Below are 57,671 nucleotides of genomic sequence, written 5' to 3' on the forward strand. Positions count from 1 at the left end.
CTGTAGCTCAGTTGGTTAGAGCGCACCCCTGATAAGGGTGAGGTCGGCAGTTCGAATCTGCCCAGACCCACCAATCGATGGGGCCATAGCTCAGCTGGGAGAGCGCCTGCCTTGCACGCAGGAGGTCAGGAGTTCGATCCTCCTTGGCTCCACCATCTCCACCTACCGCTAACGCGATTGCTTGAAAGCTCAGAAGTGAGTCTTTGACTTCTCCCTACCGCCAGGTAATGAGAAGGATGCAAATGCTGACTTCTGGTCTTTGATCAGAACTGTTCTTTAAAAAATTGGGAAAGTGATAGAAGTAGACTGCATTAACTGTTTTCACTGGCAGTTAGTGTCGTCAAGGTAAAATCTTGCGAACTCAAGCGCAAGTTTTCGGCGAAATGTCGTCTTCACTCATTTAACGCCCTGCAGATCGGTAGCGTCCTTGTGACGCCGGCGAGATTGCTTGGGGTTATATGGTCAAGTGAAGAAGCGCATACGGTGGATGCCTTGGCAGTCAGAGGCGATGAAAGACGTGATAGCCTGCGATAAGCTTCGGTGAGGTGGCAAATGACCTGTGACCCGGAGATCTCTGAATGGGGGAACCCACCTAGCATAAGCTAGGTATCTTAACCTGAATCCATAGGGTTAAGAGGCGAACCAGGGGAACTGAAACATCTAAGTACCCTGAGGAAAAGAAATCAACCGAGATTCCCTTAGTAGTGGCGAGCGAACGGGGACCAGCCCTTAAGTTGATTTGAGAGTAGCGGAACGCTCTGGAAAGTGCGGCCATAGTGGGTGATAGCCCTGTACGCGAAACGCTCTTATCAATGAAATCGAGTAGGACGGGGCACGAGAAACCCTGTCTGAATATGGGGGGACCATCCTCCAAGGCTAAATACTCCTGACTGACCGATAGTGAACCAGTACCGTGAGGGAAAGGCGAAAAGAACCCCGGAGAGGGGAGTGAAATAGAACCTGAAACCGTATGCGTACAAGCAGTGGGAGCCCACTTTGTTGGGTGACTGCGTACCTTTTGTATAATGGGTCAGCGACTTATTTTCAGTGGCGAGCTTAACCGAATAGGGGAGGCGTAGCGAAAGCGAGTCTTAATAGGGCGTTTAGTCGCTGGGAATAGACCCGAAACCGGGCGATCTATCCATGAGCAGGTTGAAGGTTAGGTAACACTGACTGGAGGACCGAACCCACTTCCGTTGAAAAGGCAGGGGATGACTTGTGGATCGGAGTGAAAGGCTAATCAAGCTCGGAGATAGCTGGTTCTCCTCGAAAGCTATTTAGGTAGCGCCTCATGTATCACTCTGGGGGGTAGAGCACTGTTTCGGCTAGGGGGTCATCCCGACTTACCAAACCGATGCAAACTCCGAATACCCAGAAGTGCCGAGCATGGGAGACACACGGCGGGTGCTAACGTCCGTCGTGAAAAGGGAAACAACCCAGACCGTCAGCTAAGGTCCCAAAGTCCTGGTTAAGTGGTAAACGATGTGGGAAGGCTTAGACAGCTAGGAGGTTGGCTTAGAAGCAGCCACCCTTTAAAGAAAGCGTAATAGCTCACTAGTCGAGTCGGCCTGCGCGGAAGATGTAACGGGGCTCAAACCAGGCACCGAAGCTACGGGTATCACCTCTGGTGATGCGGTAGAGGAGCGTTCTGTAAGCCTGTGAAGGTGAGTTGAGAAGCTTGCTGGAGGTATCAGAAGTGCGAATGCTGACATGAGTAACGACAATGCGAGTGAAAAACTCGCACGCCGAAAGACCAAGGGTTCCTGCGCAACGTTAATCGACGCAGGGTGAGTCGGTCCCTAAGGCGAGGCTGAAAGGCGTAGTCGATGGGAAACGGGTTAATATTCCCGTACTTCTAGTTACTGCGATGGGGGGACGGAGAAGGCTAGGCCAGCTTGGCGTTGGTTGTCCAAGTTTAAGGTGGTAGGCTGACTGTTTAGGTAAATCCGGACGGTCAAGGCCGAGAGCTGATGACGATCCTTCTTTTAGAAGGAGAAGTGGTTGATGCCATGCTTCCAGGAAAAGCCTCTAAGCTTCAGGTAACTAGGAACCGTACCCCAAACCGACACAGGTGGTCGGGTAGAGAATACCAAGGCGCTTGAGAGAACTCGGGTGAAGGAACTAGGCAAAATGGCACCGTAACTTCGGGAGAAGGTGCGCCGGTGAGGGTGAAGGGTTTACCCCGTAAGCTCATGCCGGTCGAAGATACCAGGCCGCTGCGACTGTTTATTAAAAACACAGCACTCTGCAAACACGAAAGTGGACGTATAGGGTGTGACGCCTGCCCGGTGCCGGAAGGTTAATTGATGGGGTTAGCGCAAGCGAAGCTCTTGATCGAAGCCCCGGTAAACGGCGGCCGTAACTATAACGGTCCTAAGGTAGCGAAATTCCTTGTCGGGTAAGTTCCGACCTGCACGAATGGCGTAACGATGGCGGCGCTGTCTCCACCCGAGACTCAGTGAAATTGAAATCGCTGTGAAGATGCAGTGTATCCGCGGCTAGACGGAAAGACCCCGTGAACCTTTACTGTAGCTTTGCACTGGACTTTGAGCTTGCTTGTGTAGGATAGGTGGGAGGCTTTGAAGCGTGGACGCCAGTCTGCGTGGAGCCATCCTTGAAATACCACCCTGGCAACCTTGAGGTTCTAACTCTGGTCCGTTATCCGGATCGAGGACAGTGTATGGTGGGCAGTTTGACTGGGGCGGTCTCCTCCTAAAGAGTAACGGAGGAGTACGAAGGTGCGCTCAGACCGGTCGGAAATCGGTCGTAGAGTATAAAGGCAAAAGCGCGCTTGACTGCGAGACAGACACGTCGAGCAGGTACGAAAGTAGGTCTTAGTGATCCGGTGGTTCTGTATGGAAGGGCCATCGCTCAACGGATAAAAGGTACTCCGGGGATAACAGGCTGATACCGCCCAAGAGTTCATATCGACGGCGGTGTTTGGCACCTCGATGTCGGCTCATCACATCCTGGGGCTGAAGCCGGTCCCAAGGGTATGGCTGTTCGCCATTTAAAGTGGTACGCGAGCTGGGTTTAGAACGTCGTGAGACAGTTCGGTCCCTATCTGCCGTGGACGTTTGAGATTTGAGAGGGGCTGCTCCTAGTACGAGAGGACCGGAGTGGACGAACCTCTGGTGTTCCGGTTGTCACGCCAGTGGCATTGCCGGGTAGCTATGTTCGGAAGAGATAACCGCTGAAAGCATCTAAGCGGGAAACTTGCCTCAAGATGAGATCTCACTGGAGCCTTGAGCTTCCTGAAGGGCCGTCGAAGACTACGACGTTGATAGGTCGGGTGTGTAAGCGCTGTGAGGCGTTGAGCTAACCGATACTAATTGCCCGTGAGGCTTGACCATATAACACCCAAACAATCTGACCGCAGGTCAGAGCGTGAGGAAGACGACGCCGAAAACGGGCGCGTGGGTTCGCAAGACCCAAGACGAGTTGTCTACTTCGATCACCGACCCAATTGGGCTAGCCAGGTAAGCTTCAACGCCTGGCCAGCCAACCGAATTGCTTGACGAACATAGAGCATTGGAACCACCTGATCCCTTCCCGAACTCAGAAGTGAAACGATGCATCGCCGATGGTAGTGTGGGGTTTCCCCATGTGAGAGTAGGTCATCGTCAAGCGCCTAACACCCAGCACCCCCGCTCAGATCACTCTGGCGGGGGTGTTGTCTTTGGGGCAGGAAAAGTTTGGCTGGACGCCAAGGCATTTGGGCCGATAGCCCTGCCAGCGGAAGCCGGGCAGTCATGCGGCTGAGGTTGCCCTCACCCTAGCCCTCTCCCGGGGGAGAGGGGACGTGAGCGGAGTGGCTGAGGCTTGAGCTGTGCTTGCTGGATCAGGTGCGGCTTGAGGTCTGCAAGAGCACCGACAGCCCGGCTACGCCGGGCTGTCGTGTTTGAAGCGAAGGAACCGGTGTAGGTTGGCGCTGAGCGCAGCGAAGCCCAACGATCAGGTCTGCTGCAGGGATCGAGCGAGCGGCGGCGGAGCGTTGACGGGGCGAGGTTGGCTTCCGAATGTTGGGCTTCGCTAGGCTCAGCCCAACCTACAAAGACAGAGCAATAAAAAGCCCGGCATGTGCCGGGCTTTTTGCGTTCTGGTCGATACTCGGGACTACTCCCGATCACGTTCCAGCAAGGGCTTGAGGAAGTGGCCGGTATAGGACTTCTTGTTGGCCGCAACCTCCTCGGGTGTACCCGTTGCGATGATCTGACCACCCTTGGAACCGCCTTCCGGGCCCAGATCCACCAGCCAGTCAGCGGTCTTGATGACATCGAGGTTGTGCTCGATCACCACCACGGTGTTGCCGTGATCCCGCAGGCGATGCAGTACGTCCAGCAATTGCTGGATATCGGCGAAGTGCAGCCCGGTGGTGGGCTCGTCGAGAATGTACAGCGTCTTGCCGGTATCGCGCTTGGACAGCTCCCTGGCCAGCTTCACGCGCTGGGCCTCACCGCCTGACAGCGTTGTTGCACTCTGGCCGAGGCGGATATAGGACAGACCCACATCCATCAGTGTCTGCAGCTTGCGCGCCAGGGCTGGGATGGATTCGAAGAAGGCATGGGCCTCTTCGATGGTCATGTCCAGGACCTCAGTGATGGTCTTGCCCTTGTACTTCACCTCCAGGGTCTCACGGTTGTATCTCTTGCCCTTGCAGACATCGCAGGCGACGTAGACGTCCGGCAGGAAGTGCATCTCCACCTTGATCACGCCATCGCCCTGGCAGGCCTCACAACGGCCGCCCTTGACGTTGAAGGAGAAGCGCCCTGGGGTGTAGCCGCGGGAGCGGGACTCCGGGACGCCGGAGAACAGCTCGCGGATGGGGGTGAAGAGCCCGGTATAGGTCGCCGGGTTGGAGCGTGGTGTCCGGCCTATGGGGCTCTGGTCGATGTCGACCACCTTGTCCAGGTGCTGCATGCCGTCGAAGCTGTCGTGGGCCGCGACCTCCAGGGTCGTCGCGCCATTGAGCGCCGTGGCGGTCAAGGGGAACAACGTATTGTTGATCAGCGTCGACTTGCCGGAGCCCGATACCCCGGTCACGCAGGTCAGCAGGCCAACGGGAATCTCCAGATTGACGTTCTGCAGGTTGTTGCCGCGGGCACCCTTGAGCTTCAGCAGCTTCTTCTTGTCCCGCGGGGTACGCTTGGCAGGCACCACGATCTTCTTGCGGCCCGACAGGTACTGACCGGTCACAGAGTCGGGGTGCTGCATGACCTGGTCCGGGGTTCCTTCTGCGATGATCTGACCACCATGGATGCCAGCGCCCGGACCTATGTCGATGACATAGTCCGCCAGGCGGATGGCGTCCTCGTCGTGCTCGACGACGATGACCGTGTTGCCCAGGTCGCGCAGGTGAGTCAGGGTGCCTAGTAGGCGCTCGTTGTCGCGCTGGTGCAGGCCGATGGAGGGCTCGTCGAGAATGTACATCACGCCCACCAGGCCCGCGCCGATCTGGCTGGCCAGGCGGATACGCTGGGCTTCACCGCCGGACAGGGTATCGGCACTGCGATCCAGGGTCAGGTAGTCCAGCCCGACGTTGACCAGGAACTGCAGACGCTCGCGGATTTCCTTGAGGATCTTGTCGGCGATCTGTTGCCGCTGGCCCTTGAGGGCTAGATCCTGGAAGTACTGGGTGGCATCGCCCACTGGCAGGCGGGTGACCGCCGGCAGGGTCTTGTCGCCGACCCAGACATGCCGAGCTTCGCGCCGCAGGCGGGTGCCATTGCAGTCGGGGCAATGCTGGGTACTGAGGTACTTGGCCAGTTCTTCGCGCACGCTCTGGGATTCGGTCTCGCGATAACGCCGCTCCAGATTCGGCAGGATGCCTTCGAACGGATGGGCACGCTTGACGATGTCGCCACGATCATTGAGGTAGCGGAAGTTGACGCTCTCGCGACCGGAGCCGCTGAGGACCGCCTTGCGATGCTTGTCTTCGAGACTCTTGAAGGGCTCGTCCAGACTGAAGCCATAGTGACTCGCCAGCGAACCGAGCATCTGGAAATAATAGACATTGCGCCGGTCCCAGCCGCGAATGGCGCCCTCACTGAGGCTCAGTTCCTCGTTGACCACCCGGCGGGCGTCGAAGAATTGCTTCACGCCCAGGCCGTCGCAGGTTGGGCAGGCCCCGGCGGGGTTGTTGAAGGAAAACAGCTTGGGTTCCAGCTCACCGATGGAAAAGCCGCAGATCGGACAAGCGAAGCGCGCGGAAAAGACGATCTCCTCGCCCTTTTCACCTTCCATGGGCGCGATGATGGCGATGTCGTCGGCAAGCTTCAGGGCCGTTTCGAAGGACTCTGCCAGGCGCTGCTGGAGGTCTTCGCGCACCTTGAAGCGATCCACCACCACCTCGATGGTGTGCTTCTTCTGCTTGTCGAGCTTGGGCAGTTCGTCCATCTCGTGCAGGCGGCCATTGACGCGGACGCGGACGAAGCCCTGGGCGCGCAATTCCTCGAATACCGAGAGATGTTCGCCCTTGCGCTCGCGCACGATGGGGGCGAGCAGCATCAGTCGCTCACCTTCCGGCATGGCCAGGACCTGATCGACCATCTGGCTGACGGTCTGGGCTTCCAGGGGCACGTCATGCTCCGGGCAGCGGGGCATACCGACGCGGGCATAGAGCAGGCGTAGGTAGTCGTAGATCTCGGTGATGGTGCCCACGGTGGAGCGTGGATTGTGCGAGGTGGACTTCTGCTCGATGGAGATCGCCGGCGACAGGCCTTCGATGGTGTCCACATCGGGCTTTTCCATCATCGACAGGAATTGCCGGGCATAGGCCGACAGGGATTCCACGTAGCGGCGCTGGCCTTCGGCATAGAGGGTGTCGAAGGCCAGCGAGGATTTGCCGGAGCCGGACAGCCCAGTGATGACGATGAGCTTGTCCCGGGGAAGGGTAAGGTCGATGTTCTTCAGATTATGGGTGCGGGCCCCACGGATGAGGATTTTATCCACGTAGACTTCTGCCTCGTTTTGGCGACGCTTCAATAGAAAAGAGGTCTCTTCCCAGGCTGCGGCTATCTGCCGCGCCTGTGAGAGAGGGGGTAAGGCTGGTAAAATTAGTGGCCCGACAGCGGTGATCGGGCGTTCGTGATCCTGGCGGTCGGGAACGTTCGGACGAGCGCTCGGCTATCTTCACCGCTTCCTCCCTAAATGGTCATTGTCACGACTGTTTTAAAGCTGTGTGGCGACGTAAAAGCCTGTCGCCGACGAGAGGATTATCAATGCTCGACAAGCGCAGTGAAGCCATGAACGGCGTCGAACGCCGTGCCGCCTTTGGGCTGGCTCTGGTCTTCGCCTTTCGTATGCTCGGTATGTTCATGGTGCTCCCGGTCCTGGCGACCTATGGTCAGGAGTTGGCGGATGCCACCCCGGCGCTGATTGGCCTGGCCATAGGTGCCTATGGTTTGACCCAGGCGGTCCTGCAAATTCCCCTGGGGACGCTGTCCGATCGCATCGGCCGGCGCCCCATCATCATTGGTGGACTGCTGGTGTTCGCCCTTGGTGCCGCCATCGCTGCCAATGCCCATTCCATCTGGGGCGTCATCGCCGGACGTATCGTGCAGGGTGGCGGCGCCATTTCGGCCGCCATCATGGCGCTGTTGTCGGACCAAACCCGCGAGCAGCACCGTACCAAGGCCATGGCCACGATCGGTATGAGTATCGGGGTGTCCTTTGCCGTGGCAATGGTGGCTGGCCCCCTGCTGACCCGTGCCTATGGTCTTGCAGGGCTGTTCTGGGCCACCTGCGGACTGGCGCTGGTCGGTTTGCTGATCGTGCTGTTCCTGGTCCCGCACCAGGCCTCGCCCTTCGCCCACCGGGAGTCGAACCTGGCGCGTCAGGCGCTGGGCGCGACCCTGCGCAATCGCGATCTGTTGCGGCTGGACTTCGGCATCCTCGCGCTACATGCGGTGTTGATGGCCAGTTTCGTCGTCCTGCCGCTGGCCCTGGCCGACCATGCCGGCCTGCCCAAGGAAGAACACTGGTGGGTGTACCTTACGGCGCTGGTGGTCGGCTTTTTCGCCATGGTTCCCTTCATCATCTATGGTGAAAAGAAGCGGCGCATGAAGCGTGTGCTGGTAGGCGCCATCAGTGTGCTGGTGCTGTGCGAGCTGTACTTCTTTTTCTTCAGCAACAGCCTGGTGGCCCTGGTCATCGGCATCGTGGTGTTCTTTACCGCCTTCAACCTGCTGGAAGCCTCGCTACCGTCGCTGGTGAGCAAGGTGGCCCCGGCCGGTGGCAAGGGCACCGCCATGGGGATCTATTCCACCAGTCAGTTCCTTGGTTCCGCTTTGGGCGGTATCCTCGGTGGCTGGCTGTTCCAGCATGGTGGCCTCTCCACCGTCTTCCTGGGTTGTGCGGCGCTTTGCCTGGGATGGGCGGTGGTAGCTGGTACGATGCGGGAACCGCCCTATGTCACCAGTCTGCGTTTGCCGGTTACGCCCGTGCTAGTCAACGACCAGGGATTGGTCGGACGCCTGTTGGCCCTGGCCGGAGTGACCGATGCGGTAGTGGTGGCGGAAGAACAGGCCGTCTACATCAAGATCGATACTAAAATCGTCGATCGGGCGCAATTGGAGCGACTGGTTAGCCAAACGCCAGTCGCCGCTTGATCGACAGCCTTATCAGGAGATTCATATGGCCCGTGGCGTCAATAAAGTCATCCTCGTCGGCAACGCCGGCGCCGATCCCGAAACCCGTTACATGCCCAATGGCAATGCGGTGACCAATGTCACCCTGGCCACCAGCGAGAGCTGGAAGGACAAGCAGACCGGCCAGCAGCAGGATCGTACCGAGTGGCACCGGGTGGTGTTCTTCGGTCGCCTCGCCGAGATCGCCGGCGAGTACATCCGCAAGGGCTCCCAGGTCTATGTCGAGGGCACTCTGCGTACCCGCAAGTGGCAGGGGCAGGACGGTCAGGATCGCTACACCACCGAAATCGTGGTCGATATCAATGGCAACATGCAGTTGCTGGGTGGTCGCGGTGGCAATGCCGGTGGCAACGATGAATACAACCAGAGCGCGCCGGCGCCCCAGCAACAGCGTGCTCCCCGTCCGCAGCAGTCGGCCCCGCAGTATGACAACGGTGGCAACGGTGGTAATGGCGGCAGCGGCAACAGCCGGCCCCAGCAGCAGCCGCAGTCTCGTCCGCAGCAGCAACCGACTCAGCAGGACTACGACAGCTTCGACGACGACATCCCGTTCTAAACGACGGGCAAAGAAAAAGGGCAGCCAGTGGCTGCCCTTTCTTTTTGGTGGAGGCGGGGGGATTTGAACCCCCGTCCGCCAGCTCTCCGCTATCGGTTCTACATGCTTAGCCCTGTCTACTGAGTTAACCCATTGCGGCCCGACGGGCAGGGTGCTTTGGGCGAGCTGTATAAGTTTTAGCCGTTACGTCTACAGCGAACTTGGCGGCGATCCTGTTCTATCTGACAGTCGTTTCGGGTTTACAGGCATCCCCTAGCGACTGCTAGCCGCGTTAAGCAGCTAGAGCGTAGTTGTCGTCGTTGGCAACTATAAGTTTGCAGCAGCGAATTTACGAGTTCTGCTACCAGCTCGGCATGCCCCTCAAGTTTCGTTACCGGCGTCGAATCCTAATCGCCCCCAAAACTTGCTGGTCGTTCACTATAGGAATTCCGGCCGTCCGACGCAAGTCATTGCTGACGAAACGTTTTTCGGCCGCTTGGCTATTTGGCGTCCTTGCGGATGGCCCTTTGGATCTCGCGGTCGGAATCGCGCTCGCGCTCGGTGGCGCGCTTGTCGAACTCCTTCTTGCCCTTGGCCAGCGCGATCTCGCACTTGACCAGGTGCTTCTTCCAGTAGAGCGACAGGGCGACGCAGGCGTAGCCCTTCTGCTGCACCGCGCCAAACAGCTTGCCCAGCTCGCGCTTGTTGAGCAGCAACTTGCGGGTCCGGGTCGGATCGGCGATGACGTGCGTACTGGCGGTCTGCAGCGGGGTGATGTGGCTGCCCAGCAGCCAGGCTTCACCGTCCTTGAGCAGCACATAGCTGTCGGTCAGCTGTGCCTTGCCGGCTCTCAGGCTCTTGACCTCCCAACCTGCCAGGGAAACACCTGCTTCAAAGCGGGTGTCGACGAAGTATTCGTGTAGCGCCTTTTTGTTCTGCGCGATGCTGCCGGGGGAGACTTTCTTTTGCTTGGCCATGATTCCAGGGTACAGCGAGTCGGGGGAAATGTCGCCACGCGCTTGAGCGGGTATGAGCAAACACGGACAATACCGCGGTTCTGGACTGCGGCAGGCTGATGCGGGAGTAAATTGCGTGCGCCGCCCTCAAATTCAAGGTCCGACACCGAATTCGCTATTCTACGAGGTTCCGATGAGCACGCACATCCAACGTTCGGCGTTGCTGCCCTATCCTGCTTCGGCGCTCTATGCGCTGGTCAATGACGTGGACCGTTATCCGGAGTTCCTACCCTGGTGCTCGTCCGCCCAGATCCTGGAGCAGGACGAAGGCCTGATGCGCGCCGGTCTCACCGTAGCCAAGGGTGGCCTGAGCCAGCAGTTCACGACCCGCAATACCCTGGTGCCGGACGAATCCATCACCATGGATCTGGAAAAAGGTCCCTTCAAGCAGCTGCATGGCGTCTGGTCCTTCAAGGCGCTGGGGGACAAGGCCTGCAAGATCTCGCTGGATCTGTCCTTCGAATACGACAGCGCCATCGTGCGCGCGACCCTGGGGCCGCTGTTCAATCAAGCGGCCAATACTATGGTGGATGCCTTCTGCCAGCGTGCTCGAGCCCTCTATGGCTGAGTGCTTCGCCATCGAAGTAGCGCTGGCACTACCAGAACGGCAATGGCTGCTGAGTCTGCAGGTGGAGGAGGGTGCCACTGTCGAGCAGGCGGTGTTGGCGTCGGGGTTGCTGGAACAGCTGCCACCCGAGCAGCGCGAGGGCTATCGGGTCGGTATCTTTGGCAAGCTGGTCGTCAAGCCGGGTGAGCGAAGACTGGCAGAGGGGGACCGCGTGGAGATCTATCGCCCGTTGCTCGCGGATCCAAAGGAAAGTCGCAAGCGACGTGCGGAAGAGGCCAGGTTGAAGGCTGGCCTCTAGCTAGGGATCACTGGCCGTCGGTACGAATGCGTTCGGGAGTCGGTACGGCGGCTGGCCGCGCGCTGTCGATTTCCTTCTGGATGCTGTCTTCGGTCGAACCGGGCACGGCTGGCGTTTCCGGCGCTGCTGCAGGGGCAGTGGGTTGCGCTGGCGCCGCTGGCGCAGTGGGATCCACGGTAGTGCCGCTATCGGTACCCATGATCTGCTGTTCACGGCTGGTACCGGGCATGAAATCGCCAGCCAGACCACTCAGCTGGTTTTCGCCATTGAACACCAGGCTGACACGCTCCTGTTTCCGCTGACCGCCGGCGGCCTGCAGGCTGTACAGATAGTCCCAGCGATTGGGATGGAAGGTGTCCTGGATCAGCGGCGAACCCATGATAAACCGGACTTGTTGTCGGGTCATTCCGGGGCGCAACTGGTCTATCATGTCCTGGGTGACGACGTTGCCCTGCTGGATGTCGATCTTGTAAACCCCCGGCAGAGAGCAGCCGGCGAGCATGGCTAGGCCCATCAGAGAGAGCCCGGTCAGCGTTTGCTTGAGGTTTTGCATCGGTGGGAGACTTCCACTATCTTGCTGGGCAACGAAGCACCGATCATACCCGTATTCCCGAGGGCTGCGAAAGCACTCGGCACCGAGAAAGAGCATGGTAGAGAACAACGAACTCCGCAAAGCGGGTCTGAAAGTGACCCTGCCGCGCGTCAAGATATTGCAGATGCTGGATACCACCGAGCAGCGCCACATGAGCGCTGAAGACGTTTACAAGGCGCTGATGGAAGCGGGCGAGGACGTGGGGCTGGCAACGGTCTATCGGGTTCTCACCCAGTTCGAAGCGGCCGGTCTGGTGGTGCGCCACAATTTCGATGGCGGTCATGCCGTATTCGAGCTGGCCGACACCGGCCATCACGATCACATGGTGGATGTGGATACCGGCGAAGTCATCGAGTTCACCGATGCCTCGATCGAAAAGCGTCAACGCGAGATCGTCGAAGAGCATGGTTTCGAGCTGGTCGATCACAATCTGGTGCTGTACATCCGTCAGCGCAAGTGAAGATCCAGATATGAAAAAGGCGACTCAGAGGTCGCCTTTTTCATATCTGTTGGTAGCCTGCTTCTAGCGGCTGACCACCAGTTTGCGGGCATGGGCGAGGGATTCGCGGGTCAGGTCGACTCCGCCCAGCATGCGCGCCACCTCTTCCACGCGCCGTGCGCGGTCCAGCTTGGCCACCGCCGTGCGCGTCTCGTCGGTGCCGCGCTCCTTGTGCACGAACAGGTGCTGATGGCCCTGGGCCGCCACCTGGGGCAGGTGGGTCACCGTCAGCACCTGGCCGCGCTCGCCCAGCTGCCGCAGCAGTTGGCCGACCACCTCGGCGGTCGGACCACCGATACCTACGTCTACCTCGTCGAATACCAGCGTGGGCGTGCGTGAGGTCTGGGCGGTGATGACCTGGATGGCCAGGCTGATCCGTGACAGCTCGCCACCGGAGGCGACCTTGGCCAGCGGGCGCAGGGGTTGGCCCGGGTTGGCGCTGACGCGGAATTCGACGCCTTCGTTGCCCAGCGGTTGGGGCTCACCGGTGCTGCCTGGCGTGAGGGTAATGCTGAAGCGGCCCCCCGGCATCCCCAGGCGCTGCATCTCGGTTTCGACCGCGGCAGCGAGCTCCGGCGCCCGCTGCTCGCGCAAACGACTCAGTTCGCCGGCCTTCTCCTGGTAGTGGCGCTCGAAGGCCGCCAGTTCTTCCTGCAGACGCTCCAGGGCGACGTCGTCGGCGTCCAAGGATTGCAGTTCGTTGCGCAGTTGTTCGTGCAGCTCCAGCAGGGCTTCGGGCTGGACCCGATGCTTGCGGGCCAGGCTGTAGACGCTGTCGAGGCGCTCCTGGACGGCCTGCTGGCGCTCCGGGTCGGCTTCGAAGTGATCGACGAAGCGATTGAGTTCGTTCATCGCCTCCTCGATCTGGATCTGGGCCGAGGCGAGCAGGTTGCTGGCTTCCTGGATCTGCGCCGGCGGGCGGTCGAAGGCGGTCAGGCGTGCCACGCTGGCATTGAGTGCCGACAGGGCGTTGCCCTGCTCGTTTTCGGTACAGAGGTCCATGGCCTGGCGGCAGGCCAGCAGGATGTGCTCGGCACTCGCCAGATCGCTCTGCTCCTGTTCGAGCGCCTGCAACTCGCCTTCGGCCAGGGCGAGGTTGTCGAGTTCTTCGAGTTGATAGCTGAGCAGCTGATGACGGGCGCGTTGCTCGTCGCCATTGCGGGTAAGACGCTCCAGGGTCTGGCGCACCTGGCGCCAGCGTTGGGCGGCGAGCTGCACCTGACGGACCAGTTCGCCTGCGCCGGCGTACTCGTCCAGCAGGCGGCGATGGGTGTCGAGGCCGAGCAGCGACTGGTGCTCATGCTGGTTGTGAATGTCGATCAGCAGGCCGCCGAGGGTCTTGAGATCAGCCAGCGGGCAGGGCGAGCCATTGATATAGCCACGCGAGCGTCCCTCGCGGGTGATGACGCGGCGCAGCAGGCAGGGACCGTCCTGTTCCAGGTCGCGCTCGGCAAGCCATTGACGCGCCTCGGGGATATCGGTGGTATCGAAGCTGGCCAGCACATCGGCCTTGTCGGCGCCGGGTCTGACCGCGTCGCTGTCGGCGCGATCGCCCAGGGTGAGGCCGAGGGCGTCGAGCATGATGGACTTGCCGGCGCCGGTTTCGCCGGTAATCACGGTCATGCCGCGCTCGAGGTCGAGGTCGAGGTGTTCGACGATGGCGTAGTTGCGGACGGACAGATGCACCAGCATGCGACGATCTCCGAAAGCGGTTTTCTGGTTGTTTATACAGTGCCGCTTGGGCACTGGCAATCCATACAGCTCTTGAAGCGCCGGCCGGCGGCCCCATATAGGCGCCATCGATCAAGGCATCGTCCATTAGAGGGCGCGCCCACCGGCAATATCACAGGAGGACTCCCATGGCCGACGAACAGAACTCCCAGAACCCCGAGCACGAGGCCGCGGCCCAGGGTGACGTCCAGCACGAGGACGTCGCCGCCCGCATCACCACGCTCGAAGAGCAACTCGCCGCAGCCCAGGATCAGTCGCTGCGCAGCGTCGCCGAGCTACAGAACGTGCGTCGTCGCGCTGAGCAGGACGTGGAGAAGGCGCACAAATTCGCGCTGGAGAAATTCGCTGGCGATCTGTTGCCCGTGCTCGACAGCCTGGAGCGGGGCCTGGAGCTGTCCAACGCCACCGACGAGACCTTGAAGCCCATGCGCGAAGGCATGGAACTGACCCTGAAGATGCTGCAGGACACCCTCAAGCGCTATCAGGTCGAGGCCGTCGATCCCCACGGCGCGCCCTTCAATCCCGAACACCACCAGGCCATGGCCATGGAGGAGAGCGCCACCGCCGAGCCGGGCAGCGTGCTCAAGGTGTTTCAAAAGGGCTATCTGCTCAATGGTCGCCTGCTGCGGCCGGCGATGGTGGTAGTCAGCAAGGCCCCTGCAGCGCAGCAGCCGAGCATTGACGAAAAGGCTTGAAATTCTTTCGCTCGGCCCCATCTGGTAGGCAAGCGAACATCAAAGGCCCCCTGAGCGGGCCGCGCGGAATCTGAGATTTCTGGAGAAGACTACATGGGCAAGATCATCGGTATCGACCTGGGGACGACCAACTCCTGCGTCGCGATCCTCGAAAACGGCAACGTCAAGGTATTGGAAAACGCCGAAGGCACCCGCACCACGCCGTCCATCATCGCCTACACCAACGATGGCGAGACCCTGGTTGGCCAGCCGGCCAAGCGCCAGGCGGTGACCAATCCGCAGAACACCCTGTACGCGGTCAAGCGCCTGATCGGTCGGCGTTATGAAGAAAACGTCGTGCAGAAAGACATCGAGATGGTCCCCTACAAGATCGTCAAGGCCGACAACGGTGACGCCTGGGTCGAGGCCAAGGGCCAGAAGATGGCGCCGCCGCAGGTGTCCGCCGAAGTCCTGAAAAAGATGAAGAAGACCGCCGAGGACTACCTGGGCGAGGCCGTGACCGAAGCGGTCATCACCGTACCGGCCTACTTCAACGACAGCCAGCGCCAGGCCACCAAGGATGCCGGTCGCATCGCTGGTCTGGACGTCAAGCGCATCATCAACGAGCCCACCGCGGCGGCTCTGGCCTATGGCCTGGACAAGGCTAAGGGCGACCACACCGTGATCGTCTATGACCTGGGCGGCGGTACCTTCGACGTGTCGGTCATCGAGATCGCCGAGGTCGATGGTGAGCATCAGTTCGAGGTGCTGGCCACCAATGGCGACACCTTCCTGGGTGGCGAAGACTTCGACATCCGCCTGATCGACTACCTCGTCGAGGAATTCAAGAAAGAAAGCGGCATGAACCTTAAGGGTGACCCGCTGGCCATGCAGCGCCTTAAGGAAGCTGCCGAGAAGGCCAAGATCGAGTTGTCCTCGGCTACCCAGACCGACGTCAACCTGCCGTACATCACCGCCGATGCCAGCGGTCCCAAGCACCTGAACGTCAAGGTCTCCCGCGCCAAGCTGGAGTCCCTGGTGGAAGAGCTGGTCGAGCGCACTATCGAGCCGTGCCGTACTGCCCTGAAGGACTCCGGCCTGGACGTCTCCGACATCCACGAGGTCATTCTGGTGGGTGGTCAGACCCGCATGCCGCTGGTGCAGAAGCGTGTGGCCGACTTCTTCGGCAAGGAAGCGCGCAAGGACGTCAACCCGGACGAAGCCGTCGCCATTGGTGCGGCCATCCAGGGCGCCGTGCTGGCCGGTGACGTCAAGGACGTGCTGCTGCTGGACGTGACTCCGCTGACCCTGGGCATCGAGACCATGGGTGGCGTGATGACCGCGCTGATCGAGAAGAACACCACCATCCCGACCAAGAAGTCGCAGGTGTTCTCCACCGCCGACGACAACCAGGGCGCCGTGACCATCCACGTGCTGCAGGGCGAGCGCAAGCAGGCCGCGCAGAACAAGTCGCTGGGCAAGTTCGACCTGGCCGAGATCCCGCCGGCGCCCCGTGGCGTGCCGCAGATCGAGGTGACCTTCGACATCGACGCCAACGGTATCCTCAACGTGTCCGCCAAGGACAAGGCCACCGGCAAGCAGCAGTCCATCGTCATCAAGGCGTCCTCCGGTCTGTCCGAGGACGAGATTCAGCAGATGGTGCGTGACGCCGAGGCCAATGCCGACGAGGATCGCAAGTTCGAAGAGCTGGCCGCGGCCCGCAACCAGGGTGATGCCCTGGTGCACGGCACCCGCAAGATGCTGACCGAGGCAGGCGACAAGGCCACGGCCGAAGAGAAGAGCACCATCGAGAAGGCCATTGGCGAGCTGGAAGTCGCCGTGCGCGGTGACGACAAGGACGCCATCGAAGCCAAGATGAATGCCCTGTCTCAAGCCTCCGCGCCGCTGGCCCAGAAGCTCTACTCCGAGCAGGGCGCTGCCGCTGGTGCCGAAGGCGCCTCGGCCAAGGCGGACGGTGAGGCCAAGAAGCCCGGCGACGACGTGGTCGATGCCGAGTTCGAGGAAGTGAAGGACAACAAGTAAGCCCCGTGCTTACCGCACCTGACGGGCTTCGTGCCCGTCGGATCCGCTACGCGGGAGCCTGCTCCCGCGTTGGCGTGTCTGGAGGGTGAGAAAATTTAAGGTGCAGAAAGTCTATGGCCAAACGTGATTACTATGAGGTGCTCGGGGTCGAGCGCGGCGCTAGCGAAGCCGAGCTCAAGAAGGCCTACCGACGCCTGGCGATGAAATACCACCCGGATCGCAATCCGGGGGACGCGGCTGCCGAGGAGCAGTTCAAGGAGGCCGCCGAGGCCTACGAAGTGCTGTCCGATGCGGGCAAGCGCTCGGCCTACGACCAGTACGGCCATGCTGGCGTCGATCCGAGCATGGGCGGCGGTGGTTTCGGTGGTGCGGCCGGTGGCGCGAGCTTCTCCGACATCTTCGGCGACGTCTTCAGTGACTTCTTCGGCGGTCGTGGTGGCGCCGGTGGTCGTGGCGGTCCGCAGCGCGGCGCCGACCTGCGCTACACCCTGGACCTGGATCTGGAAGAGGCGGTGCGCGGGACCACGGTCACCATTCGCGTGCCCACCCTGGTCGAGTGCAAGGTCTGCGACGGCAATGGCGCCAAGCCGGGTACCTCGGCGTCCACTTGCCCCACCTGCGGCGGTATCGGCCAGGTGCGCATGCAGCAGGGCTTCTTCTCGGTGCAGCAGACCTGCCCGCGCTGCCACGGCAGCGGCAAGATCATTCCCGAGCCCTGCAACGCCTGTCATGGTCAGGGCCGCGTGGAAGAGCAGAAGACCCTGTCGGTCAAGGTGCCGGCGGGCGTCGACACCGGCGACCGCATCCGCCTGACCGGCGAAGGCGAGGCCGGGACCCTGGGTGGCCCCAGCGGCGACCTCTACGTGGTGGTCAATGTGCGCGAGCACTCGATCTTCCAGCGCGACGGCAAGCATCTCTATTGCGAGGTGCCGATCAACTTCACCGATGCCGCCCTGGGTGGCGAGCTGGAAGTGCCGACCCTGGATGGCCGCGTCAAGCTGAAGATCCCCGAGGGCACCCAGACCGGCAAGATGTTCCGCCTGCGTGGCAAGGGCGTGACGCCCGTGCGTGGCGGTGGCGCCGGCGACCTGATGTGCAAGGTGGTGGTGGAAACCCCGGTCAACCTGAGCCGGCGCCAGCGCGAGCTGCTCGAGGAATTCCGCAACACCTTGCAGAGCGACAGCTCCCATTCGCCCCGGGCCAGCGGCTGGTTCGACGGCATGAAGCGCTTCTTCGACGACCTCTAAACCGGCAGGGGCGTCGTCGCGAGGCGGCGCCCGGCCAGCAGCCTGGAGCTGATGATGCGACGTATAGCTGTAATGGGCGCCGCGGGGCGCATGGGCAAGACCCTGATCGAAGCGGTCCAGCAGACCCAGGGCGCTGCCGGCCTGACTGCGGCGGTGGATCGTCCCGAGAGCAGCCTGGTGGGCGCCGACGCGGGCGAACTCGCCGGCATCGGCCGTAACGGGGTGATGCTGTCCGGTGACCTGGCGCGGGTGCTGGATGATTTCGATGTCGTCATCGACTTCACCCATCCCAACGTGACCCTGCAGAATCTGGCGCTCTGCCGCAAGGCGAAGAAGGCCATGGTGATCGGCACCACCGGCTTCACCGCCGAGCAGAAGCTGACCCTGCTGGAAGCCAGCAAGGAAATCCCCATCGTCTTCGCCGCCAACTTCAGCGTCGGCGTCAATCTCTGCCTCAAGCTGCTGGATACCGCTGCCCGCGTGCTGGGTGACGAGGTCGATATCGAGATCATCGAGGCGCACCACAGACACAAGGTCGATGCACCCTCGGGTACCGCGCTGCGCATGGGCGAGGTCGTCGCCCAGGCACTGGGTCGCGATCTGGAAGAAGTCGCCGTCTATGGCCGCGAAGGCCAGACCGGCGCCCGTGATCGCCAGACCATCGGCTTCGCCACCGTCCGCGCTGGCGACGTGGTGGGCGATCACACGGTGCTGTTCGCCAGCGAAGGCGAGCGGGTCGAGATCACCCACAAGGCCTCCAGTCGCATGACCTTCGCCAAGGGCGCGGTGCGCGCGGCGCTCTGGCTCAAGGAAAAACAGCCGGCGCTATATGACATGCAGGACGTGTTGGAGTTGCGCTGACCCACTCGTGGGGGTGCAAGGCGTGATCATTTCGTGTACAATGCAGCTTTAGTGTATCCACTAAAAGCTAGCGCAGAATGAAATCACAACATTAAAACGGGATGACTCTTCGAGATGTCATCCCGTTTTTTTGCACCCTGCGTTTGCCCGCCAAGGCTTGATTTTCGGAGGTCTTCTTGACTAAGCCAGCCATACTCGCACTTGCCGATGGCAGCATCTTTCGCGGTGAATCCATCGGTGCCGACGGCCACACGGTCGGCGAAGTGGTGTTCAACACCGCCATGACCGGCTACCAGGAAATCCTGACCGATCCTTCCTATGCGAAGCAGATCGTCACCCTGACCTATCCGCACATCGGCAACACCGGCACCACGCCGCAGGATGGTGAGGCCGCCCAGGTCTGGGCCGCCGGGCTGATCATCCGTGATCTGCCGCTGCTGGCCAGCAACTGGCGCAACAAGCAATCGCTGCCGGACTATCTCAAGGAAAACGGCACCATCGCCATTGCCGGCATCGACACCCGTCGCCTGACCCGCATCCTCCGCGAGAAGGGCGCTCAGGACGGCTGCATCCTCACTGGCGAAGACGCCACCGAAGAGCGCGCCCTGGAACTGGCCCGCGCCTTCCCCGGCCTCAAGGGCATGGACCTGGCCAAGGAAGTCAGCGTCAAGGAGCGCTACGAGTGGCGCTCCAGCGTCTGGTCGCTGGAAACCGACAGTCACGCCGAGATCCCGGCCGAGCAACTGCCCTACCACGTGGTGGCCTTCGACTACGGCGTCAAGCTGAACATCCTGCGCATGCTGGTGGCTCGCGGCTGCCGCATCACCGTGCTGCCGGCCCAGACCCCGGCCAGCGAAGCCCTGGCGCTGCAACCCGATGGCATCTTCCTGGCCAACGGCCCGGGCGATCCCGAGCCCTGCGACTACGCCATCAAGGCGATCCAGGACGTTCTGGAAACCGAGATCCCGGTGTTCGGCATCTGCCTGGGCCACCAGCTGCTGGCCCTGGCTTCCGGCGCCAAGACGGTGAAGATGCCCAACGGTCACCACGGCGCCAACCATCCGGTGCAGGATCTCGACAGCGGCGTGGTGATGATCACCAGCCAGAACCACGGCTTCGCTGTGGACGAGGCTAGTCTGCCGGCCAATGTGCGGGCCACCCACAAGTCGCTGTTCGACGGCACCCTGCAGGGCATCGAGCGTACCGACAAGGTCGCCTTCAGCTTCCAGGGTCACCCCGAGGCGAGCCCTGGTCCGCACGACGTGGCACCGCTGTTCGACAAGTTCATCCAGGCCATGGCCGCGCGCCGCTAAGACGAGAGGAGGGTAAGGCTCATGCTGGCGAATCTGGGTGTCATCGACTTCTGGACCTATGTGGTCGGGACCCTGTTCGTCATCCTGTTGCCTGGCCCCAATTCCTTCTTCGTGCTTGCTACCAGCGCCCAGCGCGGCATCCGCAGCGGTTACCAGGCGGCCTCGGCCGTGTTCCTGGGTGATGCCGTGCTGATGTTGCTCTCGGCCCTGGGCGTCGCGTCGCTGCTCAAGGCCGAGCCGCTGTTCTTCCAGATCCTCAAGTACCTGGGCGCGGCCTACCTGTTCTACCTTGGCTGGGGCATGTTGCGCGGCGGACTCAAGTCCTGGCGCAGTCCGGCCCAGGGCCAGGCCGAGGCGACGCTGCGCGAAGACGTCCACCAGCCGTTCCGCAAGGCGCTGCTGCTGAGTCTGTCGAATCCGAAGGCGATCCTGTTCTTCGTCTCCTTCTTCATCCAGTTCGTGGACCCCGGTTACGCCCATCCGGCGCTGTCCTTCCTGGTGCTGGGCGCGGTACTGGAAGCGATCAGCTTCTGCTACCTGTCGTTCCTGATTTTCTGCGGCGTTCGCCTGGCGGCCTGGTTCCGTCAGCGGCGTCGCCTCAGCGCGGGCGCCACCGGTGGCGTCGGCGCCCTGTTCGTAGGGTTCGGTGTGAAGTTGGCCACCGCGACCCTGACCTGATTACCTGCATTCGAGAAGCCCATGCCTAAGCGTACAGACATCAAGAGCATCCTGATCCTCGGAGCCGGCCCCATCGTCATCGGCCAGGCCTGCGAGTTCGACTATTCCGGCGCCCAGGCCTGCAAGGCCCTGCGCGAGGAAGGCTTCCGCGTCATCCTGGTGAACTCCAACCCGGCCACCATCATGACCGACCCCTCCATGGCCGATGCCACCTACATCGAGCCGATCAAGTGGGCGACGGTGGCCAAGATCATCGAGAAAGAGCGTCCCGACGCCCTGTTGCCGACCATGGGTGGCCAGACCGCGCTGAACTGCGCCCTGGACCTGGAGCGTCATGGCGTGCTGGAGAAGTTCGGCGTCGAGATGATCGGTGCCAACGCCGACACCATCGACAAGGCCGAGGATCGCTCGCGCTTCGACAAGGCCATGAAGGACATCGGCCTGGCCTGCCCGGTCTCCGGCATCGCCCACAGCATGGAAGAAGCCTACGGCGTCCTGGAGAAGGTCGGCTTCCCCTGCATCATCCGGCCAAGCTTCACCATGGGCGGCACCGGCGGCGGCATCGCCTACAACCGCGAAGAGTTCGAGGAAATCTGCAACCGCGGTCTGGACCTGTCGCCGACCAACGAGCTGCTGATCGACGAATCCCTGATCGGCTGGAAGGAATACGAGATGGAGGTGGTCCGCGACAAGAAGGACAACTGCATCATCGTCTGCTCCATCGAGAACTTCGATCCCATGGGCGTGCACACCGGTGACTCCATCACCGTGGCTCCGGCCCAGACCCTGACCGACAAGGAATACCAGATCCTGCGCAACGCTTCCCTGGCGGTGCTGCGCGAGATCGGCGTCGAGACCGGCGGCTCCAACGTCCAGTTCGGCATCTGCCCCGACACCGGGCGCATGGTGGTGATCGAGATGAATCCGCGGGTGTCGCGTTCCTCGGCGCTGGCCTCCAAGGCCACCGGCTTCCCCATCGCCAAGATCGCTGCCAAGCTGGCGGTCGGCTACACCCTGGACGAGCTGCAGAACGACATCACCGGCGGGCGTACCCCGGCGTCCTTCGAGCCGGCCATCGACTACGTGGTCACCAAGATCCCGCGCTTCGCCTTCGAGAAATTCCCCAAAGCCGATGCCCGTCTGACCACCCAGATGAAATCCGTGGGCGAGGTCATGTCCATCGGCCGTACCTTCCAGGAATCCCTGCAGAAAGCCCTGCGCGGTCTGGAAGTCGGCGTGGTCGGCTTCGATCCCAAGCTGGATCCGGCCGATCCCGAGGCCGACAGCACCCTCAAGCGCGAGCTGACCGTGCCCGGCGCCGATCGCATCTGGTACATCGGCGATGCCTTCCGTCAGGGCTATAGCCTGGACAAGGTCTTCGAACTGACCCGTATCGATCCCTGGTTCCTGGTGCAGATCGAAGACCTGATCAAGGACGAAGAGCGCATCAAGACCCTGGGTCTGGCCGATCTCGACTACGACCTGATGCGCAAGCTCAAGCGCAAGGGCTTCTCCGATGCACGCCTGGCCAAGCTGCTCGGCGTCACCGAAAAGAACCTGCGGGCCCATCGCCACAAGCTCAAGGTGCTGCCGGTGTACAAGCGGGTGGACACCTGTGCTGCCGAATTCGCCACCGACACTGCCTACCTCTACTCCACCTACGAGGAAGAGTGCGAGGCCAAGCCCAGCGGTCGCGACAAGATCATGATCCTTGGCGGCGGTCCCAACCGCATCGGCCAGGGCATCGAGTTCGACTACTGCTGCGTGCACGCGGCCCTGGCTATGCGTGAAGACGGCTACGAGACCATCATGGTCAACTGCAACCCGGAAACCGTCTCCACCGACTACGACACCTCAGACCGCCTGTTCTTCGAACCGGTGACCCTGGAGGACGTGCTGGAGATCGTTCGCGTCGAGCAGCCCAAGGGCGTCATCGTCCAGTACGGCGGCCAGACCCCGCTCAAGCTCTGCCGTGCCCTGGAAGAGGCCGGCGTGCCCATCATCGGCACCAGCCCCGACGCCATCGACCGCGCCGAAGACCGCGAGCGCTTCCAGCAGATGGTCCAGCGCCTGAATCTGCGGCAGCCGGCCAACGCCACCGCGCGCAGCGAAGACGAGGCCCTGGCCCTGTCCAAGAACATCGGCTACCCGATGGTGGTGCGCCCCTCCTACGTGCTGGGCGGCCGGGCGATGGAGATCGTCTACCAGGAAGAAGAACTCAAGCGCTACATGCGCGAAGCGGTGAAGGTGTCCAACGACAGCCCCGTGCTGCTCGACCACTTCCTCAACTGCGCCATCGAGGTGGACGTGGATGCGGTGTGCGACGGCAAGACCGTGGTGATCGGCGCCATCATGCAGCACATCGAACAGGCCGGCGTACACTCCGGCGACTCCGCCTGCTCGCTGCCGCCCTATTCGCTGCCCAAGCACATCCAGGACGAGATCCGCGAGCAGGTCAAGAAGATGGCCCTGGAACTCGGCGTGGTCGGTCTGATGAACGTGCAGATGGCCGTGCAGGGCGAAGACATCTACGTCATCGAGGTCAACCCGCGCGCCTCCCGTACCGTGCCCTTCGTCTCCAAGTGCATCGGCGAATCCCTGGCCAAGGTGGCCGCCCGGGTCATGGCCGGCAAGACCCTGGCCGAGGTGGGCTTCACCCAGGAGATCATCCCGCCCTTCTTCAGCGTCAAGGAAGCGGTGTTCCCCTTCAACAAGTTCCCCGGTGTCGACCCCATCCTCGGCCCGGAGATGAAGTCCACTGGCGAGGTGATGGGGGTCGGCGACAGCTTCGGCGAAGCCTTCGCCAAGGCTCAGTTGGGTGCCAACGAGATCCTGCCGAACTCCGGTTGCGCCTTCATCAGCGTGCGTGACGACGACAAGCCCGAAGCCGTGCAGGTCGCTCGCGATCTGGTCAGCCTCGGCTTCGAGGTCGTGGCCACCGCCGGTACCGCGCGGGTGATCGAGGCGGCCGGTCTGCCGGTGCGTCGCGTGAACAAGGTCACCGAGGGTCGCCCCCATGTGGTCGACATGATCAAGAACGACGAAGTCACCCTGATCATCAACACCACCGAAGGCCGGCAGTCCATCGCCGATTCCTATTCGATCCGCCGCAACGCCCTGCAGCACAAGCTCTGCTGCACTACCACCATTGCCGGCGGCCAGGCCATTTGCGAAGCTTTGAAATTCGGCGCCGAAAAGACCGTGCGCCGGCTGCAAGATCTGCATGCAGGAGTGAAGGCATGACCAAGTACCCGATGACCGTCCAGGGCGCTCGCGCCCTGGAAGAGGAGCTCAAGCACCTCAAGACCGAACTGCGCCCGCAGATCACCCAGGCCATCGCCGAGGCGCGCGAGCTGGGCGATCTTAAGGAGAACGCCGAATACCACGCTGCTCGCGAACAGCAGGGCATGGTCGAGGCGCGTATCCGCGACATCGAAGGCCGCCTGCAGAATGCTCAGGTGATCGACGTGGCCGCCCTGCCGCACACCGGCAAGGTGATCTTCGGCACCACGGTGGAGATCGCCAACACCGAAACCGACGAGACGGTGACCTACCAGATCGTCGGTGACGACGAGGCGGACATCAAGCAGAGCAAGCTGTCGGTGGGTTCGCCCATCGCCCGTGCCCTGATCGGCAAGGAAGAAGGCGACGTGGTGCTGGTGAAGACCCCGGGCGGCAATGTCGAATACGAAATTGTCGCCGTCCGTCACCTCTGATCCTCGCACCGGCGGCTGGCTCGCCAGGTTGCTCGCCGCAGCCTGGCAGCTGGCCCAGGTGTTCTGGGTCGGCCCGCTGGTTGCCCTGCACCTGTGCATCCCCGTGGCGCTCGCCCAGGCGGGCTGGGCGCCCCTGCTGATCCAGTCCGGGCGCGAAGAATTGCTGCGCATGATGCTCAGCGCCGCAGGCGGTGGGGTCTTTACCCAGATCGTGGTGCTGGTGTGGTGGGCGGGTGTAAGCGCCTTGTGGCGTGACCTGCGTGGCCAGCTGCTGCTGGCCAGCGCACTCGCCGTGCTGCTGCAGAACGAACTGGCGCGCTTCTGGGTCGGGCCGACCGCTCTGGCCGGCTACCTGGTCCTGCTGCTCTGCGGTCTGATCCTGGTGCTGCAGCCCGTTCCCGGGCGCGCGCCGGGCAATCAGACGGTATAGCGCACCACATTGGACAGGTTGCGGTTCTGCTCGCGAGCCTTGCGATAGATCAGCGCCATCTTGCCGATCACCTGCACCAGCTCGGCCTTGCTCGACGCGCACAGCTCATCGATCAGGGCGCGACGGTCTTCGCGCTCGGTGATGGCCAGCTTGATCTTGATCAATTCATGATCGTTCAGTGCGCGGTCGAGCTCGCCCAGCACGCCTTCGCTCAGGCCGTTCTCGCTGATGGTGACCACCGGCTTGAGTTGATGCCCGATCGCCTTGAACCGCTTTTTAAGCTCGTTGTTGAGCGCCATAATTCACCCCAGATAAAAGCCGAACAGTTTATCCCAGCTGCCCGGTGCCGCCCAGCGATACGCGACAACTTGCCATTAGCCCGGTGGAGCCTGTCTTGTCCGCTCAAGGAGCACCTCGACAGGCGCGGCGTCGAGCCAGCCTGAAAGGATGGCGATGCTGAAGATTCCGAAGGCCGAGAGAACGCCGGCAGGATGCCGACGTTGACCCTCCGCTTGGCAAGCTATCAAGTGCTTGCCAAGAGACCTTGTTATTTACGACTTGGCCCCCATATGAGCGAGCTGAGTGCGTTGGGCTGCTCCAGGGCAGCTCTGCTGCTAGGAAACTGCCGCCTGTTTCAGGGCGGTTGAGTCCTGCGGGCAGAGGCTCAGGCGCCGCCTTCCGCGTCGCGGGACCAGATCGCGCCAGCAATATCTATTGGGTCGCGGTTTTAGGGGCAATTGAGAGAATTGATGGCCGCAACGTCTGCCTTGCCCTAGAGTCAAAGGCAGAAGACTCATATAGCGTTACAGACGATGTCTGCCGTGGGCCAGGCTTTGTGTAGTAACTTACCGGTCACTGCCGGTTTCGCTTCGAACGGTTTACTCACGAAACCGGCGCAGAGGGTAGTCAATTGAACGACATGGCAAAGAATCTGATCCTGTGGCTGATCATCGCCGCGGTGCTCGTCACCGTGATGAACAACTTCTCCAGCCCCAACGAACCCCAAACGCTCAACTACTCCGACTTCATCCAGCAGGTGAAGGACGGGCAGATCGAGAGCGTGACCGTGGATGGCTATGTCATCACCGGCAAGCATCGTGATGGCGATCCCTTCAAGACCATCCGTCCGGCGATTCAGGACAATGGCCTGATCGGCGATCTGGTCAACAACAGCGTCACCATCACTGGCAAGCAGCCCGAGCAGCAGAGCATCTGGACTCAGCTGCTGGTGGCCAGCTTCCCCATCCTGGTGATCATCGCCGTCTTCATGTTCTTCATGCGCCAGATGCAGGGAGGTGCCGGCGGTCGCGGCGGCCCCATGAGCTTTGGCAAGAGCAAGGCGCGCCTGCTGTCGGAAGACCAGGTCAAGACCACCTTTGCCGACGTCGCCGGTTGCGACGAAGCCAAGGAAGAGGTCACCGAGCTGGTCGAGTTCCTCCGTGATCCGGGCAAGTTCCAGCGCCTGGGTGGCCGCATTCCCCGTGGTGTGCTGATGGTCGGTTCGCCGGGTACCGGCAAGACGCTGCTGGCCAAGGCCGTGGCGGGTGAGGCCAAGGTGCCGTTCTTCACCATCTCCGGTTCGGACTTCGTCGAGATGTTCGTGGGTGTCGGCGCCAGCCGTGTCCGCGACATGTTCGACCAGGCCAAGAAGCACGCTCCCTGCATCATCTTCATCGACGAGATCGATGCGGTCGGTCGTCATCGCGGCAACGGCATGGGCGGTGGGCACGACGAGCGTGAGCAGACCCTGAACCAGTTGCTGGTCGAGATGGACGGCTTCGAGATGAACGATGGCATCATCGTCATCGCCGCCACCAACCGTCCCGATGTCCTGGACCCGGCGCTGCTGCGCCCTGGTCGTTTCGACCGCCAGGTGGTGGTCGGCTTGCCGGACATCCGTGGTCGCGAGCAGATCCTCAAGGTGCACATGCGCAAGGTGCCGGTCGGCGAGCGCGTCGATGCCGGTGTCATCGCGCGTGGTACCCCGGGTTTCTCCGGTGCTGACCTCGCCAACCTGGTCAACGAAGCATCGCTGTTCGCTGCGCGTGCCAACAAGCGCACCGTCGACATGCGCGAGTTCGAGCTGGCCAAGGACAAGATCATGATGGGCGCCGAGCGCAAGACCATGGTCATGTCCGAGAAGGAGAAGCGCAACACGGCCTACCACGAAGCGGGTCACGCCATCGTCGGTCGCCTGGTGCCCGAGCACGATCCGGTCTACAAGGTTTCCATCATTCCCCGTGGTCGGGCCCTGGGCGTGACCATGTTCCTTCCCGAGGAAGATCGCTACAGCCTGTCCAAGCGGGCGCTGGAAAGCCAAATCTGCTCGCTGTTCGGTGGCCGTATCGCCGAGGAGATGACCCTGGGTTTCGAAGGCGTTACCACCGGTGCCTCCAATGACATCATGCGGGCGACTTCGCTGGCGCGGAACATGGTGACCAAGTGGGGTCTGTCCGAGAAGCTCGGTCCGTTGCTGTATGGCGAGGAAGAGAACGAAGGCTATCTGGGTCGCTCGGGTGGTGGTGGCGCCGGCAACATGTCGGGCGAAACCGCCAAGCAGATCGACCTGGAAATTCGCCGGATCATCGATGACTGCTATGGCACCGCCAAGCGGCTGCTGGACGAGAACCGCGACAAGCTCGAGCTCATGGCCGATGCCTTGATGAAGTACGAGACCATCGACTCCGATCAGATCGACGACATCATGGCCGGCAAGGTCCCGCGCGAGCCGCGTGACTGGCATGACCGTGGTGGTCCTACCGGTGATGCCCCAGCGCCCCAGAGTGGTAGCGATCGTCCGGAAACCCCCATCGGTGGTCCAGCCGGAGAACACTGAAACACCCATGTTCAATCCGTTTCCTTCGACCCGATTGCCTTGCGGCAATCGGGTTCTTGTTTTTGACGCGCCCAAGGTCATGGGCATCCTCAACGTCACCCCCGACTCCTTTTCCGATGGCGGTCGCTATACGGTGGTGGAAAACGCTCTGCGCCATGCCGAAGGGATGGTGAACGCTGGTGCGGCCATCATCGATGTCGGTGGAGAATCCACTCGCCCGGGGGCGCCAGCGGTGTCCGAGGCGGAAGAGCTCGATCGGGTCATCCCGGTGGTCGAGGCGATCGCCCGAGAGCTGGATGTCGTCATTTCCCTGGATACTTCCACGCCCGCGGTGATGCGCGAAGGTGCCAGGGCCGGCGCCGGCCTGATCAATGACGTCCGCTCGCTGCGCCGGTCTGGCGCCCTCGAAGCTGCCGCCGCGAGCGATCTGGCGATCTGCCTGATGCACATGCAGGGGGAGCCCAGCACCATGCAGCAGGCGCCCGTCTATACCGATGTCGCAGGCGAGGTAGGTGCCTTTCTGGCCGAGCAGGTCAGGCGCTGTGAAGCGGCTGGTATCGCGCGCGAGCGGCTGGTGCTTGATCCGGGGTACGGCTTCGCCAAGACCCTCGAGCACAATCTCGAACTGTTCAAGCGACAAGCCGAGTTGCTCGCCTTTGGGCTACCCTTGCTGGTGGGCGTCTCGCGCAAGAGCATGATCGGCGCGGTCACCGGGCAGCCTGTGGAGGGGCGCCTGGCGGGCGGTCTGGCCCTGGCGGCCCTGGCGCTGGTCAAGGGCGCGCAGATCCTCAGGGTCCATGATGTGGCGGAAACGGTGGACGTGGTGAAGATGATCACCGCGGTCGAAGGCTTCAGGTAGGAACAAAACTGATGGCAAGAAAGTATTTTGGAACCGACGGCATTCGCGGCAAGGTCGGCACCTATCCCATCACCCCGGATTTCATGCTCAAGCTGGGCTGGGCGGCGGGCATTGCCTTTCGCAGTCGCGGCGGTTGTCGGGTGCTGGTCGGCAAGGACACCCGCAACTCGGGCTACATGTTCGAGTCGGCTCTGGAAGCCGGGCTGTCCGCTGCCGGTGCCGACGTCATGTTGCTCGGTCCCATGCCAACCCCTGGGATCGCCTACCTGACGCGGACCTTCCAGGCCAGTGCCGGCATCGTCATCAGTGCGTCACACAATCCCTACTACGACAATGGCATCAAGTTCTTTTCTGGCGCCGGCACCAAGCTGCCCGATGAGCTCGAAACCATGATCGAGGAGCTGCTCGATACGCCCATGACCGTGGTGGATTCGGCGCGTATCGGCAAGGTCTCGCGCATCAATGATGCGGCCGGTCGCTACATCGAGTTCTGCAAGAGCAGCGTGCCGACCGGGACCAGTTTCGCCGGCCTGAAGATCGTGCTCGATTGCGCCAATGGCGCCACCTACAAGATCGCGCCCAGTGTCTTCCGCGAACTCGGCGCCGATGTCAGCGTGCTGGGGGTGCAGCCGGACGGGCTCAACATCAACAAGGACTGTGGCTCCACTCACCTCGAGGGGCTGCAGCAGGCGGTGCTCGACCAGCACGCCGATCTCGGTATCGCCTTCGACGGCGACGGTGATCGGGTGCTGATGGTGGATCACACCGGAGCGGCAGTGGATGGCGATGAGCTGCTCTATCTGATCGCTCGCGACCTCAAGCGTCGTGGTCGCCTCGAGGGTGGGGTGGTCGGTACCCTGATGAGCAATCTCGGTCTCGAGCTGGGACTGGCGGAGCTGGAGATTCCCTTCGTGCGTGCCAAGGTAGGCGATCGCTATGTGATGGCCGAGCTCTTGGAACGCAACTGGGTGCTGGGTGGCGAGAATTCCGGGCACGTGGTCTGCTGCCAGTACACCACCACCGGTGACGCCACCATCGCCGCCCTGCAGGTGCTGATCGCCCTGCGCAATGCCGGTCAGACCCTGGCCCAGGCGCGCATGGCGCTACGCAAGTGCCCGCAGGTGCTGATCAACGTGAGGTTCGGCGGCGGCCAGGATCCCTTGGAGAATCCGCGGGTCAAGCAGGCCAGTGCCGAGGTCACCGAGAAGATGGCCGGCAAGGGGCGGGTGCTCCTGCGCAAATCCGGTACCGAGCCGTTGCTGCGGGTCATGGTCGAAGGCGAGAACGAGCGTGAGGTGCGGGCCCATGCCGAGGCGCTCGCTCAGTTGATAACCGAGGTATGTGCTTGATTTGCTTGCATGCCGGTTTTCGATTGAGTAACATCTGCGCCCACTTCGCTCCCTGAGGTAAAACGCATGCGTCGTTCCCTGGTTGCCGGTAACTGGAAAATGCATGGCTCGCTGCAAGGCGTGTCGGCGCTGGTCGCAGGCTTGAAAGGGTTGGATGGTGCAGTGGGTGTCGATGTCGTGGTGATTCCGACATTGGTGCATCTACCGGGGGTGGCTGAAGCGCTGGCGGCAACGTCGCTGATGGTGGGGGCCCAGACCTGTGCTCCCGTCGCGGGCGAGAAGGCTCTGACTGGCGAGGTATCCTCGACCCAGTTGGCAGAATTCGGTTGCCGTTACGTACTGGTGGGGCACTCCGAGCGGCGTGCTCTGCTGGGCGAGGATGATGCGGTGGTGGCGAAGAAATTCGCGGCCATCCAGGAGGGCGGGATGATTCCCGTGCTCTGTGTCGGCGAAACCCGTGAAGAGCGGGAGGCCGAGCGTACTCTGGATGTGGTGGGTGGCCAGCTGAAGGCGGTCATCGACGCAGTCGGGGTCGCGGCTTTCGCCAAGGCTGTAGTGGCCTACGAGCCGGTTTGGGCGATAGGTACCGGGCTAACGGCGACGCCGGAGCAGGCGCAAGAGATTCATGCGGCGATTCGCGCTCTGGTGCGCGAAGCCGATGCTGGGGTCGCTGAAGGCCTTCAGCTGTTGTATGGCGGCAGTGTCAAGGCTGCCAATGCTGCCGAATTGTTCGGCATGCCGGATATCGATGGGGGGCTAGTGGGTGGGGCCTCCCTGAATGCTGAAGAGTTCAGTGCGATTTGCCGCGCTGCAGGACGTGGATAATGTTGGAAACTGCAGTTGTCGTGATCCACTTGCTGATGGCGCTTGGCCTGATCGTGCTGGTATTGATGCAGCAGGGCAAGGGTGCCGAAGCCGGTGCATCCTTTGGTGCGGGCGCCTCGGGTACCGTGTTCGGTAGTCAAGGTTCTGCTACCTTTCTGAGTCGCTTTACTGCTATACTAGCCGCGGTTTTTTTCGCGACTAGCCTGGGTCTGGCGTATTTCGCCAAAGACCGTGCGTTGGGTCTGCGTGAGGTGGGTTTGCCCACTCAGCCGGTCCAGCAGGCTCCTCAGCCGAAGCAGGATGGTAACGATGTTCCCCTGAGTCAGCCCCGCGCTGCCCAGGGCGGTACTTCCGGGGACGTACCCCAGGAGTCCAAGTAGGATTCAAAGGTTTCATGCCGAAGTGGTGGAATTGGTAGACACGCTATCTTGAGGGGGTAGTGGCCACAGGCTGTATGGGTTCGAGTCCCATCTTCGGCACCAAATAGCAAAGACGTCCTGCAGGACGCGGCGAGAGAGAGTAGGTTGACTCCTAGAGTTCAGTTGAATATAATCTCGCTCCAGCTTTGACGCGGGGTGGAGCAGTCTGGTAGCTCGTCGGGCTCATAACCCGAAGGTCGTTGGTTCAAATCCAGCCCCCGCAACCAGTTATTTAAAGCCCCTTTATAGGGGCTTTTTGTTGGCTGGACAGTTCGGGTCGCGCTTTCTTGCGCAGACCTCTTAGGGATGGGCGTAATGCCCATTTTTTATTCTCAAAAAACGCGAGGCAACCAGGTGTCGAGCAAGCTAGAACAGTTGCAGGCCTTGCTGGCCCCCGTCGTCGAGGCGCTTGGCTATGTCTGCTGGGGTGTCGAGTACATCTCCCAAGGGCGGCATTCGCTACTGCGTGTCTACATCGATCATCCCAATGGCATTCTCGTTGAAGACTGCGAGGCTGTCAGTCGCCAGGTAAGTGGCGTACTCGATGTGGAAGATCCGATCACCAACGAATACACCCTCGAGGTGTCTTCCCCCGGTATGGATAGACCGCTGTTCACGCTGGAGCAATTTGCTGCCCATGCGGGTGAACAGGTCAAGGTCAAACTTCGGTCGCCCTTCGAAGGGCGACGTAATTTCCAGGGTTTGCTGCGCGGTGTGGAAGACCAGGACGTCGTGGTGCAGGTGGACGAGCATGAGTATCTGCTGCCCATCGAGATGATCGACAAGGCCAACGTCGTTCCCCGTTTCGAGTGATTTGAGCGCGAGACCGCGGATCCCAAGGATTGCGAATACGAGGCGTAAGATGAGCAAAGAAGTTCTGCTGGTAGTGGAATCTGTTTCGAACGAGAAGGGTGTTCCACCCGGCGTCATCTTCGAGGCACTGGAGTTGGCTCTCGCCACGGCTACCAAGAAACGCTACGAAGAAGATGTGGATCTGCGGGTGTCGATCAACAGACACAACGGCAGCTACGAAACCTTCCGCCGCTGGACCGTGGTGGAAGACCAAGACTATCAGTTGCCCGATTCGCATCTGACGGTGGAAGACGCCCAGGAAGAGCATCCCGGCGTCAAGGCCGGTGAAGTGATCGAAGAGAAGATCGAGTCCATCGAATTCGGTCGGATCGCTGCCCAGACCGCCAAGCAGGTGATCGTGCAGAAGGTGCGCGAGGCCGAGCGGGCTCAGGTAGTGGATGCCTATCGCGAGAAGGTCGGCGAGATCATCTCGGGTACCGTCAAGAAGGTCACCCGTGACAGCGTGATCGTCGACCTGGGCAACAATGCCGAGGCCCTGCTGCCGCGCGAGCACATCATTCCGCGTGAGACCTTCCGCATGGGCGTGCGTCTGCGTGCCCTGCTCAAGGAAATCCGCACCGAGAACCGCGGTCCGCAGCTGATGCTGTCGCGCACCGATCCGCAGATGCTGATCGAGCTGTTCCGCATCGAAGTACCGGAGATTTCCGAGCAGCTGATCGATGTCATGGCGGCTGCCCGGGATCCGGGTTCGCGGGCCAAGATCGCCGTCCGTTCCAAGGACAAGCGCATCGATCCCCAGGGTGCCTGCATCGGCATGCGCGGTTCGCGTGTCCAGGCGGTATCCGGTGAGCTGGGTGGCGAGCGGGTCGACATCGTGCTGTGGGACGACAACCCGGCGCAATTCGTCATCAACGCCATGGCCCCGGCCGAAGTCGCTTCGATCATCGTCGACGAAGACAGCCGCACCATGGACATCGCCGTCGCCGAGGACAACCTGGCCCAGGCCATTGGCCGTGGCGGTCAGAACGTGCGCCTGGCCAGTCAGCTGACCGGCTGGACGCTCAACGTGATGACCGAAGCGGACATCAACGCCAAGCAGCAGGCCGAGACCGGCGACATCATCCAGCGCTTCATCGACGAGCTGGATGTCGACGAGGAACTGGCGCAGGTGCTGGTGGAAGAGGGCTTCACTTCCCTCGAGGAAGTGGCCTACGTGCCCATGGAAGAGATGCTCAATATCGATGGCTTCGACGAAGACATCGTCAACGAGCTGCGTACCCGGGCCAAGGATCGCCTGCTGACCCGGGCCATCGCGACCGAAGAACAGAAGAGCCCCAGCGAAGATCTGCTGACCCTCGACGGTATGGATCCCCAGCTCGCCAGCGCGCTGGCCCAGCGTGGCGTGGTCAATCGCGAAGAGCTCGCCGAGCAGTCGATCGACGACCTGCTCGACATCAACGGCATGACCGAAGAGCGTGCCGGCAAGCTGATCATGGCTGCCCGTGCCCATTGGTTCGAGTAAGCGGCGCAGTCTGAGGAGAGAAGTGCATGACGCAAGTCACGGTGAAAGAACTGGCCCAAACGGTCAATACGCCGGTGGAACGTCTGCTACAGCAGATGCGCGAGGCAGGTCTGACGCATAGCAGCGCCGAGCAAACGGTGAGCGATGCGGAAAAGCAGGCGCTACTGACACATCTGAAGGGGACTGCGCAGCTCGACGAGCCCAGCAAGATCACCCTGCAGCGCAAGACCCAGACCACGCTGAAAGTGGCCGGCAGCAAGACAGTCAGTGTCGAAGTGCGCAAGAAGAAGACCTTCGTCAAGCGCAGCCCCGCCGAGCTGGAAGCCGAACAGCGCCGCGAACAGGAAGCCCTGCGCGCCGCCGAAGAGGCCGCCGCTCAGGCACGTGCCGCGGAAGAAGCTCAGCGCGCTGCCGAAGCGGCTGCCCAGCAGCAGGCCGAAGCCGCTGCTCAGGCCGCGCAGCAGGCGGTCTCCGCCGAGGCTGCAGCCCCTGCCGCGCCGGAAGCTCCGGCCGTGGTAGCCGAGCAGCAACCCGCTGCCGAGCCTGCCGTCGAGGTCAAGAAGGCGGATCCGGCCAGTGAGCGCAAGCGCGAAGAGCCGCGTCGTCCCGTGCATCCTGCCCCGAGCAGCAAGCGCGAAGAAGACGAGCGCCGTGAGCGCAAGAACGCCCAGCATCGCCCGTCGATCAAGGACAAGGTCGCAGCTCCCCGTACCGTGCGCAGTGGCGACGACGAGGAAGAGGGCTTTGGCCGGCGTGGCGGTCGCGGTGGCAAGTCGCGACTCAAGAAGCGAAACCAACACGGGTTCCAGAGCCCGACAGGACCTGTAGTGCGCGAAGTCAATCTAGGTGAGACCATCACCGTCTCTGAGCTTGCTCAGCAGATGTCGGTGAAGGCCGCCGAAGTCATCAAGTTCATGTTCAAGATGGGGTCCCCCGCCACCATCAACCAGGTGCTCGACCGCGAGACGGCGCAGCTGGTGGCCGAAGAGCTGGGCCACAAGGTCAAGCTGGTCAACGAGAACGCCCTGGAAGACCAGTTGGCCGAATCTCTCAAGTTCGAGGGTGGCAAGGCCCTGCACCGCGCGCCGGTGGTGACCGTCATGGGTCACGTCGACCACGGCAAGACCTCGCTGCTGGACTACATCCGTCGCGCCAAGGTCGCGTCGGGCGAAGCCGGTGGCATCACCCAGCACATCGGTGCCTACCACGTGGAAACCGAGCGTGGCATGGTGACCTTCCTGGATACCCCTGGCCACGCCGCGTTTACCGCCATGCGTGCCCGTGGTGCCAAGGCCACCGACATCGTCATCCTGGTCGTCGCGGCCGATGACGGCGTCATGCCGCAGACCGAGGAAGCCATCCAGCACGCCAAGGCGGCGGGTGTCCCCATCGTCGTGGCGGTCAACAAGATCGACAAGCCCGACGCCGATCCGGATCGCGTCAAGCACGATCTGGCTGGTCGTCAGGTCATCCCGGAAGAGTGGGGCGGCGACACCCAGTTCGTGCACGTCTCGGCCAAGGCCGGTACCGGCGTGGACGAGCTGCTCGAAGCCATCCTGCTGCAGGCCGAAGTCCTGGAGCTGACCGCTACGCCGGAAGCACCCGGTCGCGGTGTGGTCATCGAATCGCGCCTGGACAAGGGTCGCGGTCCGGTCGCTACCGTACTGGTACAGAACGGTACCCTGCGTCAGGGCGACATGGCCCTGGTCGGCGTCAACTTCGGTCGTATCCGTGCCATGCTCGACGAGAATGGTAAGCCGATCAAGGAAGCCGGTCCCTCCATCCCGGTCGAGATCCTCGGCCTGGACGGCACCCCGGACGCCGGTGACGAACTCACCGTGCTGACCGACGAGAAGAAGGCCCGCGAAGTGGCGCTGTTCCGTCAGGGCAAGTTCCGCGAGATCAAGCTTGCCCGCGCTCACGCCGGCAAGCTCGAGAACATCTTCGAGAACATGGGCCAGGACGAGAAGAAGACCCTCAACATCGTGCTCAAGTCCGATGTGCGTGGCTCCCTCGAAGCGCTGCAGGGCTCGCTGTCCGGTCTGGGCAACGACGAAGTCCAGGTGCGCGTGGTCGGCGGAGGCGTCGGTGGTATCACCGAGAGCGATGCCAACCTGGCGCTGGCTTCCAATGCCGTGCTGTTCGGCTTCAACGTCCGGGCCGATGCCGGGGCGCGGAAGATCGTCGAGCAGGAAGGCCTCGACATGCGCTACTACAACGTCATCTACGACATCATCGAAGATGTGAAGAAGGCGCTGACCGGCATGCTGGGCAGTGACGTCCGGGAGAACATCCTGGGTATCGCCGAAGTGCGCGACGTCTTCCGTTCGCCCAAGTTCGGCGCCGTCGCCGGCTGCATGGTCACCGAGGGCATGGTGCACCGCAACCGTCCGATCCGCGTCCTACGCGAAGACGTGGTCATCTTCGAAGGCGAGCTGGAATCCCTGCGTCGTTTCAAGGATGACGTGGCCGAAGTGCGTGCCGGCATGGAATGCGGTATCGGCGTGAAGAGCTACAACGACGTCCGCGTCGGCGACAAGATCGAGGTGTTCGAGAAGGTTCAGGTCGCCCGTTCGCTGTAACGACGACTCTGCACCAGGACGGCAGGTCGCGGACCTGGCAGACCCCTGCCAGGTCCGGACTTGCCGTTCGCGTTTCCAAGGTTCATGGCTGGCAGGCCTGGTGTCTGCGGCCTTTCGTACGAGAGTTTCGACATGGCCAAAGAATTCAGCCGTACCCAGCGCATCGGTGATCAGATGCAGCGTGAACTGGCACTGCTGATCCAGCGTGAGATCAAGGATCCGCGACTGGGCATGGTGACCATCACCGGCGTGGACGTCGCGCGCGACCTGTCCCATGCCAAGGTGCACATCACCGTCCTGGGCAAGGACGACGATGCCGACGCCATCAAGCAGAACATCGGCATCCTCAAGGACGCTGCCGGCTTCCTGCGTCAGCAGCTGGGTCGGGCGATGAAATTGCGCACCGTTCCGCAACTGAGCTTCCAGTACGACGAAAGCATCCGTCGCGGCGCCCAGCTGTCGGCCCTGATCGAGCGGGCGGTCGCCGAAGACCGTCGCCACGAAGGGGAGGAGTAGGGGTGGCCCAGGTCAAGCGTATTCGCCGCCAGGTACATGGCGTGCTGGTGCTGGACAAGCCGCGCGGCTTCTCCTCCAACGCCGCCCTGCAAAAGGTCCGCTGGCTGCTCAACGCCGAGAAGGCTGGACATACCGGCAGCCTGGACCCCCTGGCCACCGGCGTATTGCCGCTGTGCTTCGGCGAGGCGACCAAGTTTTCCCAGTACCTGCTGGATGCCGACAAGGGCTATAGCACCGTGGCGCAACTGGGCGTCACCACCACCACCGGCGATGCCGAGGGTGAAGTGCTGGAGCGACGGGCGGTCGCAGTCGATGAAGCGGCCATCCAGGCGGCACTGCCGGCCTTCCGCGGCCAGATAGAGCAGATCCCGCCGATGTATTCGGCGCTCAAGCGCGACGGCCAGCCGCTGTACAAGCTGGCGCGTGCCGGGGAAGTAGTGGAGCGCGAGGCGCGTTCTGTTACTATTGCCCGTCTGGAACTGCTGGCGTTGCAGGAAGATCGTGCGACGCTGGAAGTGGCCTGCAGCAAGGGCACTTATGTGCGCACCCTGGTCGAAGACCTCGGCGCCCGTCTTGGCTGCGGAGCCCATGTGGCCGAGTTGCGCCGTACCCAGGCCGGCCCCTTTGGCCTGGCACAGGCCATCAGCCTGGACGAGCTGGAGGCGGCGCACGCCGAAGGGGGTTCCGAGGCGCTGGATCGCTTCCTGCTGCCGGTCGACAGTGGCCTGGAGCACTGGCCGCTGGTGCAGCTGACGCAGCACAGCGCCTACTACTGGTTGCACGGTCAGCCCGTCCGGGCGGCCAATGCACCGAAATTCGGCTTGATGCGGGTGCAGGACGACCAGGGTCGTTTCATCGGCATCGGCGAGATTGATGACGAGGGGCAGGTTGCTCCCCGTAGACTGATTCGGTCCTAGACCGATACCGAGGGTGGCTGTCAGCAGGCACGGTCACACCTCTTTCCTTAAGCACGGGATCCATCCCGGCCTGTTCCTCAGAGGAGCCCTATCATGGCACTGAGCGTTGAAGACAAAGCCCAGATCGTAAACGAGTTCAAGCAGAGCGAAGGCGACACCGGTTCGCCGGAAGTGCAGGTTGCCCTGCTGTCCGCCAACATCGACAAGCTGCAAGGTCACTTCAAGGCCAACGGCAAAGATCACCACAGTCGTCGTGGTCTGATCCGCATGGTCAACCAGCGCCGTAAGCTGCTGGACTACCTGAAGTCCAAGGACACCTCTCGTTACAGCGCACTGATCGCTCGCCTGGGCCTGCGTCGTTAACACGATGCAGACCTGCTGCAAGCAGTCTGAAGCTGGAGGTCGGCTCGCGCCGGCCTCCGGCTTTTTTGCTTGAAAGGCCGCCAGAATCGGCCTGCGTCACCTGGAGATCAGCGAGGGTCCGAATCCCTCTGGTCGCCCCGATTTCCCCCAAGGCAATAAAGAGAAGGAAAGACTGTGAATCCAGTAATCAAGCAATTCAAGTTCGGTGAGCAGACCTTCACCCTGGAAACCGGCCGCATCGCGCGCCAAGCGACCGGTGCCGTGCTGGTCTCCACCGAAGACGTCAGCGTGCTGGTCACTGTGGTCGGTGCCAAGCAGCCTGCCGTTGGCAAGGACTTCTTCCCGCTGTCCGTGCACTACCAGGAGAAGACCTACGCCGCTGGCCGCATCCCCGGTGGTTACTTCAAGCGCGAAGGCCGTCCTTCCGAGAAGGAAACCCTGACCTCGCGCCTGATCGATCGTCCGATCCGTCCGCTGTTCCCCGAGGGCTTCCTCAACGAAGTCCAGGTGGTCTGCACCGTGGTCAGCACCAACAAGAAGTCCGATCCGGACATCGCCGCCATGATCGGCACCTCCGCCGCCCTGGCCATTTCCGGCATCCCCTTCGCTGGTCCGATCGCCGCTGCGCGCGTGGGCTACCACAGCGAGCTGGGCTACCTGCTGAACCCCAGCTACGAGCAGCTGCAGAGCTCCAGCCTGGACATGGTCGTGGCCGGTACCCGTGACGCCGTGCTGATGGTGGAATCTGAAGCCGACGAGCTGACCGAAGACCAGATGCTGGGCGGCGTGCTGTTCGCTCACGAAGAATTCCAGGTGGCCATCGAGGCCATCAGCCAGTTCGCTGCCGAAGCCGGCAAGCCGACCTGGAACTGGCAGGCGCCTGCCGAGAACACCGCCCTGATCGAAGCCGTCAAGGCCGAGGTCGGCGAGGCCGTGTCCCGTGCCTATACCATCACCATCAAGCAGGATCGCTATGCGGCCCTGGGCGCCCTGCGTGACCAGGCCATCGCCAAGCTGGCCGGTGAGAACGGTCAGTACAGCGAAGCCGAGGTCAAGGAGACCTTCGGTCTGCTGGAATACCGCACCGTGCGCCAGAACATCGTCGACGGCAAGCCGCGTATCGACGGTCGCGACACCCGCACCGTTCGCCCGCTGCAGATCGAAGTCGGCCCGCTGAAGAAGACCCACGGTTCGGCCCTGTTCACCCGTGGCGAAACCCAGGCCCTGGTCACCGCGACCCTGGGCACCGCCCGTGACTCGCAGCTGCTGGACACCCTGGAAGGCGAGCGTCGTGACAGCTTCATGCTGCACTACAACTTCCCGCCCTTCTCGGTCGGCGAGTGCGGCCGCATGGGCAGCCCGGGCCGTCGCGAGATCGGTCACGGCCGTCTGGCCCGTCGTGGCATCCAGGCCATGCTGCCGACCCAGGACGCCTTCCCCTACAGCATCCGCGTGGTCTCCGAGATCACCGAGTCCAACGGCTCCAGCTCCATGGCCTCGGTCTGTGGTGCCTCTCTGGCGCTGATGGATGCCGGTGTGCCGGTCAAGGCACCGGTCGCTGGTATCGCCATGGGTCTGGTCAAGGAAGGCGAAAAGTTCGCGGTCCTGACCGACATCCTGGGTGACGAAGATCACCTGGGCGACATGGACTTCAAGGTGGCCGGTACTGCCAAGGGCGTCACCGCCCTGCAGATGGACATCAAGATCAACGGCATCACCGAAGAGATCATGGAGATCGCTCTGGAGCAGGCGCTGGAAGCGCGTCTGAACATCCTGGGTCAGATGAACCAGGTGATCTCCGAGTCCCGTGCCGAGCTGTCCGAAAACGCCCCGACCATGCTGGCGATGAAGATCGATCAGGACAAGATCCGCGACGTGATCGGCAAGGGTGGCGCCACCATCCGTGGTATCTGCGAAGAGACCAAGGCCTCGATCGACATCGAAGACGACGGCACCATCAAGATCTACGGCGAGACCCGCGAAGCCGCTGAAGCAGCCAAGCAGCGCGTCCTTGGCATCACCGCCGAGGCCGAGATCGGCAAGATCTACGTCGGTAAGGTGGAGCGCATCGTCGACTTCGGCGCCTTCGTCAACATCCTGCCCGGCAAGGACGGCCTGGTGCACATCTCGCAGCTGAGCGATCAGCGCATCGAGAAGGTCACTGACGTGCTGAAAGAAGGTCAGGAAGTGAAGGTGCTGGTGCTGGACGTGGACAACCGCGGTCGCATCAAGCTGTCGATCAAGGACGTGGCGGCGGCGGAAGCCTCCGGCGTCTAAGACGACTTCGCTTAATGAAAAAACCCGGCCTAGGCCGGGTTTTTTCATTTCTGATGGAGGGAGGGGCGCGCCGGATACTTCATCGAGGTCCTGGCGGTCCGCTTCTACCGTCCATCGGAGCCCCACATGGCCCAAGTGCCTGCAATGTTGGGCTTCGACGATAGAGCCGTCTCAACCCAACCTACCTTATATCGCCGCCGAGGCCGCGATAAGACAGTTGCTCCTACGACAGAACTACCGGTAGGAGCGGCCCATGGCCGCGATTGGCCCCGTGCTAGGCCTTCTCGCGAATCCATTCGATGAAGCTGCGCACCTTGGGCACCTCGGCCATCTGTTCCGGATAGGCCAGCCAATAGGCGTGGGGGCTGGCCAGACGGTGGGGCCAGGCGAGCACCAGGCGGCCGGAGGCCAGCTCTTCGGCGACCAGGAATTCCGGCAGCAGGGCCACCCCGCAACCTTCCTGGGCGGCGCGGGCGCAGAGGGTGAAGGTATCGAAGCGCGGCCCATGATGGCTATGGACCTCCTCGCGTCCGAGGCTGGCGTACCAGTCGTGCCAGGATTCCGGGCGGGTGGTGTTCTGCAGCAAGACGAAGTCCACCAGTTGCTCCGGTCCGGCGATGCCCTCGGCGGGCAGCAGGTCCGGCGCGCAGACCGCGACCATGTGTTCGTGCAGCAGCAGTTCGCACTCGGCACCCGGCCAGCTGCCATGGCCATAGAACAACGCCACGTCATGGCGAGGATCGCGGAAGTCCACCGGTTCCAGGGCGCTGGAGACATCCAGGTGGATGTTGGGAAAGCGCAGGCGCCAACCCTTCAGTCGCGGTACCAGCCAGCGCTCGCCAAAGGTCGGCGGGGTGGCCACGCGCAGTACCTCGGTCTCGCCGCCATAGGATCTCAGGTAGCGTGCCGACATCTCCAGCTGGTTGAGGATCTTGTCCACCTCGGCCAGGTAAAGGGCGCCGGCCGGGGTCAGTTGCAGGCGGCGCCGGACCCGGCGAAACAGGCTGTGCTGCAGCAGATCCTCCAATTGGGCGACCTGTTTGCTGACGGCGCTCTGGGTCAGCGCCAGCTCGTCGGCCGCGCGGGTAAAGCTCAGATGACGCGCGACCGCCTCGAAGCACTGCATGGCGGTGATGGACGGCAGGTGGCGACGTTGCATGAGCGGACTCGCGGCATGAAAAAAGGGAATGATATGCCGAGCAAAGGTCGGTTGTCCGGCGCCGCTGGCCTGACCATACTCAGGGACGATTTCCTTTCTGCGGAGACCTCAGCATGAGCAAGGCCCTGTTGGAACGCCTCGGCGTTTCTGCCCAGCACTACACCCAAGGCGAGCATCGGGTGAATTCCCCCATCGACGGCAGCCAACTGGGCAGCGTCGCCCTGGAAAGCGCCGCCGAGGTGGAGCAGAAGATCTCTCGGGCCGAGCGCGCCTTCCAGGCCTGGCGTGCGGTGCCGGCGCCGCGCCGTGGCGAACTGGTGCGGCTGCTGGGTGAAGAACTGCGTGCCCACAAGGCCGATCTCGGCGAGCTGGTGTCCTGGGAAGCCGGCAAGATCACCCAGGAAGGCCTGGGCGAAGTCCAGGAGATGATCGACATCTGCGACTTCGCCGTTGGTCTGTCGCGCCAGCTCTATGGTCTGACCATCGCCTCCGAGCGTCCCGGTCACCACATGCGCGAAAGCTGGCAGCCGCTGGGTGTGGTCGGCATCATCAGTGCCTTCAACTTCCCGGTGGCGGTCTGGTCCTGGAACGCCGCCCTGGCCCTGGTCTGCGGCAATCCGGTGATCTGGAAGCCTTCGGAAAAGACCCCGTTGACCGCCCTGGCCTGCCAGGCGCTGTTCGAGAAGGCCCTGGCGCGCTTTGGCGATGCCCCGGCCGATCTGAGTCAGGTCATCGTCGGCGATCGCGCCGCCGGTGAAGCCCTGGTGGACGATCCGCGGGTGGCACTGGTGAGCGCCACGGGTAGCACCCGCATGGGGCGCGAGGTAGGACCGCGGGTTGCGGCGCGCTTCGGCCGCAGCATCCTCGAACTGGGCGGCAACAATGCCATGATCCTCGCGCCGAGTGCCGATCTGGACATGGCCGTACGTGCCATCCTGTTCAGCGCCGTGGGTACCGCCGGCCAGCGCTGCACCACCCTGCGCCGCCTGATCGCCCATCGTTCGGTCAAGGACGAGATCGTCGCCCGGCTCAAGACCGCCTATGCCAAAGTCCGCATCGGCCATCCGCTGGAAGGCAACCTCATCGGTCCGCTGATCGATGCGGCCAGCTTCCAGGCCATGCAGGGTGCGCTGGAACAGGCGCGTGGCGAGGGCGGGGTGGTCTACGGCGGTGAGCGGCAGCTGGCTGAGCAGTATCCCGAGGCCTACTACGTGGCCCCGGCCATCGTCGAGATGCCCGAGCAGAGCGAGGCGGTACGCCACGAGACCTTCGCCCCCATTCTCTATGTGCTGACCTACGACGATTTCGACGAGGCGGTAGCGCTGAACAACGCCGTGCCCCAGGGCCTGTCGTCCTGCATCTTCACCACCGACGTGCGTGAGGCCGAGGCCTTCATGTCGGCGACTGGCAGCGACTGCGGCATCGCCAACGTCAATATCGGGCCGAGCGGTGCCGAGATCGGTGGCGCCTTCGGTGGCGAGAAGGAAACCGGTGGCGGTCGCGAATCCGGCTCCGATGCCTGGAAGGCCTACATGCGCCGCCAGACCAACACCGTCAACTATTCCCGCGAATTGCCGCTGGCCCAGGGCATCGTCTTCGACTGAGTGGATCCGCCAGGAGCGCCGAGAATGCAGTTGCGTGAGGAGTGCCTGTGGGAGCGGCTGTATCCGGCGGTGCCAGGCGCCCCGTTGCAGGGCGAGCGTGACACCGAGGTCTGCGTCATCGGCGGTGGCTTCACCGGACTCTCCACCGCCCTGCACCTGGCCCAGGCCGGGCGGCGGGTGGTGGTACTGGAGGCCCATGGCGTCGGCCATGGCGGTTCCGGGCGCAATGTCGGGCTGGTCAATGCCGGCATGTGGATCCCGCCGGACGAGGCGGTGGCCACCCTTGGACAGGAGGTAGGGGAACGCCTGCTGGGGGTGATGGGCGATGCGCCCAGCCAGGTATTCGGCCTCATCGAGCGCTATGGCATCGACTGCCAGCCGCGCCGCGCCGGCACTCTGCACATGGCGCACAGCGCCAAGGGCCTGGCCGATCTGGGGCAACGTGCCGAGCAGTGGCAGCGGCGCGGTGCCCGGGTCGAGTTGCTGGAAGGCGAGGCCTGCTACAGCGCCTGCGGCACGCGCGACATCAGTGGCGCGCTGCTCGATCATCGCGCCGGCACCCTGGTGCCCATGGGGTATGCCCTGGGTCTGGCCAAAGCCCTGCGCCAGGAAGGTGGCGAGCTGTTCGAGCGGAGCACGGTACAGCGCCTGCAGCGGGTCGGCGATCGCTGGCATGTGGAAACCCCCCAGGGGCGGGTGACCGCCGACCAGGTGGTGATCGCCTCCAACGCCTATACCGAAGGCGAATGGACCAGCCTTCGCAAGCAGTTCTTTCCCGGTTACTACTACCAAGTCGCCTCGCGGCCCCTCGGACCCGAGGCGGACTTCATCCTGCCCCAGGGGCGTGGGTCCTGGGATACCCGCACGGTGCTCAGCAGCATCCGCCGCGATGCCGACGGCCGCCTGCTGCTGGGTAGCCTGGGCAACATGGCGGGGCGGCCGGCCAGCTTCATCCGCGCCTGGGCCGATCGTATCCAGCGGCATTATTTCCCGGCGCTCGGGAAGGTCGAATGGGAGTGCAGCTGGACGGGCCGTATCGGCTTCACGCCCGATCATCTGATGCGACTGTTCGAGCCGGCGCCGGGGTTGCTGGCGGTGTCCGGCTACAACGGTCGCGGAGTCACCACGGGCACGGTGGTGGGGCAGGCCTTTGCCCGCTATCTGTGCAGTGGCGATCGGCAGGACCTGCCCATGCCGCTGGCTTCGCTGGATTCCAACCCGGTAGGACAGTGGCGCAGCCTGATGTACGAGGCTGGCTTTACCCTCTATCACGCGGGGCAATGCCTGCGCGTCGTTCTCTAGCGACCCGCCAATCTCTGGCCATGCCTGGCTTCTTGGCCTGGCGATGGCTTTCCCAAGCGGCCGATTTGCGCATCCTACTCTGTGCAAACCGGCCGTTTTGCCTTCGTCAGGCATACGTCGAGAAACAGATGGCTCCCGCGACCTTGGATAGGCGCGATCATGGTTACTTTGGTGGCACAGTGTGGGGGCGGTGTTACGTTTTGGTGCGAAACAGGTGCAACCGGGTTGCTATCTGGTAACAAACCGCTGCCTTTTGCCTGTTCCGCTGCTACCGCTTTGCGGAATTATCCAGACTAATGAGTCAGTTAAGACAAAAGTCTAAAGGGCGGTCCGTACCACTGGCTGCGGCCCTCGCCGTAGGCAAACGGCGGTTTTGGCTTGTCGCGGTGGCGGCAAATGGCCTTTGCGCCCGGTACACAACTGGGTGATGGCACAGGCTTTGCTCCGGCGAACAGGCCAACCACCCTCTGGAGCAAACCTCCCATGTCGAAGATTTACAGAAAAGGCATTCTGGCTCTCGCTATCGGTTCTGCGTTCACTCTCTCCTCCCTGGCGCATGCCGACATCGTGATCGGTGTCGCCGGTCCCTATACCGGGGCCAGTGCCGCCTACGGCGAGCAGTTCTGGAAGGGGGCTACCCAGGCCGCGGCGGACATCAACGCCGCCGGTGGTATCAATGGCGAGAAGATCAAGCTGGTGCAGGGCGACGACGCCTGCGAGCCCAAGCAGGCCGTGGCCGTGGCCAACCGCCTGGTGGACTCCGAGAAGGTCAAGGCCGTCATCGGCCACTTCTGCTCCTCCAACACCATGCCCGCCTCGGAGATCTACGACGAAGCCGGCATCATCTCCATCACCCCGGCGTCCACCAACCCCAAGATCACCGAGCGTGGCCTGACCGGGGTGTTCCGCATGTGCGGACGTGACGACCAGCAGGGCATCGTGGCCGGCGACTACATCGTCGATACCCTCAAGGCCAAGAAGGTCGCCATCATCCACGACAAGGACACCTACGGTCAGGGCCTGGCCGACGCCACCAAGGCGCAGCTCAACAAGCGCGGCGTGAAAGAGGTGCTCTACGAGGGCCTGACCCGCGGCGAGAAGGACTTCAACTCCCTGGTCACCAAGATCCGCGCCTCCGGTGCCGACGTGGTGTACTTCGGCGGCCTGCACCCCGAAGCCGGTCCGCTGGTCCGCCAGATGCGCGAACAGGGCGTGACCGCCAAGTTCGTCTCCGGCGACGGCATCGTCTCCGCCGACCTGGTCACCACCGCAGGTGGTCCCCAGTACACCAAGGGCGTGCTGATGACCTTTGGCGCCGATCCGCTGCTGAACCCGGCCGGCAAGACCGTGGTGGAAGCCCTGCGCAAGTCCGGCTACGAGCCCGAGGGCTACACCCTCTACTCCTATGCCTCGCTGCAGGCCGTGGCCGCTGCCTTCAACGGCATCAAGGGTACCGACGGCGCCAAGGCCGCCGAGTGGCTGAAGTCCCACAGCGTCAACACCGTGCTGGGCGAGAAGAGCTGGGACAGCAAGGGCGACCTCAAGGTCTCCGACTACGTGATGTACGAATGGGACGACAAGGGCAAGTACAACCAGCTGCCCTGATCCTCGCGTGAATCCGCTGGCCGCCTTCTCGTCTCCGCCCCAGGACGAGAGGGCGGCCGGCGGCCCTCGTCATCCATCCAGCGCGAGACTGCAAACGTGGACGGTATCTTCCTGCAACAACTGGTCAACGGCCTGACCCTGGGTTCGGTCTACGGACTCATCGCCATCGGCTACACCATGGTCTACGGCATCATCGGCATGATCAACTTCGCCCACGGCGACGTGTACATGGTGTCGGCCTATCTCGCCGCCATCGGCATCGCCTTGTTGAGCGTGTTCGGCCTGCATTCCTTTCCCGTGCTGATCCTCGGCACCCTGATCTTCACCGTGGTGGTTACCTCCGTGTACGGCTGGGCCATCGAACGCATCGCCTACAAGCCACTGCGCAACTCCACGCGCCTGGCCCCGCTGATCTCGGCCATCGGCATGTCGCTGATCCTGCAGAACTACGTGCAGCTCGCCCAGGGCGCGCGCCAGCAGGGCGTACCGACGCTGCTCGACGGCGCTCTGCGCCTGCACATCGGCGAAGGCTTCGTGATCATCACCTACACCAAGATCTTCATCATCGTGGCGTCCATCATCGGCATGGGCCTGCTCACCTACGTGATCCAGAAGACCACCCTCGGCCGTATGTGCCGGGCCACCCAGCAGGATCGCAAGATGGCGCAGATCCTCGGCATCAACACCGACCGGGTGATCTCCTACGTCTTCATCATCGGCGCGGCCATGGCGGCACTGGCCGGGGTGCTCATCACCCTCAACTACGGCACCTTCGACTTCTATGCCGGCTTCATCATCGGCATCAAGGCCTTTACCGCGGCGGTGCTCGGCGGCATCGGCTCGCTGCCCGGCGCGATGCTCGGCGGCATCATCCTCGGCATCTCCGAAGCCCAGTTCGCCAGCCTGGTGAACTCGGACTACAAGGACGTCTTCAGCTTCTCGCTGCTGGTGGCGATCCTGATCTTTAGGCCCCAGGGGCTGCTCGGCAAACCCCAGGTCACGAAGGTGTGAATCCATGAGTCAGACGTCTTCCTCCTTCGATCTCAAGGTCGTGCTGCGCGACACCCTCATGGTCGGCCTGGTCTCGCTGATCCTGTTCGGCCCCATCGTCGGCATCGTGCTCGACGGCTATGGCTACAATGTCGAGCCCGGCCGCGTCGGCATCATGGTCGCGGTGGTCATGGCCGGCCGCTTCCTGCTCAGCCTGTTCGGCCAGACCGCCAAGGGGCGCGACTGGATCGAGTCCTTCAAGCGCAACGACGGTGGCGTCCATGTGCTGCCGCCGGGGCACAAGTCCAACCTCAGATTCATCCTGCCCATCATCATCCTGGTCGCCATCGCCTTTCCCTTCCTGGCCACCAAGTACTGGCTGACGGTGATCATCCTCTGCCTGATCTATGTGCTGCTGGGCCTGGGGTTGAACATCGTGGTGGGCCTGGCCGGTCTGCTCGACCTCGGCTACGTCGGCTTCTATGCCATCGGCGCCTATGGCCTGGCGCTGGGTTACCAGTATCTGGGGCTGGGCTTCTGGACCATGCTGCCGCTCGCCGCGATCCTGGCCGCGGTGGCGGGGGCGATACTGGGGTTCCCGGTCTTGCGCATGCACGGGGACTACCTGGCCATCGTCACCCTCGGCTTCGGCGAGATCATCCGTCTGGTGCTCAACAACTGGCTGGAGGTGACCAAGGGCCCCAACGGCATCGCCGCGCCGTCGCCGACCTTCTTCGGCATCGAATTCGGTCGGCGCGCGAAGGAGGGCGGGGTACCCATCCATGAGTTGCTGGGCATCAGCTACAACCCCAACGCGACCATGATCTTCATCTACACCGTGCTGTTCCTGGTGGTGCTGCTGGTGCTCTACATCAAGCACCGGCTGACCCGCATGCCGGTCGGCCGGGCCTGGGAAGCCCTGCGCGAAGACGAGATCGCCTGCCGCGCCATGGGTCTGAACCACGTGCTGGTCAAGCTCTCGGCCTTCATGATCGGTGCCTCCACCGCGGGCCTCGCCGGGGTGTTCTTCGCCACCTACCAAGGCTTCATCAACCCGGCCTCGTTCAATTTCTTCGAGTCGGTGCTGGTGCTGGCCATCGTGGTACTGGGCGGTCTGGGCTCCACCGTCGGGGTGGTGGTCTCGGCCTTCGTCATGACCCTGCTGTTCGAACTGCTGCGCGAATTCGGCGACATCCGCATGTTGGTGTTCGGCGTGCTCATGGTGGTGATGATGATGTGGCGGCCGCGAGGCCTGATCCGTATCGCCCGCAGTGGCTTCGCGATTCGCAAGGGAGTGGCGCCGTGAGCGACAACATTCTGACCGTAAAGGGTCTCGGCATGAGATTCGGGGGCATCAAGGCCCTCTCGGACGTGAGCTTCGAGATCCAGCGCCAGTCCATCACCGCGCTGATCGGCCCTAACGGTGCCGGCAAAACCACGGTGTTCAACTGCCTGACCGGCTTCTACAAGGCCACCGATGGCGAGATCCGCCTGGACACCGCCGACGGTCGCTCGACCCGCGTCGGCAAGATCATGGGCGAGCGCTTCCAGGCCACCGACTTCGTCAACCCGGTGCAGTTCGGCAGCCGGCTCTGGTACAAGATGTTCGGCGGCACCCACCTGGTGAATCGCGCCGGTCTCGCCCGCACCTTCCAAAACATCCGCCTGTTCAAGGAGATGTCGGTGGTGGAGAACCTGCTGGTGGCGCAGCACATGCAGTGCAATCGCAACCTCATCACCGGCATCCTCAACACCCCCGGCTATCGCCGCGCCGAGGAAAAGGCGCTGGACACGGCCTTCTACTGGCTGGAGGTGGTGGACCTGGTGGACCACGCCAACCGCCTGGCCGGTGAACTCTCCTACGGCCAGCAGCGCCGCCTGGAAATCGCCCGGGCCATGTGCACCCGCCCGGAGATCGTCTGCCTGGACGAACCGGCCGCCGGCCTCAACCCGGCCGAGACCGAAGCCCTGGCCGGCATGATCCGGCTCCTGCGCGACCAGCACCGCATCACCGTGGTGCTGATCGAGCACGACATGGGCATGGTGATGAACATCTCCGACCACATCGTGGTGCTGGACCACGGCCAGGTCATCGCCCGCGGTCTGCCGGCCGACATTCGCAACGATCCCAAGGTCATCGCCGCCTACCTCGGCGCCGAAGAAGAGGAGGTGGCATGACCACGCCGATCCTGGAGTTTCGCAACGTCGACGTCTTCTACGGGCCGATCCAGGCCCTGAAAGGCGTCTCCCTGAGCATCAACGAAGGCGAGACGGTGAGCCTGATCGGCGCCAACGGTGCCGGCAAGTCCACCCTGCTGATGTCCATCTTCAGCCAGCCCCAGGCGCGCAACGGGCAGATCCTCTACCGCGGCGAGGACATCACTCGCAAGAACGCCCACTACGTGGCCTCCAACGGCATCGCCCAGTCACCGGAGGGGCGCCACGTGTTCCCCGACATGACGGTCGAGGAGAATCTGTTGATGGGCACCATTCCCATCGGCACCCGCTGGGTGGACGAGGACATGCAGCGCATGTTCGAGCTCTTCCCACGGCTCAAGGAGCGTCGCAACCAGCGCGCCATGACCATGTCCGGTGGCGAACAACAGATGCTGGCCATCGCCCGGGCGCTGATGGCGCGACCCAAGCTGCTTTTGCTCGACGAACCTAGCCTGGGTCTGGCGCCCATCGTGGTGAAGCAGATCTTCCAGATCCTGCGCGAACTGGCGCAGAGCGGCATGACCATCTTCCTAGTGGAGCAGAACGCCAACCATGCCCTGCGCCTGTCCGACCGTGCCTATGTGATGGTCACCGGCGAGATCCGCATGACCGGCAGTGGCCAGGAATTGCTGGCCAATCCCCAGGTGCGCGAAGCCTACCTGGGCGGTCACTAGCGGTGGCGGCGGTCCGCGGTCGCTGTCTGGTCGCGGGCCATGCCCGAGGACGCCTGGCCTGGGCGCCCCTGGGCCTGAGTTTCTGGGGTGGCGTCGATCCGGCCAGCGGCCGGGTGATCGATCGCCACCATCCCCTGCACGGCCTGGAACTGGCCGGTCGCATCCTGGCCATCCCCAGCGGACGCGGCTCCTGTACCGGCAGCGCGGTGCTCCTGGAGCTGTTGCTGGCGGGACGCGGACCGGCAGCGCTGGTACTGGCCGAGCCGGACGAGATCCTCAGCCTCGGCGCCATCGTCGCGGAGGAATTGTTCGGCTGTTCCCTGCCGGTGGTCAGCCTGGGTGCCGAAGCCTTCGCGGCCCTGGCCGAGCGCGACGAGATCGCGGTAGCCGACGGTTGGGTCGGCGCTCCTGAAGACCCTTTCCCCGCTACTCCGGTCGATACCCCACACGAGTTGCAGCTGAGCGCGACCGATCGGGCCAAGCTGGCAGGCGCCGAGGGCCAGGCCGTCCAGGCAGCGATGAAGATCCTGGTACGCATGGCGCAGCTGCAGGGCGCTCGCGAATTGCTCGACATCACCCAGGCCCATATCGACGGCTGTATCTATACCGGCCCGGCCAGTCTGGCCTTTGCCCAGCGGCTGGTGGCGTGGGGCGGTCGGGTACGGGTACCCACCAGTCTCAATGCGGTGTCGGTGGATCAGCGTCGCTGGCGCGAGCAGGGCGTCGACCCGGCGCTGGGTGAGCCGGCCAGTGCCCTGAGCGAGGCCTATGTGGCCCTGGGCTGTCGCCCCACCTTCACCTGCGCGCCCTATCTGCTGGATAGCGCCCCGACCTTGGGCGAGCAGGTGGTCTGGGCCGAATCCAATGCCGTGGTCTTCGCCAACAGCGTGTTGGGCGCGCGCACCCAGAAGTACGCCGACTTTCTCGATATCTGCACCGCCCTGACCGGTCGGGCCCCTCGGGCCGGCTGCCATCTGGACAGCGGCCGCCGCGCGGCCAAGGTGTTCCGGGTCAGCATGCCCGCGGGCCATGACGACGCCTTCTATCCGCTGCTCGGCTACTGGATCGGCCTGCGCTCGCCCACCCGGATTCCCGCGGTGCTGGGACTGGAACACGCCCAGCCCAGCCGCGACGATCTCAAGGCCTTTGGCGCCGCCTTCGCCACCACCTCGGCGGCGCCGCTGTTTCATCTGGTCGGGGTAACGCCCGAGGCGCCGACCCTGGCTGCGGTCGCCGCGCCTGAGCTGGAGGTCGAGGACATAGAGCTGGCCGATCTGCGTCGGGCCTGGGCCGAACTGGACAGCGCCACTTCCCGCGAGGTCCAGCTGGTAGCCTTGGGTAATCCGCATTTCTCTGCCGAGGAATGCCAGCGGCTGGCCGAACTATGCCGGGGCCGGTACAAGCATCCCGGGGTAGCCCTGGTGATTACCCTCGGGCGGGACGTGCGCGAAGCGGCCGGGCGGAACGGTAGCCTGGCCGAACTGGAAGCCTTCGGCGCCCAGCTGGTGGGCGATACCTGCTGGTGCATGCTCGGCGAACCCCTGGTGCCGCCCCAGGCCCTTACCCTGCTGACCAACTCCGGCAAGTTCGCCCACTATGGCCCGGGCCTCACCGGTCGCGAGCTGCGCTTCGCCGGTCTGGCCGCCTGCGTGGAAGCGGCCTGCACCGGACTGGCGCCGGCCGGACCGCCCGCCTGGCTCGCATCGGCGGACTTATCCCGCTGATAGTGGGCTCGGGTTCTGTACAGGAATTCCGTGGATCGTCCTGTGGATAAGCTTGGCATAGCCGGACGCGAAGCCCAGGGCGCCTGGTCTGGCGGGAACTGTTCAAAAAATCGCCAGTGCACGAAAAACCTCGAGATACCAAGGCGTTATAACTGATCCGCTGGATTCCTAGCGATCTGAGTATTCGCCTGACCAACGTCCCTGAGCTATCGTTGGCCTCGGCCAAACTCCCTCGCAGAAGGAATCTTTCATGTCTTCGATCTTCATCACCGGCGCTACCTCCGGCTTCGGCGCCGCCACCGCTCGCCGCTTCGCCAAGGACGGCTGGTCGATCGTCATCACCGGCCGCCGCGAGGATCGCCTGCACGCCTTGGCCGAGGAATTGTCCGGGCAGGCCAAGGTGCTGCCGCTGGTGCTGGACGTCCAGGATCGCGCCGCTGTGGAAGCCGCGGTCGCCGGCCTGCCGGAGGAATTCAACCAGCTGCGCGCCCTGGTCAACAACGCCGGTCTGGCGCTGGGCAACACCCCTGCCCAGAGCTGCGACCTGGACGACTGGGACACCATGGTCGATACCAACATCAAGGGCATGCTCTATTGCACCCGCCTGTTGCTGCCGCGGCTGATCGCCCATGGCGCCGGCGCCGGCATCGTCAACCTGGGCTCGGTGGCGGGCGACTATCCCTATCCGGGCAGCCACGTCTATGGCGCTACCAAGGCCTTCCTCAAGCAATTCAGCCTGAGCCTGAGATCGGACCTGCTGGGCACCGGGGTGCGGGTGACCAACATCGAGCCGGGCCTGTCGGAAAGCGAATTCTCGGTGGTGCGTTTTGGGGGTGACAAGGCCAAGGCCGATGCGGTCTATGCCGGTACCGAACCCCTGACCCCGGACGACATCGCCGAATCCATCCACTGGGCGCTGAATCAGCCCAAGCACGTCAACATCAACCGCATCCAGCTGATGGCGACCTGCCAGGCGTTCAGCAACTTCAACATCCATCGCAACAGCTGAGGCCGCTCGCTCGGTTCTGATCAAACATCGCCGAGCACCGCACTGTTCGTAGTGGGCTAGAGCACCTTGACCGCCCGGCCGATGAACTGGATCGGTCCGGTGGGTCGGCCGGTGGGCGACCCGCCCTGGTCTTCCAGGGTGAGTTCGAACAGCTGATTGGCTTCCAGCGGCGGCAGCTGGTCCAGCGGCACCTGCAGGGTACGCCCCGGCTCGACCAAGCCCAGCGACACCGGGCCCTGCCAGGTATCGGCCTTGGTCCAGAATTGCAGCGCCTTGCCGCTCGGCACGGCGTCGCGCCCCAGGGGAATCAGCTGCAGGTCACGCGCACTGGCGGTCTGGATCACCCAACCGGGCGTACGGTCGTCAGGTGCTGCCAGCACCACCAGGTAACTTGGCGTGGGTACCGGGCGCAGCAGTAGCAGCACCGCGAGCACCAGACTGGCGGCCAGCCCTGCCGCACTCAGGCCCTGCCAGAGCGCCAGGCGCTGCCACAGCGACTCGCGCCGGAGGGGGACCTTGGCGTCGGCCTCGCCCAGACTGCGCTCGATGCGCGGCCACAGATTCGCGCCGGGTTGGACGGGTGGCACCTGCTCGGCCAGCGGCTGCAGACGCGCCTCCCAGCGCGCCACGGCGGCGGCCAGCAGGGCGTCCGTCGCCAGCGCACCTTCCACCCGACGACGCTGCTCCGCGTCCAGGGTGCCGAGCACGTATTCGCCGGCCAGGCGTTCGCGCTCCTCGTCCGGGGGCAGGGTGGTGTCGCCGTTCATGTCATGCACTCCCTGAGCGCCTTGAGGCCGCGCGTGATCCAGCTCTTCACCGTGCCCAGCGGCGCCTGCAGGCGCTGGGCGATCTCGCCATGGGAGCAGCCGTCCAGGTAGGCGGCCAGGATGGCCTCCCGCCGTGGCGCCTCCAGGTTCTGTAAACAGCCCTCCAGGCGGCGGCCGTTGGCCTCTCGCGCCGGATCGGCAGACTCGGCCAGGGGTTCCCAGCCGTCCGCCAGGGGCACCAGCCGCTGGCGATCGCGCAGGGCGTTGAGCGCGAGGTTGCGCGCTACGCTGCACATCCAGCCACGCGCCGAACCACGCTCCGGGGCGAACCCGGCAGCGCCGCGCCAGATGCGCAGAAAGGCGTCGTGGAGGATGTCCTCGGCCAGCCCGCGATCGCGCACCAGGCGCAGGACGATGCCCAGCAGCAGCGGCGCCTCGGTCTGGTAGAGCCGCTGCAGGGCGGCGCGCTCGCCCCGAGCGCAGGCGGCGAGCAGGGCCTCAGGGTCATGGGGACGGTCGGTCACTAGGTCACGCCAGGCTCGGGGGCGCCAGGGGTGGCGACCGGATCAGCCGAGCCTAGCCGATCCGGTCGTGGCTGTCCCCCTGGACCTCAGCCCTTCTTCCAGAACAGATAGTCCGCCTGGTAGTTCACGATCTGCTGTTCGCCCTTGTTGGCCGCAGTACAGGCCTTGGCCGGCGCGACGCCACCCTTGAGCGCGGTGCGCTGGATGTAGGTGGTGCCCTGGAAGGCGCCCTTGCCCTCGGCAGGCGCGGCCTCCACCAGTTGATAGGGCAGGTTGCCGGCGCCGGCGGGGGCGACGGCCAGTTGCTTGCCGACCACCTTGGAGCCGTCGCTGGCTTCCCAGGTCGCCGGCGGACCGTAGTAGCGCCCCACCTGCTTGCCCTGGCGATCATGCAAGTCGGCCTTGGGGCCCACGAAGAACCACTCGGTCTGGCCGGGCATGTCCTTCTTGTCACGGCACTCGTAGACGATAATGCCCTTGCCCACGGTTTCCAGCATCAGGCTGTTGCCGGCGGGGACACGGACGACCTCGGGCAACTCACCCTGGGCCAGCAGCGGGGTGCTCAACAGGGCGGTCAGGGCCAGGATGCTGCAACGGCTGGAGATATTGTTCATGCGCTTGCTCCGGATTGAGAGGGGGCACAGTCGGCTGGACTGTAGGGGCTATACCCGGCAGCCGGGGCCTTGGATGCAGCTGTCATAAAAAATTTTCAATTCAGCGGCATAGTCGCCACCGCCTCGCGGCCGAACCGCTCTGTACTGCGGCTTCTGTCAGCCTGCCGTCAGCCTGGTTTCAGGGATCCCTAAGGTTGTTTGGCGATAGTGGCGGCGGGTCGCGAGCCCGTCTTTCCCAGCCTGCCGGAGTCCTGCCGCGTGTCGTCCATCCCGAGTCCGGCGCGCCTGCGCCTCGAAAGTCTGGCGCTGTGCCTGCTGGCGGTGCTGCTGTTCACCCTCGGACTGTGGGAGCAGCCTTTCATCGGCTTCGACGGCCGCTTCGCGCTGTTCGCCCAGGAGATGTTTCGCCACGGGGCCAGTGCCTTCCCGACCAGTTACGGACAGCCCTATCCGGACTATCCCGCCACCTCGACGCTGCTGATCGACGTCTTTGCCCAGCTATTCGGCGAGGTCAATCGCCTGGCCACGGTGATTCCCACCGCGCTGGCCTCGGCGGCCATCGTCGGTCTGCTTTATCGCCTGCTGGCCGAGCGGTCCCGCGCCTGGGGCCTGCTGGCGGTACTGGTGCTGCTGCTCACCAACGGCTTTCTGGCCAAGGCCCGCTCCATCTGCCTCGATCAGTTCGTTACCTTGGCGGCGCTGGGCTGCTTCTATCTGCTGTGGAGCGCCGACCAGCGCCGCCTGCCCCGGCGGCGCGCCCTGGTGTTCCTGTGCCTGGCCGCCGGCTTCGCCGTGCGCGGACCCCTGGGCTTGATCGAGCCCTGTGGTGTGGTCTGCGTCTACTGGCTGCTGCAGGGCGACTGGCGGCGCAGCTTCGGCTACGGGCTGGTGGGCGCCGTGGTGCTGGCGCTGTGCTGCGCCCTGTTGTTCGGCCTGGCCTGGCGTACCGGCGGCCCGGTCTTTGTCGAAGACGTGCTGCGCATGCAGGTCTCCGGGCGGCTGGACGACACCGACGGTGCCGGCTATCCCTGGTGGTACTTCCTGCAACTGGGGCTCTATCGCTATGCGCCGGCCTTTCCCCTGGCACTGCTGGCCTTGCCGACGCTGAGACACCACTGGCGGCTGCGCCATGAGCAGGCGGACAGCCGCCTGCTGCTCCAGCTGGCCGGCTTCGCCACGCTGATCGTGGTGGCCCTGTCGATACCCACCTTCAAGAAGCCCTATTACATCCTGCCGGCCATCCCGGCCTGCGCCGCCCTCGGCGCCTGGGTGCTGCTGCAGGGGCCGGGTGCCCTGGCCTGGGTACGGCGGCTGTTCCTGCCGCTGCTGGTGATCTTCCCGCTGGTGCTCGGGGTGCTGGTCAAGCTACAGCAGCCCAAGCTGCAGGCCGCGGGCTGGTGGCCTGAACTGGATCTGCGCTTCCTGCTGGGCGCCTTTGCCATCCTGACGCTGTTCGCCCTGGTGGCCGCCTGGCGCGAGCGCGGCGCCTTCCGCCTGGGCATGCCCCTGGCCGCGGCAGCCTTGGCGCAATGGCTGCTGGTGGTGCTGGCGCTGGATCCGATGCAGGCGCTGCGCTACGACACCCGGGCCTTTGTCACCCGCCTGGAAAGCCTACGCCAGGGGGAGCCCGGGCAACTGGTGTTCCTTGGCCTGGGCCAGGACACCAAGGCCTTTCGCTACCTGATGAATCTGGACTACGACGTGCCCCTGCCGACCTTCCTCGATATCGGCCAGGCGGCGCAGCTCGCCCAGGTCACCCGACCCGCCTATGTGCTGCTCGACGCCGACAGCCAGCCCGCTCTGGCCGGCACCCCGCTGGCCAACCGCCGACCGGTGCTGGAAGGGCGCTTCAACGACAACCGCTGGCAGGCCTACTACCTGCCCTGAGGCCGCTGTGATGACCGATTCTCCCGATGTCCTGCGTCGCCGGCTGTGCCTGGCGCTGGCCGGTCTGCCGCTGTTGGCCGCGTGCAAGCCGACCCAGCGCTATGGCCTGCCAGAGCACCGCGCCCACTGGTTCGAGCGCCACAGCTTCACGCCGCTCAGGCCATTGCCGTCGCGTACCAGTTTTGTCCTGGGCGTGCTGCCCGATACTCAGTACTACAGCGAGAACAACCACGAGATGCAGCCCAACGGTCGGCGCATAGAGCGTTATGGTCACCTGGGCTATCCGCCGGCGCTGGCCTTTCATGCACAGACCCATTGGCTGGCGCACAATGCCGCGGCGTTGAACCTGCCCTTCGTGGTGCATCTGGGCGATCTGGTGGAAAACGCCGAGCAGCGTGGCGAATGGGCCTTGGCCAGTCACGCCATGGCACGGCTGGAGCAAGCGGGGGTGCCCTACAGCGTCATGACCGGCGACCATGATGTCGTCGAGCTCTACACCGAGGATCGCCTGCGCGACGGTCGCGAGCTTTTCACCCAGTACTTCGGCCGCGAGCGAGCGGCGCGCCAGGCCACCTTCATCGAACGCGACGTCACCGGCCTCAACGAGGCCCATCGTTTCTCGGCCCTGGGGCAGGGCTTCCTGCTGCTGACCCTGGACTGGTGCCCCTCGGACCAGAGTCTGGACTGGGCCCAGGGGATGCTGGATCGCTATCCGCACCTGCCGACCATCCTGGCCTCGCACAACATCGTCGACCTCGTGAACGGCCAAGCCGTGCTCTCCACCCGGCGCAACGACACTGGGGTGCGGCTATGGCATCGGCTGATCCGCCGCAACGATCAGATCTTTCTGACCCTCAACGGCCACAACCACGGCAGCGGTCATCTGCGGCTGACCAACGACCTGGGCCATCCGGTGGATCTGCTACTGATCAACTACCAGACCGAATACGCCGGCGGCAACGGCCTGCTGCGGCTGCTGGAACTGGACCTGGCGCGGGGCCGGCTGGAGGCCTTCACCTATTCGCCCTGGGTCGCCTATCGCCAGCAGAGCGGCGACCTGCCGGTGCGGCTGGGCAGCGATCCGCGCGACACCTATTCCGCCGAGGTGCTGGCGCCCCTGGCCTCGCCGCAGTTCGACAACAGATTCGTGCTCGAGGTGAATTTCGCCACACGCTTCGCCGGCTTTGGCGGCTATACCGCGCAGTTGCCGGCGGTGGCGGAAGAGGGCGTGCTGGCGCGGCTGCGCCAGCAGTTGGGGATCACCTAGGAGCCTGCTCAAAGGCTCGCGAGCTAGATGCAAACAAGGCGAAAATGGCTGAGGAAGCGGAGTTTACAAATAGTAAATGAGCATTCCGAAGCCATTTTTAACGCCGTTTGGCCGACGCGCAGCAGCCTTTGAGCAGGCTCTGAAAGGTCAGGCGGCTAACAGCCAGCCACCGGCCACGGCAGTGGCGACGCCGGCGAGTCG

The 57,671-nt window shown here is 63.4% G+C and carries 47 protein-coding genes, 4 tRNA genes, 2 rRNA genes and 1 other RNA gene (2 of these 54 cut by a window edge); 43 read left to right on the forward strand and 11 right to left on the reverse strand.

Going from position 1 to position 57,671, the window contains the following annotated elements; translation table 11 throughout:
- The 4 genes from V6W80_RS02115 to rrf form a co-directional block, all read left to right on the forward strand.
- Nucleotides 1–73, forward strand: a tRNA-Ile gene (locus V6W80_RS02115) (it extends 4 nt beyond the left edge of the window).
- A gap of 6 nt (nt 74–79) precedes the next feature.
- Nucleotides 80–155 (forward strand) — tRNA-Ala (locus V6W80_RS02120).
- A 305-nt stretch (nt 156–460) separates the two neighbouring features.
- Nucleotides 461–3,353 (forward strand): 23S ribosomal RNA (locus V6W80_RS02125).
- 160 nt (nt 3,354–3,513) lie between these two features.
- Nucleotides 3,514–3,629 (forward strand): 5S ribosomal RNA (rrf, locus tag V6W80_RS02130).
- Between the two features lie 487 nt (nt 3,630–4,116).
- Here rrf and uvrA read toward each other — a convergent pair.
- Nucleotides 4,117–6,951 (reverse strand): excinuclease ABC subunit UvrA, encoded by a 2,835-nt coding sequence (gene uvrA, locus V6W80_RS02135; RefSeq protein WP_338545752.1) that lies wholly within the window; start codon nt 6,949–6,951, stop codon nt 4,117–4,119.
- Between the two features lie 269 nt (nt 6,952–7,220).
- Between uvrA and V6W80_RS02140 the strand changes: the two genes are divergently transcribed.
- The gene (locus tag V6W80_RS02140; RefSeq protein WP_184292346.1) at nt 7,221–8,609 is read left to right on the forward strand and encodes an MFS transporter; all 1,389 of its coding nucleotides are present in this window, start codon (nt 7,221–7,223) and stop codon (nt 8,607–8,609) included.
- Nucleotides 8,610–8,634: 25 nt separating this feature from the next.
- The gene (ssb, locus tag V6W80_RS02145) at nt 8,635–9,204 is read left to right on the forward strand and encodes a single-stranded DNA-binding protein (RefSeq protein WP_184292344.1); all 570 of its coding nucleotides are present in this window, start codon (nt 8,635–8,637) and stop codon (nt 9,202–9,204) included.
- Nucleotides 9,205–9,249: 45 nt separating this feature from the next.
- On the opposite strand, the gene ssrA is transcribed toward ssb, so the two are convergent.
- Together ssrA and smpB are read right to left on the reverse strand one after the other, a co-directional pair.
- Nucleotides 9,250–9,602: a transfer-messenger RNA gene (gene ssrA, locus V6W80_RS02150) on the reverse strand.
- Nucleotides 9,603–9,683: 81 nt separating this feature from the next.
- A complete protein-coding gene (gene smpB, locus V6W80_RS02155) occupies nt 9,684–10,160 on the reverse strand; it encodes an SsrA-binding protein SmpB (protein ID WP_007162671.1) in 477 nt (158 codons plus the stop codon).
- 172 nt (nt 10,161–10,332) lie between these two features.
- Here smpB and V6W80_RS02160 point away from each other — a divergent pair, with 172 nt between their 5' ends.
- The gene (locus tag V6W80_RS02160; RefSeq protein ID WP_017640639.1) at nt 10,333–10,767 is read left to right on the forward strand and encodes a type II toxin-antitoxin system RatA family toxin; all 435 of its coding nucleotides are present in this window, start codon (nt 10,333–10,335) and stop codon (nt 10,765–10,767) included.
- Entirely contained in the window at nt 10,760–11,065 is a 306-nt protein-coding gene (locus V6W80_RS02165; protein WP_160924575.1) for an RnfH family protein, read from the forward strand. The genes V6W80_RS02160 and V6W80_RS02165 overlap by 8 nt, the downstream gene beginning before the upstream one ends.
- Before the next feature lie 7 nt (nt 11,066–11,072).
- On the opposite strand, the gene V6W80_RS02170 is transcribed toward V6W80_RS02165, so the two are convergent.
- Nucleotides 11,073–11,618, reverse strand: a complete 546-nt coding sequence (locus tag V6W80_RS02170) for an outer membrane protein assembly factor BamE (protein ID WP_338545753.1) — start codon at nt 11,616–11,618, stop codon at nt 11,073–11,075.
- 94 nt (nt 11,619–11,712) lie between these two features.
- On the opposite strand from V6W80_RS02170, the gene fur reads away from it, so the two are divergent.
- Nucleotides 11,713–12,117 (forward strand): ferric iron uptake transcriptional regulator, encoded by a 405-nt coding sequence (fur, locus tag V6W80_RS02175; RefSeq protein WP_007162667.1) that lies wholly within the window; start codon nt 11,713–11,715, stop codon nt 12,115–12,117.
- Nucleotides 12,118–12,180: 63 nt separating this feature from the next.
- Here the strand turns inward: fur and recN are convergent, their stop codons facing one another.
- Entirely contained in the window at nt 12,181–13,848 is a 1,668-nt protein-coding gene (recN, locus tag V6W80_RS02180) for a DNA repair protein RecN (RefSeq protein ID WP_017640636.1), read from the reverse strand.
- A gap of 167 nt (nt 13,849–14,015) precedes the next feature.
- Here recN and grpE point away from each other — a divergent pair, with 167 nt between their 5' ends.
- The 9 genes from grpE to V6W80_RS02225 all read left to right on the forward strand — a co-directional run bounded on the left by grpE (nt 14,016) and on the right by V6W80_RS02225 (nt 24,849).
- Nucleotides 14,016–14,582 carry a nucleotide exchange factor GrpE gene (grpE, locus tag V6W80_RS02185; RefSeq protein WP_338545754.1) on the forward strand — a complete coding sequence of 189 codons (567 nt, stop codon included), beginning with the start codon at nt 14,016–14,018 and terminating at the stop codon, nt 14,580–14,582.
- A 93-nt stretch (nt 14,583–14,675) separates the two neighbouring features.
- Complete coding sequence (gene dnaK, locus V6W80_RS02190; protein ID WP_017640634.1) at nt 14,676–16,604, forward strand: molecular chaperone DnaK; 1,929 nt, start codon at nt 14,676–14,678, stop codon at nt 16,602–16,604.
- 113 nt (nt 16,605–16,717) lie between these two features.
- Nucleotides 16,718–17,851 carry a molecular chaperone DnaJ gene (dnaJ, locus tag V6W80_RS02195; RefSeq protein ID WP_007162663.1) on the forward strand — a complete coding sequence of 378 codons (1,134 nt, stop codon included), beginning with the start codon at nt 16,718–16,720 and terminating at the stop codon, nt 17,849–17,851.
- A gap of 54 nt (nt 17,852–17,905) precedes the next feature.
- Nucleotides 17,906–18,712 (forward strand): 4-hydroxy-tetrahydrodipicolinate reductase, encoded by an 807-nt coding sequence (gene dapB / locus V6W80_RS02200; RefSeq protein WP_160924574.1) that lies wholly within the window; start codon nt 17,906–17,908, stop codon nt 18,710–18,712.
- Nucleotides 18,713–18,888: 176 nt separating this feature from the next.
- Nucleotides 18,889–20,025: a glutamine-hydrolyzing carbamoyl-phosphate synthase small subunit gene (gene carA, locus V6W80_RS02205; RefSeq protein WP_017640632.1), complete on the forward strand. Its 1,137-nt coding sequence runs from the start codon at nt 18,889–18,891 to the stop codon at nt 20,023–20,025.
- Nucleotides 20,026–20,046: 21 nt separating this feature from the next.
- Nucleotides 20,047–20,703, forward strand: a complete 657-nt coding sequence (leuE, locus tag V6W80_RS02210) for a leucine efflux protein LeuE (RefSeq protein ID WP_007162660.1) — start codon at nt 20,047–20,049, stop codon at nt 20,701–20,703.
- Nucleotides 20,704–20,724: 21 nt separating this feature from the next.
- Complete coding sequence (gene carB / locus V6W80_RS02215; RefSeq protein WP_184292340.1) at nt 20,725–23,946, forward strand: carbamoyl-phosphate synthase large subunit; 3,222 nt, start codon at nt 20,725–20,727, stop codon at nt 23,944–23,946.
- Complete coding sequence (gene greA / locus V6W80_RS02220; RefSeq protein ID WP_017640630.1) at nt 23,943–24,419, forward strand: transcription elongation factor GreA; 477 nt, start codon at nt 23,943–23,945, stop codon at nt 24,417–24,419. Before carB ends, greA begins: the two co-directional genes overlap by 4 nt.
- Before the next feature lie 28 nt (nt 24,420–24,447).
- Nucleotides 24,448–24,849, forward strand: a complete 402-nt coding sequence (locus V6W80_RS02225) for a hypothetical protein (RefSeq protein WP_017640629.1) — start codon at nt 24,448–24,450, stop codon at nt 24,847–24,849.
- Here the strand turns inward: V6W80_RS02225 and yhbY are convergent.
- On the reverse strand, nt 24,837–25,148 hold the full coding sequence (yhbY, locus tag V6W80_RS02230) for a ribosome assembly RNA-binding protein YhbY (protein ID WP_184292338.1): 312 nt from the start codon (nt 25,146–25,148) through the stop codon (nt 24,837–24,839). The genes V6W80_RS02225 and yhbY overlap by 13 nt on opposite strands.
- Nucleotides 25,149–25,768: 620 nt before the next feature.
- Here yhbY and ftsH point away from each other — a divergent pair.
- From ftsH to pnp, 14 genes are all read left to right on the forward strand, one after another.
- Nucleotides 25,769–27,685 carry an ATP-dependent zinc metalloprotease FtsH gene (ftsH, locus tag V6W80_RS02235; RefSeq protein WP_017640627.1) on the forward strand — a complete coding sequence of 639 codons (1,917 nt, stop codon included), beginning with the start codon at nt 25,769–25,771 and terminating at the stop codon, nt 27,683–27,685.
- A gap of 7 nt (nt 27,686–27,692) precedes the next feature.
- The gene (gene folP, locus V6W80_RS02240) at nt 27,693–28,544 is read left to right on the forward strand and encodes a dihydropteroate synthase (RefSeq protein ID WP_093257108.1); all 852 of its coding nucleotides are present in this window, start codon (nt 27,693–27,695) and stop codon (nt 28,542–28,544) included.
- A gap of 11 nt (nt 28,545–28,555) precedes the next feature.
- Nucleotides 28,556–29,893, forward strand: coding sequence for a phosphoglucosamine mutase (glmM, locus tag V6W80_RS02245; protein WP_064308126.1), 1,338 nt, complete (start codon nt 28,556–28,558; stop codon nt 29,891–29,893).
- A 66-nt stretch (nt 29,894–29,959) separates the two neighbouring features.
- On the forward strand, nt 29,960–30,718 hold the full coding sequence (gene tpiA / locus V6W80_RS02250) for a triose-phosphate isomerase (RefSeq protein WP_338545755.1): 759 nt from the start codon (nt 29,960–29,962) through the stop codon (nt 30,716–30,718).
- Nucleotides 30,718–31,098, forward strand: a complete 381-nt coding sequence (gene secG / locus V6W80_RS02255; protein WP_017640623.1) for a preprotein translocase subunit SecG — start codon at nt 30,718–30,720, stop codon at nt 31,096–31,098. Before tpiA ends, secG begins: the two co-directional genes overlap by 1 nt.
- A 16-nt stretch (nt 31,099–31,114) precedes the next feature.
- Nucleotides 31,115–31,200 (forward strand) — tRNA-Leu (locus V6W80_RS02260).
- Between the two features lie 87 nt (nt 31,201–31,287).
- A tRNA-Met gene (locus tag V6W80_RS02265) sits at nt 31,288–31,364 on the forward strand.
- 127 nt (nt 31,365–31,491) lie between these two features.
- Nucleotides 31,492–31,950, forward strand: a complete 459-nt coding sequence (gene rimP / locus V6W80_RS02270) for a ribosome maturation factor RimP (RefSeq protein WP_007162650.1) — start codon at nt 31,492–31,494, stop codon at nt 31,948–31,950.
- Nucleotides 31,951–31,999: 49 nt separating this feature from the next.
- Complete coding sequence (gene nusA, locus V6W80_RS02275; RefSeq protein ID WP_017640621.1) at nt 32,000–33,472, forward strand: transcription termination factor NusA; 1,473 nt, start codon at nt 32,000–32,002, stop codon at nt 33,470–33,472.
- Between the two features lie 26 nt (nt 33,473–33,498).
- Nucleotides 33,499–36,054 carry a translation initiation factor IF-2 gene (gene infB / locus V6W80_RS02280; RefSeq protein WP_017640620.1) on the forward strand — a complete coding sequence of 852 codons (2,556 nt, stop codon included), beginning with the start codon at nt 33,499–33,501 and terminating at the stop codon, nt 36,052–36,054.
- A gap of 132 nt (nt 36,055–36,186) precedes the next feature.
- Entirely contained in the window at nt 36,187–36,570 is a 384-nt protein-coding gene (gene rbfA / locus V6W80_RS02285; RefSeq protein WP_007162647.1) for a 30S ribosome-binding factor RbfA, read from the forward strand.
- A 2-nt stretch (nt 36,571–36,572) separates the two neighbouring features.
- Nucleotides 36,573–37,487, forward strand: coding sequence for a tRNA pseudouridine(55) synthase TruB (truB, locus tag V6W80_RS02290; RefSeq protein ID WP_064308128.1), 915 nt, complete (start codon nt 36,573–36,575; stop codon nt 37,485–37,487).
- 93 nt (nt 37,488–37,580) lie between these two features.
- Nucleotides 37,581–37,850 carry a 30S ribosomal protein S15 gene (gene rpsO, locus V6W80_RS02295; RefSeq protein ID WP_007162645.1) on the forward strand — a complete coding sequence of 90 codons (270 nt, stop codon included), beginning with the start codon at nt 37,581–37,583 and terminating at the stop codon, nt 37,848–37,850.
- Nucleotides 37,851–38,024: 174 nt separating this feature from the next.
- The gene (pnp, locus tag V6W80_RS02300) at nt 38,025–40,127 is read left to right on the forward strand and encodes a polyribonucleotide nucleotidyltransferase (protein ID WP_017640618.1); all 2,103 of its coding nucleotides are present in this window, start codon (nt 38,025–38,027) and stop codon (nt 40,125–40,127) included.
- Nucleotides 40,128–40,401: 274 nt separating this feature from the next.
- Here the strand turns inward: pnp and V6W80_RS02305 are convergent, their stop codons facing one another.
- On the reverse strand, nt 40,402–41,286 hold the full coding sequence (locus V6W80_RS02305) for a LysR substrate-binding domain-containing protein (protein WP_007162643.1): 885 nt from the start codon (nt 41,284–41,286) through the stop codon (nt 40,402–40,404).
- Between the two features lie 113 nt (nt 41,287–41,399).
- On the opposite strand from V6W80_RS02305, the gene amaB reads away from it, so the two are divergent.
- The 9 genes from amaB (at nt 41,400) to V6W80_RS02350 (ending at nt 52,411) form a co-directional block, all read left to right on the forward strand.
- Complete coding sequence (amaB, locus tag V6W80_RS02310; RefSeq protein ID WP_093257116.1) at nt 41,400–42,890, forward strand: L-piperidine-6-carboxylate dehydrogenase; 1,491 nt, start codon at nt 41,400–41,402, stop codon at nt 42,888–42,890.
- Between the two features lie 24 nt (nt 42,891–42,914).
- Nucleotides 42,915–44,192, forward strand: a complete 1,278-nt coding sequence (gene amaA / locus V6W80_RS02315) for an L-pipecolate oxidase (RefSeq protein ID WP_338545756.1) — start codon at nt 42,915–42,917, stop codon at nt 44,190–44,192.
- A gap of 483 nt (nt 44,193–44,675) precedes the next feature.
- Entirely contained in the window at nt 44,676–45,797 is a 1,122-nt protein-coding gene (locus V6W80_RS02320; RefSeq protein ID WP_017640615.1) for a branched-chain amino acid ABC transporter substrate-binding protein, read from the forward strand.
- Nucleotides 45,798–45,893: 96 nt separating this feature from the next.
- The gene (locus V6W80_RS02325; protein WP_017640614.1) at nt 45,894–46,808 is read left to right on the forward strand and encodes an ABC transporter permease subunit; all 915 of its coding nucleotides are present in this window, start codon (nt 45,894–45,896) and stop codon (nt 46,806–46,808) included.
- Nucleotides 46,809–46,812: 4 nt separating this feature from the next.
- A complete protein-coding gene (livM, locus tag V6W80_RS02330; protein ID WP_017640613.1) occupies nt 46,813–48,093 on the forward strand; it encodes a high-affinity branched-chain amino acid ABC transporter permease LivM in 1,281 nt (426 codons plus the stop codon).
- Nucleotides 48,090–48,965, forward strand: coding sequence for an ABC transporter ATP-binding protein (locus V6W80_RS02335; protein ID WP_017640612.1), 876 nt, complete (start codon nt 48,090–48,092; stop codon nt 48,963–48,965). The genes livM and V6W80_RS02335 overlap by 4 nt, the downstream gene beginning before the upstream one ends.
- Nucleotides 48,962–49,678 (forward strand): ABC transporter ATP-binding protein, encoded by a 717-nt coding sequence (locus V6W80_RS02340; protein ID WP_184292328.1) that lies wholly within the window; start codon nt 48,962–48,964, stop codon nt 49,676–49,678. Before V6W80_RS02335 ends, V6W80_RS02340 begins: the two co-directional genes overlap by 4 nt.
- A 2-nt stretch (nt 49,679–49,680) precedes the next feature.
- Complete coding sequence (locus V6W80_RS02345) at nt 49,681–51,402, forward strand: aconitase family protein (protein WP_338545757.1); 1,722 nt, start codon at nt 49,681–49,683, stop codon at nt 51,400–51,402.
- Nucleotides 51,403–51,652: 250 nt separating this feature from the next.
- A complete protein-coding gene (locus tag V6W80_RS02350) occupies nt 51,653–52,411 on the forward strand; it encodes an SDR family oxidoreductase (RefSeq protein WP_338545758.1) in 759 nt (252 codons plus the stop codon).
- Between the two features lie 56 nt (nt 52,412–52,467).
- Here V6W80_RS02350 and V6W80_RS02355 read toward each other — a convergent pair whose 3' ends face one another.
- The 3 genes from V6W80_RS02355 to V6W80_RS02365 all read right to left on the reverse strand — a co-directional run bounded on the left by V6W80_RS02355 (nt 52,468) and on the right by V6W80_RS02365 (nt 54,316).
- Nucleotides 52,468–53,178: an anti-sigma factor gene (locus V6W80_RS02355; protein WP_338545759.1), complete on the reverse strand. Its 711-nt coding sequence runs from the start codon at nt 53,176–53,178 to the stop codon at nt 52,468–52,470.
- Nucleotides 53,175–53,702 (reverse strand): sigma-70 family RNA polymerase sigma factor, encoded by a 528-nt coding sequence (locus tag V6W80_RS02360; protein WP_338545760.1) that lies wholly within the window; start codon nt 53,700–53,702, stop codon nt 53,175–53,177. Before V6W80_RS02360 ends, V6W80_RS02355 begins: the two co-directional genes overlap by 4 nt.
- An 86-nt stretch (nt 53,703–53,788) precedes the next feature.
- Nucleotides 53,789–54,316: a DUF3455 domain-containing protein gene (locus V6W80_RS02365; RefSeq protein ID WP_430707780.1), complete on the reverse strand. Its 528-nt coding sequence runs from the start codon at nt 54,314–54,316 to the stop codon at nt 53,789–53,791.
- 258 nt (nt 54,317–54,574) lie between these two features.
- On the opposite strand from V6W80_RS02365, the gene V6W80_RS02370 reads away from it, so the two are divergent.
- The gene (locus V6W80_RS02370; RefSeq protein WP_338545761.1) at nt 54,575–56,203 is read left to right on the forward strand and encodes an ArnT family glycosyltransferase; all 1,629 of its coding nucleotides are present in this window, start codon (nt 54,575–54,577) and stop codon (nt 56,201–56,203) included.
- Nucleotides 56,204–56,213: 10 nt separating this feature from the next.
- The gene (locus V6W80_RS02375) at nt 56,214–57,470 is read left to right on the forward strand and encodes a metallophosphoesterase (protein WP_338545762.1); all 1,257 of its coding nucleotides are present in this window, start codon (nt 56,214–56,216) and stop codon (nt 57,468–57,470) included.
- Between the two features lie 147 nt (nt 57,471–57,617).
- Here the strand turns inward: V6W80_RS02375 and V6W80_RS02380 are convergent, their stop codons facing one another.
- Nucleotides 57,618–57,671, reverse strand: the 3' end of a protein-coding gene (locus V6W80_RS02380) for a HupE/UreJ family protein (protein WP_064308138.1). Its footprint extends 519 nt past the window's final position; 54 of the gene's 573 nt are visible here — the last part of the coding sequence; the start codon falls outside the window, past its right edge; it ends in the stop codon at nt 57,618–57,620.

This window comes from Pseudomonas benzopyrenica, assembly GCF_036884265.1.
GTDB lineage: Bacteria > Pseudomonadota > Gammaproteobacteria > Pseudomonadales > Pseudomonadaceae > Chryseomonas > Chryseomonas benzopyrenica.

Coding starts and splice junctions, on each gene's coding strand:
- V6W80_RS02140 (WP_184292346.1), top strand. CDS start 7,221: ATGCTCGACAAGCGCAGTGAAGCCATGAACGGCGTCGAACGCCGTGCC.
- ssb (WP_184292344.1), top strand. CDS start 8,635: ATGGCCCGTGGCGTCAATAAAGTCATCCTCGTCGGCAACGCCGGCGCC.
- smpB (WP_007162671.1), bottom strand. CDS start 10,160: ATGGCCAAGCAAAAGAAAGTCTCCCCCGGCAGCATCGCGCAGAACAAA.
- V6W80_RS02160 (WP_017640639.1), top strand. CDS start 10,333: ATGAGCACGCACATCCAACGTTCGGCGTTGCTGCCCTATCCTGCTTCG.
- V6W80_RS02165 (WP_160924575.1), top strand. CDS start 10,760: ATGGCTGAGTGCTTCGCCATCGAAGTAGCGCTGGCACTACCAGAACGG.
- V6W80_RS02170 (WP_338545753.1), bottom strand. CDS start 11,618: ATGCAAAACCTCAAGCAAACGCTGACCGGGCTCTCTCTGATGGGCCTA.
- fur (WP_007162667.1), top strand. CDS start 11,713: ATGGTAGAGAACAACGAACTCCGCAAAGCGGGTCTGAAAGTGACCCTG.
- recN (WP_017640636.1), bottom strand. CDS start 13,848: ATGCTGGTGCATCTGTCCGTCCGCAACTACGCCATCGTCGAACACCTC.
- grpE (WP_338545754.1), top strand. CDS start 14,016: ATGGCCGACGAACAGAACTCCCAGAACCCCGAGCACGAGGCCGCGGCC.
- dnaK (WP_017640634.1), top strand. CDS start 14,676: ATGGGCAAGATCATCGGTATCGACCTGGGGACGACCAACTCCTGCGTC.
- dnaJ (WP_007162663.1), top strand. CDS start 16,718: ATGGCCAAACGTGATTACTATGAGGTGCTCGGGGTCGAGCGCGGCGCT.
- dapB (WP_160924574.1), top strand. CDS start 17,906: ATGCGACGTATAGCTGTAATGGGCGCCGCGGGGCGCATGGGCAAGACC.
- leuE (WP_007162660.1), top strand. CDS start 20,047: ATGCTGGCGAATCTGGGTGTCATCGACTTCTGGACCTATGTGGTCGGG.
- carB (WP_184292340.1), top strand. CDS start 20,725: ATGCCTAAGCGTACAGACATCAAGAGCATCCTGATCCTCGGAGCCGGC.
- greA (WP_017640630.1), top strand. CDS start 23,943: ATGACCAAGTACCCGATGACCGTCCAGGGCGCTCGCGCCCTGGAAGAG.
- yhbY (WP_184292338.1), bottom strand. CDS start 25,148: ATGGCGCTCAACAACGAGCTTAAAAAGCGGTTCAAGGCGATCGGGCAT.
- ftsH (WP_017640627.1), top strand. CDS start 25,769: ATGGCAAAGAATCTGATCCTGTGGCTGATCATCGCCGCGGTGCTCGTC.
- folP (WP_093257108.1), top strand. CDS start 27,693: ATGTTCAATCCGTTTCCTTCGACCCGATTGCCTTGCGGCAATCGGGTT.
- glmM (WP_064308126.1), top strand. CDS start 28,556: ATGGCAAGAAAGTATTTTGGAACCGACGGCATTCGCGGCAAGGTCGGC.
- tpiA (WP_338545755.1), top strand. CDS start 29,960: ATGCGTCGTTCCCTGGTTGCCGGTAACTGGAAAATGCATGGCTCGCTG.
- secG (WP_017640623.1), top strand. CDS start 30,718: ATGTTGGAAACTGCAGTTGTCGTGATCCACTTGCTGATGGCGCTTGGC.
- nusA (WP_017640621.1), top strand. CDS start 32,000: ATGAGCAAAGAAGTTCTGCTGGTAGTGGAATCTGTTTCGAACGAGAAG.
- infB (WP_017640620.1), top strand. CDS start 33,499: ATGACGCAAGTCACGGTGAAAGAACTGGCCCAAACGGTCAATACGCCG.
- rbfA (WP_007162647.1), top strand. CDS start 36,187: ATGGCCAAAGAATTCAGCCGTACCCAGCGCATCGGTGATCAGATGCAG.
- rpsO (WP_007162645.1), top strand. CDS start 37,581: ATGGCACTGAGCGTTGAAGACAAAGCCCAGATCGTAAACGAGTTCAAG.
- V6W80_RS02305 (WP_007162643.1), bottom strand. CDS start 41,286: ATGCAACGTCGCCACCTGCCGTCCATCACCGCCATGCAGTGCTTCGAG.
- amaB (WP_093257116.1), top strand. CDS start 41,400: ATGAGCAAGGCCCTGTTGGAACGCCTCGGCGTTTCTGCCCAGCACTAC.
- amaA (WP_338545756.1), top strand. CDS start 42,915: ATGCAGTTGCGTGAGGAGTGCCTGTGGGAGCGGCTGTATCCGGCGGTG.
- V6W80_RS02320 (WP_017640615.1), top strand. CDS start 44,676: ATGTCGAAGATTTACAGAAAAGGCATTCTGGCTCTCGCTATCGGTTCT.
- livM (WP_017640613.1), top strand. CDS start 46,813: ATGAGTCAGACGTCTTCCTCCTTCGATCTCAAGGTCGTGCTGCGCGAC.
- V6W80_RS02340 (WP_184292328.1), top strand. CDS start 48,962: ATGACCACGCCGATCCTGGAGTTTCGCAACGTCGACGTCTTCTACGGG.
- V6W80_RS02350 (WP_338545758.1), top strand. CDS start 51,653: ATGTCTTCGATCTTCATCACCGGCGCTACCTCCGGCTTCGGCGCCGCC.
- V6W80_RS02355 (WP_338545759.1), bottom strand. CDS start 53,178: ATGAACGGCGACACCACCCTGCCCCCGGACGAGGAGCGCGAACGCCTG.
- V6W80_RS02365 (WP_430707780.1), bottom strand. CDS start 54,316: ATGAACAATATCTCCAGCCGTTGCAGCATCCTGGCCCTGACCGCCCTG.
- V6W80_RS02375 (WP_338545762.1), top strand. CDS start 56,214: ATGACCGATTCTCCCGATGTCCTGCGTCGCCGGCTGTGCCTGGCGCTG.